Origin of the sequence: Catenuloplanes sp. NPDC051500, from assembly GCF_044454585.1 — a bacterium.
In the GTDB taxonomy this organism is placed as follows: domain Bacteria; phylum Actinomycetota; class Actinomycetes; order Mycobacteriales; family Micromonosporaceae; genus Catenuloplanes.
In genome coordinates this window covers 1-55,679 of sequence record NZ_JBITDX010000010.1, presented here as the reverse complement: position 1 = coordinate 55,679, position 55,679 = coordinate 1, and the positions used below count along the sequence as shown (strand labels likewise).

The 55,679-nt window shown below is 70.7% G+C and carries 56 protein-coding genes and 1 riboswitch (1 of these 57 running past the window's edge); of the genes, 14 read left to right on the top strand and 42 right to left on the bottom strand.

Annotated features, from left to right (window positions below; translation table 11 throughout):
• The 3 genes in view from ACIA8K_RS21325 to ACIA8K_RS21315 are tightly spaced (at most 44 nt apart) and all read left to right on the top strand, a layout consistent with a single transcriptional unit that may run on beyond the window.
• Positions 1-739: the 3' portion of a DUF5753 domain-containing protein gene (locus ACIA8K_RS21325; protein ID WP_396061800.1), read on the top strand. The gene continues 137 nt to the left of window position 1, outside the view; the window shows 739 of its 876 coding nt (coding positions 138-876); its start codon lies off the left edge, out of view; the stop codon is at positions 737-739.
• Between the two features lie 44 nt (positions 740-783).
• Positions 784-996 (top strand): DUF397 domain-containing protein, encoded by a 213-nt coding sequence (locus ACIA8K_RS21320; RefSeq protein WP_396061798.1) that lies wholly within the window; start codon positions 784-786, stop codon positions 994-996.
• Positions 997-1,032: 36 nt separating this feature from the next.
• The gene (locus ACIA8K_RS21315; RefSeq protein ID WP_396061796.1) at positions 1,033-2,355 is read left to right on the top strand and encodes a hypothetical protein; all 1,323 of its coding nucleotides are present in this window, start codon (positions 1,033-1,035) and stop codon (positions 2,353-2,355) included.
• Here the strand turns inward: ACIA8K_RS21315 and ACIA8K_RS21310 are convergent.
• Positions 2,317-3,240 carry an LLM class F420-dependent oxidoreductase gene (locus tag ACIA8K_RS21310; protein ID WP_396061794.1) on the bottom strand — a complete coding sequence of 308 codons (924 nt, stop codon included), beginning with the start codon at positions 3,238-3,240 and terminating at the stop codon, positions 2,317-2,319. The two genes, ACIA8K_RS21315 and ACIA8K_RS21310, sit on opposite strands and share 39 nt — an antisense overlap.
• A gap of 103 nt (positions 3,241-3,343) precedes the next feature.
• Between ACIA8K_RS21310 and ACIA8K_RS21305 the strand changes: the two genes are divergently transcribed.
• A complete protein-coding gene (locus ACIA8K_RS21305; RefSeq protein WP_396061792.1) occupies positions 3,344-4,120 on the top strand; it encodes an S-adenosyl-l-methionine hydroxide adenosyltransferase family protein in 777 nt (258 codons plus the stop codon).
• 1,063 nt (positions 4,121-5,183) lie between these two features.
• Here ACIA8K_RS21305 and ACIA8K_RS21300 read toward each other — a convergent pair.
• Positions 5,184-5,372 carry a hypothetical protein gene (locus tag ACIA8K_RS21300; RefSeq protein WP_396061790.1) on the bottom strand — a complete coding sequence of 63 codons (189 nt, stop codon included), beginning with the start codon at positions 5,370-5,372 and terminating at the stop codon, positions 5,184-5,186.
• 706 nt (positions 5,373-6,078) lie between these two features.
• Here ACIA8K_RS21300 and ACIA8K_RS21295 point away from each other — a divergent pair.
• Positions 6,079-6,918: a DNA-formamidopyrimidine glycosylase family protein gene (locus ACIA8K_RS21295; RefSeq protein ID WP_396061788.1), complete on the top strand. Its 840-nt coding sequence runs from the start codon at positions 6,079-6,081 to the stop codon at positions 6,916-6,918.
• Here ACIA8K_RS21295 and ACIA8K_RS21290 read toward each other — a convergent pair.
• The 6 genes from ACIA8K_RS21290 to rimO form a co-directional block, all read right to left on the bottom strand.
• Positions 6,848-7,651: a hypothetical protein gene (locus ACIA8K_RS21290; protein ID WP_396062215.1), complete on the bottom strand. Its 804-nt coding sequence runs from the start codon at positions 7,649-7,651 to the stop codon at positions 6,848-6,850. The two genes, ACIA8K_RS21295 and ACIA8K_RS21290, sit on opposite strands and share 71 nt — an antisense overlap.
• 8 nt (positions 7,652-7,659) lie before the next feature.
• Entirely contained in the window at positions 7,660-8,526 is an 867-nt protein-coding gene (locus ACIA8K_RS21285; protein ID WP_396061786.1) for a PspA/IM30 family protein, read from the bottom strand.
• 175 nt (positions 8,527-8,701) lie between these two features.
• Positions 8,702-9,130, bottom strand: coding sequence for a helix-turn-helix domain-containing protein (locus ACIA8K_RS21280; protein ID WP_396061784.1), 429 nt, complete (start codon positions 9,128-9,130; stop codon positions 8,702-8,704).
• 404 nt (positions 9,131-9,534) lie between these two features.
• Positions 9,535-10,038 (bottom strand): CinA family protein, encoded by a 504-nt coding sequence (locus tag ACIA8K_RS21275; protein ID WP_396061782.1) that lies wholly within the window; start codon positions 10,036-10,038, stop codon positions 9,535-9,537.
• Positions 10,031-10,684, bottom strand: coding sequence for a CDP-diacylglycerol--glycerol-3-phosphate 3-phosphatidyltransferase (pgsA, locus tag ACIA8K_RS21270; protein WP_396061780.1), 654 nt, complete (start codon positions 10,682-10,684; stop codon positions 10,031-10,033). The genes ACIA8K_RS21275 and pgsA overlap by 8 nt, the downstream gene beginning before the upstream one ends.
• Complete coding sequence (gene rimO, locus ACIA8K_RS21265; RefSeq protein WP_396061777.1) at positions 10,684-12,147, bottom strand: 30S ribosomal protein S12 methylthiotransferase RimO; 1,464 nt, start codon at positions 12,145-12,147, stop codon at positions 10,684-10,686. Before rimO ends, pgsA begins: the two co-directional genes overlap by 1 nt.
• 98 nt (positions 12,148-12,245) lie before the next feature.
• Positions 12,246-12,314: riboswitch (guanidine-III (ykkC-III) riboswitch) on the top strand.
• Between the two features lie 15 nt (positions 12,315-12,329).
• Between rimO and ACIA8K_RS21260 the strand changes: the two genes are divergently transcribed.
• The 3 genes from ACIA8K_RS21260 to ACIA8K_RS21250 are packed head-to-tail and all read left to right on the top strand — an operon-like array spanning position 12,330 to position 13,957.
• Positions 12,330-12,644 (top strand): DMT family transporter, encoded by a 315-nt coding sequence (locus ACIA8K_RS21260; protein ID WP_396061774.1) that lies wholly within the window; start codon positions 12,330-12,332, stop codon positions 12,642-12,644.
• A gap of 54 nt (positions 12,645-12,698) precedes the next feature.
• Entirely contained in the window at positions 12,699-13,358 is a 660-nt protein-coding gene (locus ACIA8K_RS21255) for a helix-turn-helix transcriptional regulator (protein ID WP_396061771.1), read from the top strand.
• A gap of 32 nt (positions 13,359-13,390) precedes the next feature.
• A complete protein-coding gene (locus tag ACIA8K_RS21250) occupies positions 13,391-13,957 on the top strand; it encodes a DUF3291 domain-containing protein (protein WP_396061768.1) in 567 nt (188 codons plus the stop codon).
• On the opposite strand, the gene ACIA8K_RS21245 is transcribed toward ACIA8K_RS21250, so the two are convergent.
• The 10 genes from ACIA8K_RS21245 to ACIA8K_RS21200 form a co-directional block, all read right to left on the bottom strand.
• Complete coding sequence (locus ACIA8K_RS21245) at positions 13,911-16,466, bottom strand: DNA translocase FtsK 4TM domain-containing protein (RefSeq protein WP_396061765.1); 2,556 nt, start codon at positions 16,464-16,466, stop codon at positions 13,911-13,913. The genes ACIA8K_RS21250 and ACIA8K_RS21245 overlap by 47 nt on opposite strands.
• A gap of 105 nt (positions 16,467-16,571) precedes the next feature.
• Positions 16,572-16,940, bottom strand: a complete 369-nt coding sequence (locus tag ACIA8K_RS21240) for a DUF2784 domain-containing protein (protein WP_396061762.1) — start codon at positions 16,938-16,940, stop codon at positions 16,572-16,574.
• Between the two features lie 214 nt (positions 16,941-17,154).
• Positions 17,155-18,726 (bottom strand): S1 family peptidase, encoded by a 1,572-nt coding sequence (locus ACIA8K_RS21235; protein ID WP_396061760.1) that lies wholly within the window; start codon positions 18,724-18,726, stop codon positions 17,155-17,157.
• A 182-nt stretch (positions 18,727-18,908) separates the two neighbouring features.
• Positions 18,909-19,124 (bottom strand): DUF397 domain-containing protein, encoded by a 216-nt coding sequence (locus tag ACIA8K_RS21230; protein ID WP_396061757.1) that lies wholly within the window; start codon positions 19,122-19,124, stop codon positions 18,909-18,911.
• 95 nt (positions 19,125-19,219) lie between these two features.
• Positions 19,220-19,411: a DUF397 domain-containing protein gene (locus ACIA8K_RS21225; RefSeq protein WP_396061754.1), complete on the bottom strand. Its 192-nt coding sequence runs from the start codon at positions 19,409-19,411 to the stop codon at positions 19,220-19,222.
• A 42-nt stretch (positions 19,412-19,453) separates the two neighbouring features.
• On the bottom strand, positions 19,454-20,386 hold the full coding sequence (locus ACIA8K_RS21220; RefSeq protein ID WP_396061751.1) for a helix-turn-helix domain-containing protein: 933 nt from the start codon (positions 20,384-20,386) through the stop codon (positions 19,454-19,456).
• A gap of 392 nt (positions 20,387-20,778) precedes the next feature.
• Positions 20,779-22,461 carry a ribonuclease J gene (locus tag ACIA8K_RS21215; RefSeq protein WP_396061749.1) on the bottom strand — a complete coding sequence of 561 codons (1,683 nt, stop codon included), beginning with the start codon at positions 22,459-22,461 and terminating at the stop codon, positions 20,779-20,781.
• Positions 22,462-22,529: 68 nt separating this feature from the next.
• The gene (dapA, locus tag ACIA8K_RS21210; RefSeq protein WP_396061747.1) at positions 22,530-23,456 is read right to left on the bottom strand and encodes a 4-hydroxy-tetrahydrodipicolinate synthase; all 927 of its coding nucleotides are present in this window, start codon (positions 23,454-23,456) and stop codon (positions 22,530-22,532) included.
• A 160-nt stretch (positions 23,457-23,616) separates the two neighbouring features.
• Positions 23,617-24,369, bottom strand: coding sequence for an FAD-dependent thymidylate synthase (thyX, locus tag ACIA8K_RS21205; protein WP_396061744.1), 753 nt, complete (start codon positions 24,367-24,369; stop codon positions 23,617-23,619).
• A gap of 33 nt (positions 24,370-24,402) precedes the next feature.
• Positions 24,403-24,930 (bottom strand): DUF2752 domain-containing protein, encoded by a 528-nt coding sequence (locus ACIA8K_RS21200; RefSeq protein ID WP_396061741.1) that lies wholly within the window; start codon positions 24,928-24,930, stop codon positions 24,403-24,405.
• Between the two features lie 140 nt (positions 24,931-25,070).
• Here ACIA8K_RS21200 and ACIA8K_RS21195 point away from each other — a divergent pair, with 140 nt between their 5' ends.
• Positions 25,071-25,487 (top strand): phosphatase PAP2 family protein, encoded by a 417-nt coding sequence (locus tag ACIA8K_RS21195; RefSeq protein ID WP_396061738.1) that lies wholly within the window; start codon positions 25,071-25,073, stop codon positions 25,485-25,487.
• Between the two features lie 14 nt (positions 25,488-25,501).
• On the opposite strand, the gene ACIA8K_RS21190 is transcribed toward ACIA8K_RS21195, so the two are convergent.
• From ACIA8K_RS21190 to ACIA8K_RS21175, 4 genes are read right to left on the bottom strand one after another with little or no spacing between them, the layout of a single operon-like run.
• Positions 25,502-26,284, bottom strand: a complete 783-nt coding sequence (locus tag ACIA8K_RS21190) for a sensor histidine kinase (protein ID WP_396061735.1) — start codon at positions 26,282-26,284, stop codon at positions 25,502-25,504.
• On the bottom strand, positions 26,191-26,907 hold the full coding sequence (locus tag ACIA8K_RS21185) for a histidine kinase (RefSeq protein WP_396061732.1): 717 nt from the start codon (positions 26,905-26,907) through the stop codon (positions 26,191-26,193). Before ACIA8K_RS21185 ends, ACIA8K_RS21190 begins: the two co-directional genes overlap by 94 nt.
• Before the next feature lie 51 nt (positions 26,908-26,958).
• A complete protein-coding gene (locus tag ACIA8K_RS21180) occupies positions 26,959-28,224 on the bottom strand; it encodes a winged helix-turn-helix domain-containing protein (RefSeq protein WP_396061729.1) in 1,266 nt (421 codons plus the stop codon).
• 34 nt (positions 28,225-28,258) lie between these two features.
• The gene (locus ACIA8K_RS21175; protein ID WP_396061726.1) at positions 28,259-29,470 is read right to left on the bottom strand and encodes a glycosyltransferase family 87 protein; all 1,212 of its coding nucleotides are present in this window, start codon (positions 29,468-29,470) and stop codon (positions 28,259-28,261) included.
• A gap of 48 nt (positions 29,471-29,518) precedes the next feature.
• On the opposite strand from ACIA8K_RS21175, the gene ACIA8K_RS21170 reads away from it, so the two are divergent.
• On the top strand, positions 29,519-30,094 hold the full coding sequence (locus tag ACIA8K_RS21170) for a GNAT family N-acetyltransferase (protein WP_396061723.1): 576 nt from the start codon (positions 29,519-29,521) through the stop codon (positions 30,092-30,094).
• Between the two features lie 1,462 nt (positions 30,095-31,556).
• Here the strand turns inward: ACIA8K_RS21170 and dapB are convergent.
• The 6 genes from dapB to ACIA8K_RS21140 form a co-directional block, all read right to left on the bottom strand.
• Positions 31,557-32,297, bottom strand: a complete 741-nt coding sequence (gene dapB / locus ACIA8K_RS21165) for a 4-hydroxy-tetrahydrodipicolinate reductase (RefSeq protein ID WP_396061721.1) — start codon at positions 32,295-32,297, stop codon at positions 31,557-31,559.
• A complete protein-coding gene (locus ACIA8K_RS21160; protein WP_396061719.1) occupies positions 32,294-33,595 on the bottom strand; it encodes a M16 family metallopeptidase in 1,302 nt (433 codons plus the stop codon). The genes dapB and ACIA8K_RS21160 overlap by 4 nt, the downstream gene beginning before the upstream one ends.
• Positions 33,595-35,928, bottom strand: coding sequence for a polyribonucleotide nucleotidyltransferase (locus tag ACIA8K_RS21155; protein WP_396061716.1), 2,334 nt, complete (start codon positions 35,926-35,928; stop codon positions 33,595-33,597). Before ACIA8K_RS21155 ends, ACIA8K_RS21160 begins: the two co-directional genes overlap by 1 nt.
• 268 nt (positions 35,929-36,196) lie before the next feature.
• On the bottom strand, positions 36,197-36,466 hold the full coding sequence (gene rpsO, locus ACIA8K_RS21150) for a 30S ribosomal protein S15 (RefSeq protein WP_396061713.1): 270 nt from the start codon (positions 36,464-36,466) through the stop codon (positions 36,197-36,199).
• 141 nt (positions 36,467-36,607) lie between these two features.
• A complete protein-coding gene (locus tag ACIA8K_RS21145; protein ID WP_396061710.1) occupies positions 36,608-37,540 on the bottom strand; it encodes a bifunctional riboflavin kinase/FAD synthetase in 933 nt (310 codons plus the stop codon).
• Positions 37,541-37,573: 33 nt separating this feature from the next.
• Entirely contained in the window at positions 37,574-37,795 is a 222-nt protein-coding gene (locus ACIA8K_RS21140; protein ID WP_396061707.1) for a hypothetical protein, read from the bottom strand.
• A 124-nt stretch (positions 37,796-37,919) separates the two neighbouring features.
• Between ACIA8K_RS21140 and ACIA8K_RS21135 the strand changes: the two genes are divergently transcribed.
• Together ACIA8K_RS21135 and ACIA8K_RS21130 are read left to right on the top strand one after the other, a co-directional pair.
• The gene (locus ACIA8K_RS21135) at positions 37,920-40,691 is read left to right on the top strand and encodes a response regulator (protein WP_396061704.1); all 2,772 of its coding nucleotides are present in this window, start codon (positions 37,920-37,922) and stop codon (positions 40,689-40,691) included.
• Entirely contained in the window at positions 40,688-41,071 is a 384-nt protein-coding gene (locus ACIA8K_RS21130) for a response regulator (protein ID WP_396061701.1), read from the top strand. Before ACIA8K_RS21135 ends, ACIA8K_RS21130 begins: the two co-directional genes overlap by 4 nt.
• Before the next feature lie 4 nt (positions 41,072-41,075).
• Here ACIA8K_RS21130 and truB read toward each other — a convergent pair whose 3' ends face one another.
• The 14 genes from truB to rimP all read right to left on the bottom strand — a co-directional run bounded on the left by truB (position 41,076) and on the right by rimP (position 53,048).
• Positions 41,076-41,963, bottom strand: a complete 888-nt coding sequence (truB, locus tag ACIA8K_RS21125) for a tRNA pseudouridine(55) synthase TruB (protein ID WP_396061698.1) — start codon at positions 41,961-41,963, stop codon at positions 41,076-41,078.
• 94 nt (positions 41,964-42,057) lie between these two features.
• Positions 42,058-42,462 carry a PIN domain-containing protein gene (locus ACIA8K_RS21120; protein WP_396061695.1) on the bottom strand — a complete coding sequence of 135 codons (405 nt, stop codon included), beginning with the start codon at positions 42,460-42,462 and terminating at the stop codon, positions 42,058-42,060.
• Positions 42,459-42,725 (bottom strand): hypothetical protein, encoded by a 267-nt coding sequence (locus ACIA8K_RS21115; protein ID WP_396061692.1) that lies wholly within the window; start codon positions 42,723-42,725, stop codon positions 42,459-42,461. The genes ACIA8K_RS21120 and ACIA8K_RS21115 overlap by 4 nt, the downstream gene beginning before the upstream one ends.
• A 247-nt stretch (positions 42,726-42,972) precedes the next feature.
• Positions 42,973-44,304 (bottom strand): MATE family efflux transporter, encoded by a 1,332-nt coding sequence (locus ACIA8K_RS21110; RefSeq protein ID WP_396061689.1) that lies wholly within the window; start codon positions 44,302-44,304, stop codon positions 42,973-42,975.
• A 78-nt stretch (positions 44,305-44,382) separates the two neighbouring features.
• On the bottom strand, positions 44,383-44,526 hold the full coding sequence (locus ACIA8K_RS21105; protein ID WP_396061686.1) for a hypothetical protein: 144 nt from the start codon (positions 44,524-44,526) through the stop codon (positions 44,383-44,385).
• A 299-nt stretch (positions 44,527-44,825) separates the two neighbouring features.
• Positions 44,826-45,038 (bottom strand): DUF6186 family protein, encoded by a 213-nt coding sequence (locus ACIA8K_RS21100; RefSeq protein ID WP_396061683.1) that lies wholly within the window; start codon positions 45,036-45,038, stop codon positions 44,826-44,828.
• Entirely contained in the window at positions 45,035-45,442 is a 408-nt protein-coding gene (locus tag ACIA8K_RS21095) for a hypothetical protein (protein WP_396061680.1), read from the bottom strand. The genes ACIA8K_RS21100 and ACIA8K_RS21095 overlap by 4 nt, the downstream gene beginning before the upstream one ends.
• Before the next feature lie 242 nt (positions 45,443-45,684).
• Entirely contained in the window at positions 45,685-46,728 is a 1,044-nt protein-coding gene (locus tag ACIA8K_RS21090; RefSeq protein ID WP_396062213.1) for a bifunctional oligoribonuclease/PAP phosphatase NrnA, read from the bottom strand.
• Positions 46,729-46,751: 23 nt separating this feature from the next.
• Positions 46,752-47,219, bottom strand: coding sequence for a 30S ribosome-binding factor RbfA (gene rbfA / locus ACIA8K_RS21085; protein WP_396061677.1), 468 nt, complete (start codon positions 47,217-47,219; stop codon positions 46,752-46,754).
• Between the two features lie 42 nt (positions 47,220-47,261).
• Complete coding sequence (locus tag ACIA8K_RS21080) at positions 47,262-47,555, bottom strand: DUF503 domain-containing protein (protein ID WP_396061674.1); 294 nt, start codon at positions 47,553-47,555, stop codon at positions 47,262-47,264.
• A gap of 99 nt (positions 47,556-47,654) precedes the next feature.
• Positions 47,655-50,789: a translation initiation factor IF-2 gene (infB, locus tag ACIA8K_RS21075; RefSeq protein WP_396061671.1), complete on the bottom strand. Its 3,135-nt coding sequence runs from the start codon at positions 50,787-50,789 to the stop codon at positions 47,655-47,657.
• Between the two features lie 93 nt (positions 50,790-50,882).
• Positions 50,883-51,389: a YlxR family protein gene (locus ACIA8K_RS21070; protein WP_396061668.1), complete on the bottom strand. Its 507-nt coding sequence runs from the start codon at positions 51,387-51,389 to the stop codon at positions 50,883-50,885.
• Positions 51,313-52,356, bottom strand: coding sequence for a transcription termination factor NusA (gene nusA, locus ACIA8K_RS21065; RefSeq protein WP_396061665.1), 1,044 nt, complete (start codon positions 52,354-52,356; stop codon positions 51,313-51,315). Before nusA ends, ACIA8K_RS21070 begins: the two co-directional genes overlap by 77 nt.
• A complete protein-coding gene (rimP, locus tag ACIA8K_RS21060; RefSeq protein WP_396061662.1) occupies positions 52,353-53,048 on the bottom strand; it encodes a ribosome maturation factor RimP in 696 nt (231 codons plus the stop codon). Before rimP ends, nusA begins: the two co-directional genes overlap by 4 nt.
• Before the next feature lie 304 nt (positions 53,049-53,352).
• Between rimP and ACIA8K_RS21055 the strand changes: the two genes are divergently transcribed.
• Together ACIA8K_RS21055 and ACIA8K_RS21050 are read left to right on the top strand one after the other, a co-directional pair.
• A complete protein-coding gene (locus ACIA8K_RS21055) occupies positions 53,353-53,841 on the top strand; it encodes a hypothetical protein (protein WP_396061659.1) in 489 nt (162 codons plus the stop codon).
• Positions 53,838-54,269 (top strand): ferritin-like domain-containing protein, encoded by a 432-nt coding sequence (locus ACIA8K_RS21050; protein WP_396061656.1) that lies wholly within the window; start codon positions 53,838-53,840, stop codon positions 54,267-54,269. The genes ACIA8K_RS21055 and ACIA8K_RS21050 overlap by 4 nt, the downstream gene beginning before the upstream one ends.
• Positions 54,270-55,679: the final 1,410 nt, after the last annotated feature.

The window sequence follows — 55,679 nt, the reverse complement described above, 5'->3', positions numbered from 1 at the left end:
GAGCCGTTTCGAGAACGCGGAATGGCCGATTCCGCGCCACGACGTTCAGATGCTCCTCGATCTGTACGGAGTGACGGAACGACGTGAACGGACCCGGTTGACCCGGCTGAGCGAGGAGGTGTGGCGCCGGGACGACTGGATCGACGAATTCTCCGATGTGATTTACGACCCAACCTTCTGCGACCTGATCTGGCTGGAGCAGCGGGCGAAGCGGGTCGCCACCTACGACGCGCTCTACGTGCTCGGCCTGCTCCAGACGCCTGCTTACGCGGAGGCGATGATCCGCACGGCCGAGGCCGAGAACGCGGACGACGACCGGACAGCCCGCTGGGTGCAGCTGCGCCTGCGCCGCCAGCGCGCGATCGAGGGCCCGAAACCGACCAAGATCGCGGCGATCGTGGCGGAGTCCGCGCTCCGCAACCCGGTCGGCGGGCCGGAGGTGATGCGCGAGCAGCTGACCCACCTGGGCCGGCTGGCGCGGCGGCGGCACATCGAGATCCGCGTGCTGCCGTCCGGGGCGGGCGCACACCCGGGTCTGGACGGCGCGTTCCTGCTGTTCGAGATGCCGGAGCCGTTTCCGGACGTGGCGTACACGGAGACGATCGCCGGCCGCGCGTTCCTGGAGGGGTCCCGCACGGACCGCTTCGCGTCCGCCTACCGCTCACTTCACGACGCGGCGCTGGACCCGGCCGACTCCACCCGGCTCATCGCCGACATAGCGGACGAGTTCAAGAACTGAAAACCCGACAACGATTCGACGAGGGTACGGGAGGCACGCGCGACATGCGGGGCAACGGGTTCGTCCCGGAGGTGGCCGGGTGGCGGAAGAGCAGCCGCAGCCAGGGCTCGGGCGGCAACTGTGTCGAGGTCGGCCGGGCGGCGGACGGACGGGCGGCGATCCGGCACAGCCGCCGTCCGGCCGAGGCGATGCTGCTCTGCTCCCCGGGCGGCTGGCGCGCGTTCGTGGCCGGTGTGCGCGGGGGCACGTTCGGCTGACCACCCGGACGGCCGCGGAATGGGAAAATCCGCGGCGTGGCATTGACGGCATCACGGGCACTGGTCCGGCAGACCGAGCGCTGGTTCATCCGCCGGGGCGTCCCGTACATGATCGAGGACTACCGGTTCCGGCGGCATGTGCTCCCCCGCATGCTGCCGTTCCTGGCCTTCGTCTCGGTCACCAGCCTGCTGTGGCTGGTGCGGCGCTGGGCGGACCAGGACTACTGGTGGTGGGTACTGGCCGGCACGCTCGCGGCGGGCGCGCTGGTCTGGACCGGGCTCACCGCGTTCAGCGGGCGGCTGCCACGCTTCTCCCGGAGGACGGCCGGCGCGATCCTGGTCTGCTACGCGGTGATGCCGCTCGTCGTACCCTCGCTGGAGTTCTTGATCTCGCAGTCGAACTCGTCACCCGGCGTGGGCGAACGAATCAGCGAGCAGCACACAAGTTTCGCCGGCGCGGTGGCAGCGTTCCTGAGCATCTTCACTGTGCTGTTCGCCGCCGCCTGGCTGACCACCGCGTACGGCGTGGTGCCGCTGATCCGCCGCGGCCTGCGGCACGCGGTGCACGACATGCGCAACAGCGTCCGGATCCAGGGGCGGGCGCTGCCCACGCTGCTCTTCGTCACGTTGTTCTTCTTTTTCACAGGTGAGCTGTGGCAGGCCACCGACCGGCTGTCCTGGACCCGGGTCTGGGCCGTCGTGGTGCTGCTCGCGTCCGTGACCGTGCTGGCCACCGCGACCCGGCTGCGGGACGAGATCGGCCGGGTGGAGCAGGAGCTGCACCCGGCCCGGCTGAGCAAGGACTGCCGCCGCACGCCGCTGGACGGGCTGCCGATGGAGGAGATCGCGCCGGACGGTGCGCTGAAGCCGGTCCCACTCCACCGGCAGCAGGTCGGCAACCTGCTGCTGATGCTCGCTACCCGCCAGCTGATCCAGGCGACGGTGGTCGGCGTCGGCCTGTTCACGTTCTTCCTGATGCTCGGCTGGCTGGTGGTGCTGCCGGAGACCGCGGAGCAGTGGATCGGCGCGCCGCCGAGGCTGTCCGCGGCCACGTTCGGCCTGCCGGTCGCGCTGCTGCGGAACGCGTTGATCCTGGCCGCGTTCGGAAGCATGTACTTCGCGGTCACCTCGATGAGCGACGCCGAACACCGCCGCCAGTTCTTCGCACCGATCCTTGACGAGGTCGAACGCACGCTCGCGGTCCGCGCCGTCTACCTGGCCGTCCGCGAGATCGTCCTGCCCACCCAGACGGCCCTCGACGCGGAATCCGCCGCGACACCGGGCCCGCCGCGACAGCGGGCGAGCCCGGCGGGCGAGCGATCAGAGGTGCGGAGCGACCTCGGAGGCGACGACGTCTAGGTGGTCCAGGTCGGACAGGTCAAGCGTCTGCAGGAACATCCGGCTCGCGCCCAGCGCCTGGTACTCCTTGATGCGCTCGATCGCCTGCTCCGGCGTGCCGACCACGCCGCCGTTCTCGCGCATCTCGTCGACGTCCCGGCCGATCGCGTCGGCCCGGCGGCGCACGTCCGCGTCGGTCTTGCCGACGCAGAGCACGACCGCGGCGGAGAGCACCGGCAGCTCGGCCCGGCCGGCCTCCGCACACGCGGCGCGCACCCGGTCGAACGCCAGCCCGGCGTCCGGGACCTTGACGAACGCCGCGTTGTACTCGGCCGCGAACCGGGCGGCCAGCGCCGGCGTCCGCTTCTTACCGTTGCCGCCGATGATGATCGGCACCGGCGACTGCACCGGCTTCGGCAGCGCAGGCGAGTCGGTGAGCTGGTAGTGCCGGCCGGCGTAGGAGAACGTCTCGCCGTCCGGCGTCCCCCACAGCCCGGTGATGATCTCCAGCTGCTCCTCGTACCTGTCGAAGCGCTCACCGACCGGCGGGAACGGAATGCCGTACGCGGTGTGCTCCGCCTCGAACCAGCCGCTGCCGAGGCCGAACTCGATCCGGCCGCCACTCATCTCGTCCACCTGCGCGACGCTTACCGCCAACGGTGCGGGCAGCCGGAACGTCGCGGACGTGACAAGCGTGCCGAGCCGGATCCGGGACGTCTGCAGCGCAAGGCCGGCCAGCGTCACCCACGAGTCCGTCGGGCCGGGCCTCCCGGTGCCGCCCATCGAGAGAAAGTGATCGGAGCGGAAGAACGCATCGAAGCCGTTCTCCTCGGTACGCCGGGCCACCCGCAACTGGTCGGCGTAGCTGGCGCCCTGCTGCGGTTCGACGAAGATACAGAGCCTCATGGCGTCAACTCTGCCATCGCGATCGTCCGCCCGTCACACATCCCCTCCGATCACCGCGTTCCGTGTCTGGCAGGGAACTCCGCGTAGAGATACGGTGCCAGACATGGCCGGCTACGCATGGATCAGCCTCACCACCGACTACGGTCTCTCGGACGGCTTCGTCGCCTCCTGCCACGGCATGATCGCCCGCACCGCCCCCGCGGTCCGGGTCATCGACGTCACCCACGCGGTCGCGCCCGGCGACATCCCCCGCGCCGCGTCCGTGCTGGCCCAGACCGTCCCACACCTGCCGCCGTCCGTACACGTCGCGGTCGCCGGCCCCGGCAACCGGCGCCCGATCGGCCTGCTGACCCCCGGTGGCACCCTCGTCGGCCCCGACAACGGCCTGCTCCCCTGGGCCGCCGACGCGCTCGGCGGCATCGAGACCGCCGTGACACTCACGAACACCGACTGGTTCGCGCCGTCCGTCTCCCACACGCTGCCCGGCCGCGACCTGTTCGCCCCGGTCGCCGCCCGCCTCGCCACCGGCGCCGCACTCACCGACGCCGGCCCGGAGATCGACCCCGCCGCCCTGGTCCGCCTTCCCGACCCGGTGGTGGCATCCGGCGACGGCTGGCTCGAGGCCGAGGTCACCATGATCGACCGCTTCGGCAATGTGCAGCTCGCCGCCCCTGGAACCACAATCGGGACGCTCTCCGGGCAGCTGGTGGTCGGCGGCGTCCATGCGTCCCGCGGCGCCACCATCTCCGACGCGCCGCGGGGTGGTCTGGTGGTTTATATCGACTCTGCGGACCATGTGGCGATTGCCGTACACGGCGGCCGGGCGGCCGTGGTGCTGTCCGTGATGCCAGGCGATCTGCTCCGCGTCGCCCGTGTCTGATGCGCGTTGGGGCCCGCAGTCATTCGTCCTTCACCGGCCGCCCCGCTCCTCCGTTCCTCCTCGCCTGGGCACCGCTCCTCCACTCCTCCGCGCTCCGATCCTTCGCGCTCCGATCCTCCGCGCTCCGCGCCCCGCGGGGTGTCACGTGGGCCCTGGTCGGGTGGCGCGGGGTGTCACGTGGGCCCTGGTCGGGTGGCGCGGGGTCTCACGTGGGCCCCCGGTCGGGTGGCGCGGCTGCTGTTGGGCGGTCGCAAGGGCCGGCAGCGAAGCCGAGTATCGCGGCGGTCCGGTTCATGCCGGCCGCGTGCGTTTGGGGTGGGCCGGGCCTCAGGCGCGGCCGGTTTCGCGTCAGCGGCAAATGAGCAGCGCGCGCGAATACCGCTAGGTGGACGCCAGCGCCATGGCCGGGTGTACTACCGCGACGGCCCGGCTGATCTCAGCTCCTTCACCCACCCCTGCCTGCGGTCCGGCGGGCAGAGTGTCATCGGCCCTATCTTTCCGATATTGCCGCCCCTGCGGCTGTCCTCTGTCTGTACTGAAGATCCTTGCGGCCCTGGTGGCCCTTATAGCGCCTAAATAAGGGCCACCAGAGTCGCAAGGATCTTTTATTTCACCAGGTGGGAGGGTGTCTCCCGCATTTTGAGCACGCATAGCGCGCGCGGCCGATATCGCAAGCAAAGTCGCACCCGAAATCTCCTCTTGAGGCCCAATTGCGTGATGATCGCGCCTCTCGCCTGCGCCGCGCCTCTCGCCTGCGCCGCGCCTCGCGCCTGCGCCCCGCGCCCCGCGCCCCGCGCCCCGCGCCCCGCGCCCCGCGCCCCGCGCCCCGCGCCCCGCGCCCCGCATTTTGGGTTCTGGCGGCTTGGGCTGGGTGGTGTTGGCGGCGGTTCTTTGCCTCCGGCGGCCCTCCGGGAGGAGCGCTCCGGCTCCGGGGCAACCGCAAGCGCAGGTCAGCTTCGCTGGTAGAGCCTTGTCGGTGGTCGGGTTTCGTGTGGCCTGTCTGCCCCGTCTGCCATCGACCCGGGCAGAGCCGAGGTCGATGGCAGACGGGGCAGACAGGCGGTCACTTTTGTGTGCTCCGCACACCGCGGGACAGATCAACAGCAGAGGTGCACAGCGCGAGCGCAGACAGGGACAGCACCGAGGCCACCACCCGTGCTGGGTCGGAGCAGGTGCGGGTGCGGGTGAGCGTCTGCGCGAGCTGGGCCAGGCGCAGGTGCGGGGCGAGCGCCGACGCGAGCTGGACAGACACGGGCCTCAACAGGGGCGGATTTCAACAGATGCGAGCCGGGTAGGCGCGCGCCCGAGCAGACGCGATACCGATCGGGCGTGGGCCCGATAGGCGGGAGTTTGATAGATGTAAGCCCGTCAAGCGCAAGCCCGGACAGGCACGACTATTCCTCGGGCAAGCACGCGTAAGCGCAGGCACCTGCTAGCGCCGAAAATATAGCCATATAGCGGTCCGCACAGAGCGTGACGAACAACGATCAAGACGGAATGTACATGGGAGTGGTTACAGCCCAGTCATAACCACTCCCACGTACATTCCGTCTTGATCAACATTGGGGCAGCGGCAAGTTGCACCCCGATCGAGGGCACAAAAGCCGTGAAACGCCACGCCCGAGGCAGACTCCCGCCATCAATGGACACGCACAGTAAGACAGCGCGCTCCTGGCCGGCCACTGCCTCCGGACCTAGACGGGCGCCGGACATTGCGGGGGCGGGCCACTGCGGGGGCGGGCCACTGCGGAACCGATCGTGGCGGGCAGGGGGCGACCACGCCACAGGCGAAGATCGCGGCGCCGGGCAGGCAGGCGGGCGGGTCTTGGGGTGGGCTGGGGTACGGCGGGACGGGTGCCCGCGGGAGCGTGCGGGCCGGGCCACGGCGGGAGTGGGAATTCTGTAATGGGTGATGTGGGGTGTGGGTTGGTGTGCGGGAGGCCGGGAAAGGGTGGGGGATGCCTGAAGGCGACACCGTCTGGAACACCGCACGCGTCCTGAACCGCGCTCTGGCCGGGCGTGGGCTTACCGCGTCGGACTTTCGCGTCCCGCATCTGGCGACCGAGTCGCTGGCGGGGTGGACCGCGATCGAGTCGGCGTCGCGGGGGAAGCATCTGCTGTTGCGGATGCGGGAGGCTGCGGGTGGGCGGGCGTTGACGCTGCACTCGCATCTGCGGATGGATGGCGCCTGGCGGGTGTACGCGGCGGGCGAGCGGTGGGCGGGGCGGCCCGCGCACCTGATCCGGGTGGTGCTGCGTACGGCGGAGAGTGTCGCGGTCGGGTATCACCTGCACGAGCTGGCGCTGATCCCGACGGAGCGGGAGGGTGAGCTGGTCGGCCATCTGGGGCCGGATCTGCTCGGCGCGGACTGGGACGGGGATGAGGCGGTACGCCGGATCGAGGCGGCGCCTGACCGGGAGATCGGTGAGGCGCTACTCGATCAGCGGAACCTGGCCGGCATCGGCAACCTGTACAAGTGTGAGCTGCTGTTCCTGCGCGGCGTCGACCCGTGGACGCCGGTCCGTGACGTGCCGGACCTGCCTGGGATGGTGGCCCTCGCGCACCGCCTGCTGGCCTCGAACCGGGGGCGCTGGCTGCAGACCACCACCGGCTCTCTGCGTAAGCCCGAGGCGAACTACGTCTACGGCCGCCGCGCGCAACCGTGCCGCAGGTGCGGCACGGCGATCGCGAAGCATGCGCCGGACGGTGAGACGGCTGCGGAACGCATCACCTACTGGTGCCCGCGCTGCCAGCCGGGGCCGGGCCCGGGGGCCGCAGCTCGCTCAGCGCGTCCGTGACGCCGCGCAGCAGGTCGGCCGCCTCGGTCAGCCGGGATGCGGTGCCGGGGTCGCCGAGGTGGGCGCCGGCCCGCGCGTCCTCCGCGACGTATCCGGCCGAGGCCGCGACAAGCGTTTCGTAGGCGGTGACGCCGTCGGTCAGCTGGACGAGAAGCGTGCGATGCGCGTCCTGCAGGCCGGTGCGGCCGTCAGGTGGCGCGAACCGCAGCGCGCGCTCCACGCCTGCCACCCGGTGCGCCAGGTCGCGCAGCGAGCGTTCGGCGGCCGCGGCCTCGGGCAGTACGGCCGCGCCGTGGCCGGTGAGCCGCGGCGCGAGACCGGCGAGCGTGCCCGCGGCCCGGTCCAGGCGCAGCCAGGGGTCGACCGCGGCCGACCCCTTCAGCTCCGCACGGGCCCGGTGGCGGCGCAGCTCCTGGAGGGCGGTGCGCCCGGCCGGGAACTGCTCGACCATCGCGGTGAGCCGGGCCTGTTTGGCCGCGGCGATCGCGGCCGGGTCGGGCGCGGCCGGGATCGGCTCGGCGTGGTGCCGGCGCAGGTCGGCCCACCGCCAGGCGGCGAGCACGACGGAACCGCCGGCGGCCGCCGCCCACGCGGCGTCGGGCAGGCCGAGCCCCGCGTACGGCGTGAGGATCGCCGCCGCCCCGGAGAGCATGCCGCCAAGCGTGCTCCACCGGCGTGCGGAGCCGCGCAGTTTGCGCGACTCCCGCAGGTACCGTGACCGCTCGTCCACCACCATCGTGATCAGCCCGCGGCGCTCGTGTCGCCGGTCTTCTTGTCCCGGGCCATGCTTGCGCGGATCTCGTCCAGCCGGGCCACGTGCGCCTGACTCTCGGACTGCTTGACCTCCGCGGGCGGCGTGGTCTGGCCTGTCGCGCCGCCGAGCTGGTTGCCCGACATGCTGGCGCGGATCTGGTCCAGCCGGGACTCGCCGGCCATGTCGAGCGTCGACCTCTGCACCTCGAGCATGCGGCCCTCGACGGAGTTGGACGCGAGCTCGGCCCGGCCCATCGCGGTTGCGTACCGCTTCTCGATCTTGTCGCGGACCTCGTCGAGCGAGGGCGTATTGCCGGGCGCCTGGAGCGACGACATCGACTCCAGCGACTTCGCCACGGTCTCCTGCATCTTGGCCTGCTCGAGCTGGCTGAGCAGCTTGGTCTGCTCGGCCAGCCGCTGCCGGAGGATCATCGCGTTGTTCTCCACGGCCTGGCGGGCCGAACCGGCCGCGGACAGCGACTGGTCGTGGAGCGTCTTGGTGTCCTCCATGGTCTGCTCGGCGGAGACCAGCTCGGTGGCGAGCGTCTGCGCGGTCTGCTCGTACTTCTGCGCCTCCGCCTCGTCGCCGTCGGCCCGCTTGCGGTCGGCAAGCACGAGCGACTGCCGGGCCATGCCCTGGAGCCGCTCGACCTCGGACATCTGCCGGGACAGCTTCATCTCCAGCTGGCGCTGGTTGCCGATCACGGCGGCGGCCTGCTGGACCAGTCGCTGGTGCTGGCGCTGGGCCTCTTCGATCGCCTGCTGAATCTGCACCTTGGGATCGGCATATTCATCGATCTTGGCGCCGAACAGCGCTAAAAAGTATCGCCAGCTCTTGACGAACGGGTTCGCCATATCGCGCTATCCCCTCGGTGTGCGTGTCGCTGCCGCGGAACACGGCATGGTCTCCATCGTGGCAGGTGAAAACCAGCCCGTCATGCGACCTCGGGGGGATATCAGGGTGCCCCCGATCCCACGACATTACGCCTGGCATCCATCCGGAAACCAGGCGTGGGGTTGTCGAACAGAATCAGGCTGCGTAGATCACGTCGCGGCCGCGGTCGCCCGGGCGGGGCTTGCGGGTCGCGCGGAGCGTCGCCTTGAGCGGCGTGTCCTGCCGGACCGAGACGGAGACGTCCCCGTCGGCGCGGACCTGGCGGATCGAGTGCTCGTCGGACTGGGCCTTCGCCTCGTCCTGAAGCGGGACCAGCACGCCCTGCATCTGCTCGGCAAGCATCAGCGTGTCGCTGACCTCGCGGAGCACCTCGGAGAGCTGGGCGCCGAGTGCGTCACAGATCGCGGCCAGCAGCTCGCTGGAGGCCTCTTTCTGCCCGCGCTCGATCTCGGACAGGTAGCCGAGGCTCATGTTGGCCGCGGTCGACACCTCGCGAAGGGTCCGGTGCTGTCCCTGTCGGCGCGCACGAAGAGCATCACCGATCACCCGGCGTAGCAGGACCATCGCACCTCCTCCTGCGAGGGCCGCCGGCAAACGCCGGAAGCCTTCCCGCAACCGTACCCGTTGGTCGTGGCAGCTGACAGCTCACCCCGCCGCCGAACCATCGGCCCCACCCCGGAGGGTGAGAGCGCGGCGACCCCAGTCTACGGAGCGCCGCCATGTCTTTCCGGCCCGCGCGGACAACCGCCAACGAAAATCCCCAACCACCCACAATCAAAGATCATTCCCGGGTACGCGCAGCGTGCGCCGCCTGCGTCGCGAGGTGCGCGGCCCGCGCCGCCCTCCCCTTCGACGACGTGCGTGCGCGCCGCCCCGGCCAGGTGAACCCCGCCCACCCGGTCACCTACCGTGCCGCCGCGTTCGCTACAAGCGTGATCGCGACTCCACCCTTGACTTCCGGGGGCAGGCTATGCCGTCCCGCTCGGCAGCACGCTCACCCGCAGCCGGTCCGCAAGCAGCCGGAGCACCTCGGTGACAGTGGTCACCCGGATCGCCGCCCGGTCGCCGCTCAGGTCAAGCCGCCGCACCTCGGTCCCGCCCGGCCCGGCCACTGCCACGTAGACCAGCCCGACCGGCTTGCCGTCCTGCGGGTCCGGCCCGGCCACGCCCGTGGTGGACAGTCCCCAGTCAGCGCCGCACCGGGTCAGCACGCCCTCGGCGAGTGCGGCCGCCACGTCCGGATCGACGGGCCCGCGCTCGGCCAGCAGCGGCGCGGACACGCCGGCGAGTGTCGCCTTCAACTCGGTCGCGTAGACCACCACGCCGCCCCGGAACGCGGCGCTCGCGCCCGGCACGTCGACGAGCGTGGCGGAGACCAGGCCGCCGGTGAGCGACTCCGCCACCGCGACCGTCTGGCCGGCCTTGACGAGCCCGTGGATCACCGCGGCCGCGGCGGATGCACCGTCAGGCACCCAGGTCCCCTTCCCGGACGACACGGCCCGCCCCGACCGGCTGGTGTGCGAGCCTGCGGGCGCCGAGACGCAGCTGGACCGCCTGACGCACGTAGTCGACGCCGGTGATCACAGTGACCGCGACAGCGGCCCACATGGTCCACGCGGCGATCGTATCCATCCAGTCCGGCAGCGGGCAGAGATACAGCACGATCGCCACGGTCTGCAGCGCGGTCTTCAGCTTGCCGCCGCGGTTGGCCGCGATCACGCCGTACCTGATGACCCAGAGGCGCAGCAGAGTGATGCCCCACTCGCGGACCAGGATCACCGTGGTGGCCCACCACGGCAGCAGGTCGTAGAGGGAGAGCAGCACGAGCGCGGCGCCGGTCAGGGCCTTGTCCGCGATCGGGTCGGCGACCTTGCCGAGCTTGGTGACGTACCCGAACCGCCGGGCCACCCAGCCGTCCACGAAGTCGGTGAGCGACGCGACCAGGAAGACCACGCAGGCGATTACCTGGAGCAGCGACTCGTCGAACTCGGACCAGACCACAAGCACCACGAACACCGGCACCAGCACCAGCCGGAGCAGCGTCAGGATGTTCGCGGGATTGTGGATGGGCGCCTCGGGTGGCTCCGCGGCGGTCGGCGTCGGATCACCCGACGGCATCACCGCGCGGCCGCCGCAGAGATCATCTCGGTGGGTACGGCCACCAGGTCCACACCCTCGGTCCCGGTCACCGTGGCGCGCACGAAGTCGCCCGGCCGCAGCACGCCGACGTCCACGCCCTTGTCGCCGGCCACCAGCATCGTCGAACCGTCGACCTCCGGCGCCTGGTGGTGGGCGCGGCCCTCGACCTCGCCGTCCTCGACCGTGTCGACAAGCACCTCGACCGTGGAGCCGATCCGCTCCTCGGCGCGCTGGTTGACAAGCTCGTCGACGAGCGCGACAAGCTCGTCGTACCGCTTCTTGATCGTGCTCTTGCGGACCTTGCCGGGCAGGCCTGCCGCCTCGGTGCCGTCCTCGTCGCTGTAGTCGAACACGCCGACCGCGTCCAGCCGGGCCTCGGTCAGGAAGCGGATCAGCTCGTCCACGTCCGCGCGGGTCTCGCCGGGGAAGCCGACGATGAAGTTGCTGCGCGCGCCCGCCTCCGGCGCCAGGCTCCGCGCGGAGGCCAGCAGGTCAAGGAACCTGTCGGTGGAGCCGAACCGGCGCATCCGCCGCAGCACCGGCTCGCTCGAGTGCTGGAACGACAGGTCGAAGTAGGGCGCGACGCCGGGCGTGTTCGCGATCGCCTCGACCAGGCCGGGGCGGGTCTCGGCGGGCTGGAGGTAGCTGGCCCGGACGCGGACGATGCCGGAGATCGCGGCCAGCTGGGGCAGCAGCTTCTCAAGCAGGCGCGGGTCGCCGAGATCCTTGCCGTACGACGTCGAGTTCTCACTCACCAGGACCAGCTCGCGAACGCCGGTGCCGGCCAGCCACTCCGCCTCGGCCAGCAGCTCGTCCGGCTTGCGGGAGACGAACGCGCCACGGAACGCCGGGATCGCGCAGAACGCGCACTTGCGGTCGCAGCCGCTGGCCAGCTTGAGCGAGGCCACCGGACCGGACTCGAGGCGGCGGCGCAGGATCGGGCGCAGGTGCGCGGGCGTCGCCGCGTCGACCACCGAGTGGCCCGGGACGACGACAGTGGTGTCGCGGCGCTCGACAGGCGTGATCGGCAGCAGCTGGCGGCGGTCGCGCGGCGTGTGCGACTCGACCGTCTCGCCGGCCAGCACCGCGTTCAGCCGGGCGGAGATGTCGGGGTAGTCGTCGAAGCCGAGCACCGCGTGCGCCTCGGGGAGGCTGTCGGCGAGCTGCTTGCCGTACCGCTCGGACATGCAGCCGGCCGCGACCACCTTGGCGCCGGTGCCGTGCGCGGCGAGCAGCGTGTCGATCGAGTCCTGTTTCGCCTTCTCCACGAAGCCGCAGGTGTTGACGAGCACCACGTCCGCGTTTTCCGCGTCCGTGCCGACCTGCCAGCCCTCCGCATCGAGACGGGCGGCCAGCTCCTCGGAGTCGACCTCGTTACGGGCGCAGCCCAGGGTGAGCAGGGCGACGCGCTGGCGGGGGGAAGAAGGTGTTACGGACACCACCCGAGGGTACCGGCATGTCCGGCGATACCTCTCAGTCGCCCGGTGAGGTCGGCCACCACGGGGTGACCGGGTCGCAGCGGCGTTGCTACCGTCGGTGAGGTGAGGCCGCAATCTCGCGGTCATCCCGGACGAGTGCGGTCGTACCCGGTCTGCAAAGACGGCCGCTGAGCAGGTGACTCGTCATGGCATGGGTAGCACTCGTCGTCTCCGGCCTCCTGGAGACCGTCTGGGCGGTCGCGCTCGACCGCAGCGCCGGCTTCACCCGCCCGGTCCCCACCACGATCTTCGGCGTCGCGCTTGTGCTCAGCATGGCCGGCCTCGGCTATGCGCTGCGTACGGTCCCGGTCGGCACCGGCTACGCGGTCTGGGTCGGCATCGGTGCGGTCGGCACGGCAGTGGCCGGCATGACGCTGCTCGGCGAGTCCGCCTCGCTCCCGCGGATCCTCTGCCTGCTGCTCGTGGTCGCGGGCGTGGTCGGCCTCAAGGTCTTCCACTGACGCCGGTACAGGTCTTCACCTAACACCAACGCCGGTTGGCAATACGATTGCGCGATGCAGGATGAGGATCTCACCGCGGTCGCCGCGCTTGCCGACGGCGTGCGGCGCGCGGCGTACCGCGAGGTGGTGTCCGCGGGCGGCGCACCTGTCGGCCGGGACGAGGTCGCGGCCGCGCTCGACGTCGGCCGCACGCTCGCGGCCCACCACCTGGACAAGCTTGTGGACGCGGGCCTGCTCGAGGTCACCTACGCACGCCGCTCCGGCCGTACCGGGCCGGGTGCGGGCCGGCCGGCGAAGCTCTACCGGGCGTCCGCGGCCCAGCACGAGGTGAGCGTGCCCCCGCGCACCTACCGGACCGCGGCGGAGCTGCTGGCCGAGACGGTGGAACAGACGCGCGCGGACACGGCGCTCTTCGACGTGGCCCGGTCGCACGGGCGCGCCTCCGCACCGGCCTCCGCCGCCGCACCGGCCTCCGCGGCCGCACTGCTCACCGCGCACGGCTATCTGCCGGTCGGGGACGACGCCCGGATCGAGCTGCGCAACTGTCCGTTCCATCGGCTGGCCGAGCAGTTCCCACCACTGATCTGCGGGATGAATCTGGCGCTTGTCGAGGGGCTGCTGGAGGGCGCGGGCCTGGACGACGTCTGGTCAGCACGGATGGAGGCCGCACCCGGCCGATGCTGCGTCACCCTCTCTAAAAACAAAACTGATTGACACTAGAAGGTCACGTCTGGTGAGGTACCTCCATGGGGACCTTTCATCTCGCGCACTTCAACGCCGCCAGACTTCGGGCACCGCTTGACGACCCGGCCACCGCGGGATTCGTGGCAGGCCTCGACCCGATCAACGCGCTCGCCGACCGCTCCCCCGGCTTCGTCTGGCGGCTGGCCGACGGCCCGGTCGGCAACACCACTGTCACGCCGGTCGACGGCGTCATCGCCACCCTGTCGGTCTGGGAGTCGCTTGAGGCGCTGCGGGCGTTCACCTACCAGAGCGAGCACCTCGACTACCTGCGCCGACGCCACGACTGGTTCGTCTCGCTCGGCTACCGCGCCTCGCTGGTCCTCTGGTGGATCCCGGCCGGCACTATTCCCACGCCGCAGGAGGGCGTGACCCGCCTCCGCAGACTGGGCGAGCACGGCCCGACACCTGAAGCGTTCACATTCCGTCAGCCGTTCCCCACACCGGAGGCGCCCGCGTCCGCTGCGCCGGAGATGCTCGTGCCCACAGCGCCGGAGACGCTCGTGCCCACTGCGCCGGAGACGGCTACGGCCGCAGTGCCGCCATCGCCTCTTCAAGCTCGTCCGGCTTGATCAGCACGTCCCGGGCCTTGGAGCCCTCGGACGGCCCGACGATCCCGCGCGACTCCATCAGGTCCATCAGCCGGCCCGCCTTGGCGAAGCCGACGCGGAGCTTCCGCTGCAGCATGGACGTGGAGCCGAACTGGCTGGTCACCACCAGCTCGATCGCCTGGAGCAGCAGATCGAGGTCGTCGCCGACCTCCTCGTCGATCTGCTTCCTCGGGTCGGCGACCGGCGTGGTCACGTCCGTGCGGAACTCGGGCTCGCGCTGGTCCTTGCAGAACTTGACCACCGCGGCGATCTCGGCCTCGGTGATCCACGCCCCCTGGATGCGGGTCGGCTTGGACGCGCCCATCGGCAGGAACAGCCCGTCGCCGCGGCCGAGCAGCTTCTCCGCGCCCGGCTGGTCCAGGATGACCCGGGAGTCGGCAAGCGATGAGGTGGCGAACGCGAGGCGGGACGGCACGTTCGCCTTGATCAGGCCGGTGACCACGTCCACCGACGGCCGCTGGGTGGCCAGCACCAGGTGGATGCCGGCCGCGCGGGCCAGCTGGGTGATGCGCACGATCGAGTCCTCGACGTCGCGCGGCGCCACCATCATCAGGTCGGCCAGCTCGTCCACGACCACGAGCAGATAGGGGTACGGCTTCAGCTCGCGCTCCACTCCGGGCGGGGCCTTGATCTCCCCGGACCGGACCTTGCGGTTGAAGTCGTCGATGTGCCGGACGCCGTTCGCGGCCAGGTCGTCGTAGCGCATGTCCATCTCGCCGACGACCCACTCCAGCGCGGTCGACGCCTTCTTCGGGTCGGTGACGATCGGCGTGACCAGGTGCGGGATGCCCTCGTAGGAGGTCATCTCCACGCGCTTCGGGTCGATCAGCAGCAGCCGCACCTCGTCCGGCGTGGCGCGCGTCAGGATCGACACCAGCAGCGAGTTCAGGCAGGAGGACTTGCCGGCGCCGGTCGCGCCCGCGATCAGGATGTGCGGCATCTTGGCCAGGTTCGCCACCACGAAGCCGCCCTCGATGTCCTTGCCGAGCGCGGCGAGCATCGGGTGCTGGTCCGAGGTGGCGTTGTAGGAGCGCAGCACGTCGCCGAGCGCCACGTTCTCCGGGTCCGAGTTCGGGATCTCCACGCCGACCGCGGACTTGCCGGGGATCGGGCTGAGGATCCGCACGTCCGCCGACTTCACCGCGTAGGCGATGTTCCGGGACAGCTGGGTGATCCGCTCGACCTTCACGCCGCGGCCAAGCTCGACCGCGTACCTGGTGACCGTCGGCCCGCGGGTGAAGCCGGTGACCTCAGCGTCCACGCCGAACTGGTCGAACACGCCCTCCAGCGCGGCGGTGATCTCCTCGTTTGCCCGGCTGGCCTTCTTCGCGGCCGCGCCCTCCACAAGCAGGTTCGGCGGCGGCAGCTGGTAGTCGCCCTCGATCGCGGTGATCGCCAGCTGCTCGGCCCGGGTCGGCGGTGGTGCGGACGAGTGCTCCGGCGCGACCCGCCGGCCGGACGCCTTCTTCGTCTTGGTGATCTTCGGGAGGGAGACCGTCTCCTGCATGTCGTCGAGCAGCTCGCCGAGGTCGTCCCCGGGCGGCGGGGGCGGCATCTCGTCGTCCGGGCCGGGCGAGTCCGCGTGACCGGCGGCCTTGCGCCGGGCGGCACGGCGACGCGCGGGCCGCGGCGCCTCCTCCTCGTCCTCGGGCTCGTCGTCGTCCAGATCGTCGTCGTCGAGGTCGTTGCGGGAGCGGTCACCGAGCGGCCGGCCGGCGAACGCCTCGACCAGGTCGCCGAGCCGCTCCGGGATCTTGTTGATCGGCGTGGCCGTGACCACAAGCACACCGAAGAGCAGGAGCAGGATCAGCAGGGGTACGGCCACCCACGGCGTCACGGCCGCGACGAGCAGCGAACCCACGCCGTAGCCGATCAGGCCGCCTGCGAAGTCGAGCTGCTGATCGCTTACCGGGCGCTGTGCCACATGGAGCAGTCCGTCGCCGGCCACGATCAGCGCGGTCCAGCCGACCAGCCCGCTCCCCCGGTGCGCCGGGTCCACGGGCTCACGCATCAGCCGGATCGCGCTGTAGAGCAGCAGCAGTGGAATCGCTATCGACACCGCGCCGAAGAAGAGCCGGATGGTGTCCGCAAGCCAGGCGCCGACCGGGCCGGCCGACTCGAACCAGACCGCGACCGCGACCACGATCGCCAGGCCGAGCATGAGGAAGCCGGTGCCGTCGCGCCGGTGCGCCGGATCGAGGTCCCGCGCGCCGCCGATGCCGCGCCCGACCTGCCGCACGCTCCAGCCGACCGCGCCGGCCGTGGCCATCCACAGTGCGCCGAGCGTGCCCGCCGCGAGCGCGAGCGGGTTGACCCCGGAACTGCTCCTGGCACGGGTACGCGGTGCGGCCCGTTTCCGGGGCGTGGCCGCGCGGGCACGGGACTGGGCCGGCGTGCGCGACGAGGAGGATGTGCCCGTCCGTGCCGCGGGCGTGGTCCGCCGCTTCGCCGGAGAGGTACGACCTGCCATGATGCCACGGTAACTGCGACGCGCCGGGAAGGCCGGTCTATTCGGCGCGTGTCATCGGGTTCGAGATCTCACTCTCACCGATATGTTGCGGCTTGACCCGGATTGTCAGGCGGGCTGTGTGGACCGGCGCCGCAACCGCACCGCGAGCCCGGCCCAGGAGACCACGACCACCAGGCCCAGCACGATCCGCGCGGCCCAGACGTGGTCCTCCGGATAGATGACGCCGGCCAGGTAGCGGTCGATGAACCCGGCGTCCGAGACCGGCTGGCCCGCCCGCTCGCGCGCCAGGTGCTCCAGAGTGGTCAGCGGGCAGGTCAGGGACGCGGCCACCACAAGCACTCCCCACGCCGCGGTGGTCAGGTGCAGCCAGATCGTCCACGGCCACCGCCAGGCGAGATAGCCCCCGAGCGCCAGGTAGGCGAGGAACGCGAAATGCAGCCCCAGCACGATCGTCACCAGCGCTTCGTAGACCACGCCGCAACGGTAGCGCCCGATGGGGTCTTGGTCTTTCCGCGCCCGGCCACGGATCCGGTGGCCGCGGGAGCTCGCGGAACCGGACCACCGCGGAGGCGGGACAGCGATCTGAAAGCTCTTGATCTTGAGGTGGTGGCCGGCCCGCGGCGCTGAAGAGAAATCGGTGCGAGGCGGCTGACCCGTTGACCGCCTCGCACCGACGTTTGTGTGACCGCTAGTTCACCGCGAACTGGAGCGCGAAGTCGCCGGCTCCTGCGGCCGAGGCGACCCGGTAGCGGTAGTTGCCGGCCACGCCCGCGAAGGAGATCGTCTCGGTGCCGGAGTCGGTGGCCGCGCGGGCCACCGTCACCCAGCGCCCGCCGGTCACCTGCTGCTGCAGGTAGAGGTCGAAGTCGGCGCCCGCGGGCGCGGTGAGGCAGGCGGCGTGGGTGCCGGCCGGGGCCCGGAAGCGGACCGCGTCGCGGCGCTGGCCGGGGCGGCTCAGCGTGCCGGACCGCTCGACGCTGCCGGCAGTCGCACAGGCGGGCTCGGCCGCGGGCGGCGACGCGGGCGCGGACGGGGAGGCGGACGAGGCGGGCGGCGTCACAGGTGGGGTGCCGCCTCCGCCGCCGCTGCCGCCGGTGACGAGCGTGAGGTCGTTCTTCTCGAGGATCTCCGCGACCGGCTGGAAGAACGTGACGCCGCCGACTATGCAGTCGCCGGACCCGCCCGAGGTGACGCCCTGGGCCTGGTTGCCGGAGATGAACGAGCCGCCGGAGTCGCCCGGCTCGGCGCAGACGCTGGTCCGGGTGAGGCCGGTGACCGAGCCCTCGGCGTAGTTGACCGTGGCGTTGAGCGCCTGGACCTCGCCGCAGTGCAGGCCGGTCGTGGAGCCGGAGCGGCAGATGGACGCGCCGACCGGGGCCACGTCGGCGCCGGCGACCGGGAGCACGCCGCCGTTGTAGTCGTTGACGGAGGCGGTAGGCGTCCAGTCCCCGTTGGTCCGCACCACCGCGAAGTCGTCGCCGGGGAACGAGGAGACGCTGAACTCGCCCTGCGGGGCGCCGTTCACGCCGTCGGTGCCGGCACCTGCCTGGCCGCAGTGGCCTGCCGTGACGAAGCCGCCGACGACCGCGAAGCCGATCGAGCAGCGCGCGTTGCCGATGGTGAACGCGTCGCCGCCGACGATGTCGAAGAGCGGCTTCGGCGCCTCCTGGCTGCGCTCGACGCGCACCGCTGCCGCGTCCACGCCGCTGGCGGCCGCGAACTCCTTCGCGGCGGCCTCCGCGTCCGCGACGTCGGACCGGGCGAGCAGCACCACGGCGTTCGCGGCCGGGTCGATGTACCAGCCGGGGATCGACTCGGAGGCGTTGTCCGCGTTCGTGTCCAGCGCGGCCTTGACCGAGTCGAGCGCGGCGGAACTGTGTTGCACGATCTTCGGCTCGGCGCCGGCCGTCCGCACCTGGTCGGCCAGGCCCTGGTCGGTCACCGCGATGGTAAGCGTCGTCGCGTCCCCGGTCAGCCACGCGCCGGCCCAGGCGGCGCCGGCCACGGCCTTGACGGTCCGGACCGTGGCCGTGGCCTCCCGCTCCGCGGCAAGGCGGTCGGTCGCCTGCTCCGTGGTCAGGTCGAAGTCGCGGGAGAGCGCGGCAAGCACCTCCGGCTCGGCGAGGACCTGGTCGACGGCGACGTCATCTGCCGGCTTCTCCCGCCCGACGGTGTCGGCGAGCGCGGGAAAGGTCAGTGCGGCGGTGGCTCCGGCCGTGACAATGACCGCCGCCGTGGTGATTGCGCGTCTTCGATCCATCGTCATCTCCTTACCTGACTCCCCCGCCGGACGCCGATGCGACGTCGGGGAGAAGTACGGGGTGGGGTCAGACATGGATTAAAGGATCGATCGTGGCAAAAGTCACCAACCGTTCGGTGAACCTCTTTTGTCCACCTTGCGTACAGCAGTCGGTCGATCCGGCCGACTTCGCGCGATAGAGATCAACGAACCTTGGTCAACTTGCTTTCGCACGCCTTCGCCAGGAACGCCCGCCAGGCATCGCCGGAGAAGGCGAGCACGGAACCGGTCTCATCGCGCACCCACACGCCGGACTCGGCGGACGCGACCTCCACGCAGGACGCGGTGTCACAACGCCTGCTCTTACGCCACTCGCGCCTGGTCCGCTCGGGCAGGTCGACAGGATCGGCTGCACTCATCTGAGCCTCCCTTCACTGCCACTGAATGTAACCATTTATTCACTCAAAGCAATAGAGCGCACCCGAAATCAGGCACGCTCCATCACTGGGAGTTGTCAGCGGCTCAATGTGTCCCGTTTGACAAGATCAGCGAAAGCATTCCACCGCGCAATTGGGAAACGAAGGAAGGCACCGTCCGGATCTTTTCCATCGCGCAACCCCACGGCACCACCGGGAAGTACACTGATCTCCACACATGCCGCCGTGTCACAGTAGGAACTCTTGAACCATCGGATTTGAGAATTCATTGTCACTTCCCCTCGGATTCGCAAAAAGGGCCGAGGGTATCTTTACAAAGGAAATCCCGTCCCGCGGGATTTACGGCGCGACACGCTTTCCCGCCCGACCTCGGCCCGCAACTCCGCCATCCGCGCCTCGATCAGCCGGACCGAGACCTCGGTGTCGAAGCTCTCCGCCCACAGCTGGTCGAAGGTCTCCCGATACCGCCGGATCTCCTTGACCGAGTGCGCGAACGTGTCCTGAAGCCAGCCGCCCTCCCGGTAGAGGAAGACGTCCTCCTCGTCGCCGAGCTCCAGGATGGTGAACGAGCCGAGCATTGCCGAGATGGCTCCCTCGGTGAAAGGGATTATCCGCACCGAAATCTGCCTATCACGGACAAATTTCAGGACGGCCGCGAGCTGATCCGCGAAGAGGGACGGGCCGCCGATGGTCCGATGCAGGACCGACTCGTCGAGAACCAGCAGGTACTCGGGCGGATCAGGCATCGAGAACAGTATCTGCCGGCGATGGGCGCGCAAGTCCACACGCACCTTCAGGCCCTCGCCGTCCGGGTCCTCACCCGACCAGAAGTTGTAAATCCAATTCGCATAGTCCGGCGTCTGCAGTACCCCGGGAATCAGCGTGGCCTGGAAGACGCGGATGGCGGTGGCCTCGGACTCGAACTGGAGGAGTTGGAGCATCGCCGGGGTCAGGTGGTCGCGGTACTCCGGGCGGGTCCACCAGCGCTGCCGCCGGGACGCCTTCGCATCCTCGACCAACTGGTCCACCCGCCGCGGATCCCGCACGTCCAGCAGCAGAAGCGCGGCCCGCAGGTCGGTCGTGGAGACCGACACGTCGCCGCTCTCGATCCGCTGCACCTTGGACAGCGACCACTCCAGCGCGTCCGCCACCTGCTGTTGCGTCAGCTTCTGCCGCTGCCGCGCGTTGCGCAACGCGAGCCGCACCCGGCGGCGGGCCACGGCCGGCGGGTCCTGGGCGGTCATGGCGCGGTGTCCACGCCGGCCGGCCTCGAAGCCGGTGTCTGCCGTACGGCCGGTAGGGACACCGCAGACTGCACCGGTCTCAGCCCTCGCCGAACGTGCGCGCCCGGGCCAGCGCGCGCCGCACCCGCCCGAACTCGCGCAGGTCGGCGGACTCGTACAGCGTCACGGCGCCTCGGTAGAACACGGTCATGGTAGGCAGCTCCCCCAACCGGCACCCGGCCTGTGCGAAGGCCGGGCGCCGGTCGTCCCCCCAGGGTGGTTCCCCCCGCTGACGTCGAGTACAGCAGCTACCCACCGTGATCGCCATACGTCTATCAGCGGTATGGCAAATAGCGGAAAGCGCAACGGCCGGTGCGTACCCGCACCGGCCGTTGCGCTTCAGAGGTGGATCGTCAGACCTCGACCACGTTCGGGACGATCATCGGGCGGCGGCGGTACGCCTCGTTCACCCAGCGGCCCACCACCCGTCGCACGATCTGCTGCAGCTGGTGCGGGTCGGTGATGCCGTCGCCCGCGGCCCGGTTCAGCGCGTCCGTGATCAGCGGCAGCACCGGGTTGAACGCCTCCGAGTTCTCGGAGAAGCCCTTCGCGGAGATGGCCGGTCCGCCGACCACCTTGCCGGTGGCGGAGTCGACCACGACCGTGGCCGCGATGAAGCCGCCGTCGCCAAGCACCTTCCGCTCGGTGAGCAGCGACTCGCTGACGTCGCCGACCGCGAGGCCGTCCACGTAGACGTAGCGGTTCGCGGCGTGGCCGACGATCCGGGCCCGGCCGTTGATCAGGTCGACGATGTCGCCGTCCTCGGCAAGCACCACGTGCTCCGGCGCGATGCCGGACTCGATGCCGAGACGGCCGTGGGCGCGCAGGTGCCGCCACTCGCCGTGCACCGGCATCAGGTTGCGCGGCTTGACCACGTTGAGCAGATAGAGCAGCTCACCGGCGGGCGAGTGGCCGGACACGTGGACGCGCGCGACCTCCTTGTGGATCACGGTGGCGCCGGCCCGGGAGAGCCTGTTGATCACCCGGTAGACCGAGGTCTCGTTGCCGGGAACCAGCGAGCTGGCCAGCACCACCGTGTCACCGGTCTCGATCGTGACGTGCCGGTGGTCGCCGGTCGCCATCCGGCCGAGCGCGCTCATCGGCTCACCCTGCGAGCCGGTGGACATCAGCACGATCTCGTCCGGCGGCAGGTTCATCGCCTCGTCCATGCCGACGACAAGGCCGGGCGGGATGTGCAGCAGCCCGAGATCGCGGGCGATGCCCATGTTCCGCACCATCGAGCGGCCGATGAACGCGACCTTGCGGCCGTGGTCCCGCGCGCCGTCGAGCACCTGCTGGACGCGGTGCACGTGCGAGGCGAAGCTGGCCACGATGATGCGGCCCTTCGCCTTGCCGAAGATCGAGTCGATGACCGGCCCGATCTCCCGCTCCGGGGAGACGAAGCCGGGGATCTCCGCGTTGGTCGAGTCGGAGAGCAGCAGGTCGACGCCCTCGGCGCCGAGCCGTGCGAACCCGGCCAGGTCGGTGATCCGGCCGTCCAGCGGCAGCTGGTCCATCTTGAAGTCGCCGGTGTGCAGCACGGTGCCGGCCGGCGTCTTGATCGCGACCGCAAGCGCGTCCGGGATGGAGTGGTTGACCGCGAAGAACTCGCAGTCGAACGGCCCGAGCTTCTCGCTCCGGCCCTCCTTCACGGTAAGCGTGTACGGGTCGATCCGCCGCTCGGCCAGCTTCGCCTCGACGAGTGCCAGCGTGAACTGCGACCCGACGAGCGGAATGTCCTTCTTGTGGGCGAGCAGGTACGGCACCGCGCCGATGTGGTCCTCGTGCCCGTGAGTGAGCACGATGGCCTGCACGTCGGCAAGCCGATCCAGGATCGGTGAGAAGTCCGGCAGGATCAGGTCCACGCCGGGCTGGTCCACGTCGGGGAAGAGCACCCCGCAGTCGACTATGAGCAGCTTGCCGTCGTACTCGAAGACGGTCATGTTGCGCCCGATCGCGCCCAGCCCGCCCAGCGGAAGCACCCGGAGAGCGCCCTTGGGCAGCGGCGGCACGTGAACGGCGGTCTCGTCGCTCACCCCGTCACCACCCGGTGCCGAGCGAACAGGGTTGTACGTTGCGTCATGCAATCACCTCGGTGCGTTCATCATGCCGCGAGCTCCACGCCAGCGGCCAGGCAATCGGCGCGCAGCTGCGCCGTCTCGTCATCTGTGGCATCCACAAGCGGCGATCGCACCGGACCGGCCGGCAGGCCCTGGGCGTTGAGCCCGGCCTTGACCAGAATGGTGCCCGCGGTGCGGAAGATGCCTGTATAGATCGGCAGCAGCTGCCGGTGCAGCCGGAGCGCCTCGGCGACGTCGCCGCGCTCGAACGCCGCGATCAGCTCCTGCGTCTGCGGCCCGACGAAGTGGGTGGACGTGCCGACCACTCCCGCCGCGCCGATCGACAGCCAGGGCAGCGTCGCCGCGTCCTCACCGCTGTAGTACGCCAGGCCGGTCCGGGCCATCACCTCGGAGCTCGCGAACAGATCGCCCTTCGCGTCCTTCACGGCCACGATGTTCGCGTGCCCGGCGACGCGGATCAGCGTCTCGGTCGCGATCGGTATGCCGGCCCGGTGCGGGATGTCGTAGAGCATCACCGGCAGCCCTGTCGCGTCGGCCACCGTGGTGAAGTGCCGGACCAGGCCGGACTGCGGCGGCCGGTTGTAGTACGGCGTCACGACCAGCAGACCGTCCGCGCCGGCCTTCTCGGCGGCACGGGCCAGCTCCACGGTGTGCGCGGTGTCGTTCGTCCCGACACCGGCGATGATCTGGGCGCGGTCGCCGATCGCCTCGCGCACGAGCCGGATCAGCGTCTCCTTCTCCGCCTCGGTCGTGGTCGGGGACTCGCCGCCGGTGCCGCTGAGCACCAGCGCGTCGTTGCGCTGCACATCGACCAGGTGCACGGCGAGCTTCTGCGCGCCAACCGCGTCGAGCGAGCCGTCCGGGCGGAACGGCGTCACCATGGCCGTGATAACTCGTCCGAATGGCCGCCGGGCGTCGGACCCGCGGGCGGCACTCTGGTCGTGCGTCATGCACACAACCTAGCGGACGGCCGCGGACCGGCCTTACGCCCTCGTCGCCTCCGGGCCGCGCTTTTCAACCCACGAGGGTACGGGAGGACGCTTCTTTCGCCCGGCCGCCGCCCCGGCCACAAACCATCAGGCCGGGGCGATCCCAAAAAGCCGAAAATTCTCAGGAACGTTCCGCGTGCGGGCTGGCCGCGACCTCGGAACCGTCCGGCAACGTGCTGATGGTGAAGTCACCGAACACGTTCGGCGCGACCTCCTGCAGCCGGCGCAGGCACTCGACGGCCAGTTCGCGGATCTCCACGTCCGCCGCCTCGGTGGCCCGCAGCGCGATGAAGTGCCGCCACGCCCGGTAGTTACCGGTCACCACGATGCGCGTCTCGGTCGCGTTCGGCAGGATCGCGCGGGCGGCCTGGCGGGCCTGCTTACGGCGCAGCGTCGGGCTCTCCACGTCGGCGAACGTCGCCTCCAGACCCTCAAGCAGCTCGGTGTAGGCCGCGAGGCTGGCGTCGGCCGCCTTCTCGAACAGGGCGTGCAGCTGCGGGTCGGCCGCGATCACGTCCGGCTCGACGAACGCGGCGTCGCGCTCCGGGACGTACCGCTGGGAGAGCTGCGAGTAGGAGAAGTGACGGTGCCGGATCAGCTCGTGGGTGAGCGACCGGGAGATGCCGCTGAAGTAGAAGCTGACCGAGCCGTGCTCGAGCACCGAGAAGTGCCCGGTCTCCAGGATGTGCTCCAGGTAGCCCGCGTTCGTGGCGGTCTTCGGGTTCGGCTTCTTCCACGACTGGTAGCAGGCGCGGCCCGCGAACTCGGCAAGCGCCGAACCGCCCTCGGCGTCCGTCGACCACGCCACGCCCTCGGGCGCCTGGAACTGCGTCCACGCGATCAGCTGTACCTGTTGCGGCGCGATCTCCGCCATGGGGCCCCCTACGACTTTGCATGAACTACTGGGTCAAACGAAAAACCAGGTAAAGGGTTCCCAGGGTAGATTGCGCAGCACCGAGAAGATCCCCCAGGCTCCGAGGAACCAGAGCAGCGCCTTGGAGGACGGCTCCCAGCTGGGCAGACGCCAACCGAACCAGGCCTTCCCGGCCCAGGCTACGTAGAGGTACGCGATGAACGGGGCCACGAAGAGCAGCAGCGCGTGGTGCCGGGCCGCGGCCGGGAGATCGCCGTGCAGCATGTACCAGACCGCACGCGTTCCGCCGCAGCCCGGACAGTCGAACCCGGTCAGGAACTTCACCAGGCAGGTCGGCTGCGCGTTCGCATCCGCGGCGGCCGGGTCGGCCCACAGCACGTAACCGGACGCGGCCGCCACGCAGCCGAGCACGCCCAGCGGGGCCAGCCAGCGCGGTGTCCCGGTCTGGATCCGCAGGAAGAAGCGGGTGAGCCGATCCGGCGGCGGAGGGGGCGGGTAGGCGGGGTAGGGAGGGTACGGCTCGGTGGACGTCGCATTCGCCGGTGGCGGCTCGACGGTCATCGCTGTCTCCCTGTCTCACCCGGCACCCGCGCCGGACCGGTCCCAACGTACAACGGCCCGGAAACCCCTGACGAAAGTCGGGGGTGTGTCCTGACCATCGTCGGATGGCCCGGCCCGCCCGGATGCCTACCGTCGACCTGGTGCGAACTGATCAAATTCACCAGGTTCCCGACATCTCCGGCGAGTGGTATCTGCACGTGGTCGCGCTCGCCGGGCGTACCCCGGTGGTGTTTCAGATCTTCATGAAGCACTTCACCGAGCTCGGCCTGATCGGGCTCGCGGCCGGGTTCGCCGTGCTGCTGGTGCGCTCCCGGCGCGGGCGGCTGCGAGACCTGGTCCTCGCGGCCGCGGTGGTGATCTCCTACGGCCTGAGCGAGTGGTCCAAGACCTATCTGGACGCGGACCGGCCATGCCGCACCTTCCCTGACGTGCGGATCATCGCGTCGGACTGCCCGCCGCCCGGCGACTGGTCCTTCCCGAGCAATCACGCCACCGTCGCGGGCGCGCTTGGCGTCGCGATCCTGCTGCTGTCCCGGCGGTGGGGCGCAGCACCCTGATCACGCGTCGCCTCTCATTCGGGTGGCAGGACGTCCTTGGCGACAAGCGTGCCGTCCCGGAAGCAGAGCCGGTAGACGTCGAACGGCCGCGGGAACGGGCCGGCGGACGAACGGTAGTACTCGCAGTCGGTCCCGGCCGGCCCGGCCCGGTCGCGGCGCTCGGGGACCTCGCGGGACGGCAGCAACTCCGCCAGGTCCGCACGGGCGGCGCCGAGCGGGAGCGCGCGGAACTGGGCCGGGGCGAGCCGGGAGGTGCCGCTGTCATAGGCGTAGAGCGCCATCAGCGTGCCGACGACGGCCAACACGAGCCCGGCGGGGGCGCCGACCGCGAGCGTGCGGCCGCGGCTGGTGCGGTGGTGCAGGGCGGTGGCCGGGCTCCCCGGCGGATCGGCGGGAGCGGGCAGCCGGGCGACGACCTCGAAGCCGCCGTCCGGGGTCGGCCCGGCGCGCAGATCGCCGACCCGCTCCCGCAGCCCGGCGAGCCCGTGGCCGGTGCCGGAGGCCGGGGCGGGCGGGACCGGCGGCGGCGTGTTCCGGACCACCACGGAGTCGCGGAGGAGCAGCACCTCGACGGACGCGCCGGGCGCGTGCTTGGCCGCGTTGGTGAGCGCCTCCCGGACCACCGCGTGCGCCGCCTCGTAAGCGACCGGTTCGTCCTCGACCGACAGCGTGACAGCCATCCCCGCGTCGGTGGCGCGCACGATCAACTCCTCGATGCGCCGCTCCGGCTCCTCCGCCCAGAGCAGTCCGACGATCTCCGCGAGTCGCTCCGCCGCCGTGCTGACGCCCGCCCGCACCTCGGACGCGGCCGCGCGCTGCCGGGGATCGAGGCCGCCGCCAGCTCAAGCGCCCCCGCGCGCAGCGCGATCAGGCTCAGTTCGTGGCCGAGTGAGTCGTGCATCTCGCGCGCGATCCGGGCCCGCTCGGACGCGCGCGCCCGGGCGGACACCAGGTGACGCTCGCGTTCCAGCCGGGCCGCGCGCTCCCAGCCGGACCGCTCCAGCTCACCGCGTAACCGCAGGTAGCCCCCGGCAAGCATCGGCGCGACCCCGCACAGCACCACGACCAGGATCCAGAGCAGCCAGGTGTACGGCCCGGCGCCCTGCATCGTGACGAGCGAGATGCCGGCGGCCACCGCGAGGGCGAAGCCGGCCACCTCGCGCCGTCTCCCCGTCCCGGGGTCAGATTCGCGGAGCCCGGCCTGCCAGAACAGGACCATGACCGCGGGCAGGAGCCGCAGGTCCGCCGCGCTCACCGCCAACACGACAAGCGCGGTGAGCAGCGGATATCGCCGTCCGGCCGCGAGTGCCACAGCGATCACGGCGCCCGCGGCCGGCGTCGCCCACGGGAACGGGCCGGGCAGCAACGCCAGCGGCGCGCAGACGGCCAGCCCGGCGCCGATCCGCATCACCCATCTCATGCCGCGCAGCGTATCGATCGGCGCGGCCGGCGATGAGGCGTGCGGACGGGTTCAGTCCGCCGCGGCACCGCCGGCGACGGCGGGGACCGGGCCTGCGGCGGGCTCGGATTCGAGCGCGTCGGACAGCGCCCCGGCCAGGTCGCCACGATCCGGGAACGCCACCTCCGCAAGCCCGAGCCACCCGGCAAGCCTGCGCAGCTCGGCCGCGAGTGCGACAGCGGTCTCCGCCTCGTCCACGTCGGGCTCGCGCCAGGCGGCCGGCACGCGGAGCACGCCCGCCTTGCGGTCCGCCTTCAGGTCGACCCGGGCGGCGAAGCGCTCGCCGTGCAGGAACGGGAGGACGTAGTACCCGTACAGCCGTTGCGGGGCCGGCACGTAGATCTCGATCCGGTAGGTGAACCCGAACAGCCGCTCCGCCCGGGCCCGCTCCCAGACCAGCGGGTCGAACGGGCTGACAAGCGTGCTGGCCGGCACCCGGCGGGGCAGGCGGGCGTCCACGTGCAGGTAGGCGGGCCGGTTCCACCCCTGCACCGAGACCGGCCGGAGCGTGCCGTCCTCGACCAGCTCCGCGACGGCCCGGCGGGCGCCGGCGACCGGAAGCCGGAAGTAGTCGCGCAGCTCCGGCTCGGCGGCCACCCCGAGCGCGCGGGCGGAGATCGCGACCAACTGCCGGTGCGCGTCCGCGTCGGTGAGCGCGGGGGCGGCCGTCACCGAGGCGGGCAGCACCCGTTCCGGCAGGTCGTAGAGGCGGGCGAACGCGGAGTTGCGGCCGGCAGCGGTGACCTCGCCGGTCCAGAACAGCCACTCCAGCGCGCGCTTGACCACCGACCAGTTCCACCCCCAGTTTCCGGTCTCGCGCGGGGCGTCGTGCTCGATCTCGGCGGCGGTGATCGGGCCGCGGGTGCGGACCTCGTCGAGCACCCAGGCGACAAGCGCGGGCTGCTCCTGCGCGATGCGCCGCATGCCGCCCCAGGCGGACGTGTGCGCCGCCTCCATCCGCCAGCGCAGAGCGGGGTGCAGCTCGACCGGGATCAGCGACGCCTCGTGCCCCCAGTACTCGAAGAGCGCACGGGGGGCACGGGCGGAGGCGCGGTCAAGCAGGTCCGTCGGGTACGGCCCGAGCCGGCTGTAGAGCGGCAGATAGTGCGCGCGCTGGAGCACGTTGACCGAGTCGATCTGGAGCAGACCGACCCGGCCGAGCACGCGCCGCAGGTGCCGCATGGTCACCGCCCCGCCCGGAGCGGGGTCGGTGAAGCCCTGGGCGGCGAGCGTGACCCGCCGTGCCTGGGCGATCGAGAGTTCGTCGGAGAGTGCCATCGAGGGGGCACGCTACCGGCAATACCCGACAGTTCTAGGCGACCAGGGAGGGACTGCTCTTCTCCGTACCCTCGGCCTGGTCGTCGGTCTTGGGCTCTTCGGTCTTCGCGGTGGCCTCGATCGGGATCAGGAACAGCAGCAGGATGCTGATCCACACGTACGAGCTGCCGAACAGGAACGCCAGCCACCCGCTGTTGTCCCACCGCCACAGCCAGACCAGCCGGCTGCAGAGGATCGCCCAGCTCACGAACGCGGTCGCGAGCAGCACCCACTTGCGGCGGCCGGTCTCCCGGAAGCCGGCGCCGGCCACCAGGAACAGCGCGGGAAGCAGCCAGACCAGGTGGTGCACCCAGGTGACCGGGCTGATCAGACAGCCGACCACAGCGGTCAGTGCCAGGCCCGCGCGCTCGTCCCCGGCGTCGGCCGCCTTGCGGCTGCGCCACCCCCAGAAGACAAGCGTGACCACGACCAGCACGGCCCAGACCGGCTTCATGTCCGCACGGGCCACCCGGGCGACCACGCCCTGGATCGACTGGTTCGAGATGAAGCTGAGCAGGCCGACCCGGTCCGTGTCGAACAGCGCGGACGTCCAGAACTCGCGTGTCGCGTTCGGCGCGATCAGGCCGGCGATCAGCGTCACGCCCGCGGCCGTGGCCATCGAGGTGATCGCGGCCCGCCAGCGCTTCGTGACAAGCAGGTAGATGATGAACACGCCTGGTGTCAGCTTGATCGCGGTGGCCAGGCCGATGCCGACGCCGGCCCACGGACTGCGGCGAGCCAGCAGGAACAGCACATCGGCCGCGACCAGGAACAGCAGCAGCATGTTGACCTGGCCGAAGTTCACCGTCTCGCGCATCGGCTCGAACGCCGCGACCATGCAGGCCGCGATCGCGAACGTGAACCAGGACGACCAGCCCTTGCTCCGAGCGATCGGCTTGGCCATCCACCAGACAAGCACGGCGGACACGAACACTGTCAGCACCACGCTGATCTTGATCGCGGTGGGCCACTCGACCCAGGCCATCGGCAGCATCACCAGAGCGGCGAACGGTGGGTACGTGAACCCGTACAGCGTGTTCGGGTTCAGGTAGTCGTAGATCATGCCGCCGTGATTCGACCAGTAATTCAGCGCACCCCAGTACACCTTCAGGTCGAAGAAGCCGTGCCGCTCGCTGGTGAGCAGGTCAAAGGCGCCGACGGCGACTGCGAGCACCACCACGGCGGCAACCCGCCAGAGCGTCCGCATCGGAAGAGTCCCCCAGAGTTAGTGTGTCTCCACGTACGCTAGCCAACCATGGCACAGGGGTACGTTCGCCCGGCCGGCCCGCAGGACGCCGGTGAGATCGCGCGAATCCAGCTCACGACCTGGCAGGTCGCATATCGCCGGCTGCTGCCCAGGCAGGTGATCGACTCGCTCGATGTCACCTTGCTGACGGAGCGCTGGCAGGACTCAATCGAGTCTCCACCAACCCCCCGCCACCGGGTACTGGTCGCGGTCGAACAGGCGGCAGCATCGTATCTGGTGGGCTTCGCCGCCGCTGGCCCGGCCGATGATCAGGCGCTGGCTCCGGACGAGACTCCTGACACACTCGGCCCGGACGTCGCCGCCGTCACCGAGCTGCTTGTCGAGCCGCGGTGGGGTCGGCGGGGTCACGGCAGCCGCCTGCTCGCGGCCGCGGTCGATCTCTGGCGGGAGGACATGTTCGGCACCGCGATCGCCTGGACCTACGAAGCGGACCCGGCGATGCGCAAGTTCTTCGGCTCCGCGGGCTGGGAGCCGGACGGGGCCTCCCGCGCCATCGACGTCGACGACCTGCTCATACCGCAGCTCCGCCTGCACGTCTCCCTGGCCGACGCGCCGCTGGGCTGACCGGTTGAGGCCGCGGCGGGCAGACAGCCGGAACATTCACGATCCATTGCCTTTCCCGCTCTGCGGGTGGTCCGGCCCGCACGCTCCCGACTCTGTTGTCCATTCGCGTGCGGCGGTCTGGGGACCCGCGATCGAAAAGGGCTGGGGCGCGGTGAGTCGTTTCCGCGTGTCGTCGTGCGTGCGGAGCGCGAGAGCAGCACGGCCGTCGTCTCAGCGGCTTTAGGTTGAGGCGGTTGCGGCCTGGTGGGCGCAAAGGCCGGCATCGAGGCCGCGGGTTCTGCAGGTGTGCGGGCTGGTCGTGGCACCTCGGCAGGTTTCAGGGCCGGGCATGAACGCGGAGGCACCCCGGGTCCGCATATATCAGGACACCGCCCGCGCTCCCGACCCGCGTCATGCGGAGATCGGCGATCGGCGTCCAGGTGCGAGCGCTACGCGCCCGACATTTCGGTATATGAGCGCCGCCTTGTGCGTTCATCCTAACGCCGAAGGGTCAGGAAAGACCCACGTCAAGATCCTTGCGGCTCTGGTGGCCCTTATCCGAGCGCGATAAGGGCCACCAGAGCCGCAAGGATCTTGCATCCCGTCAGATGGACACGAAATCCCACACAACGAACCCATCGCGGCGCGGAGCGCCAGACCTGCCGTGGCCCTGGCGCGGCGAGACGCGAGAGCCAAGATCGACTGATCCTTCGGCAGCTCACGGCTTCGGTGCTAGCCCTTGCGACCGCCCAGGCCGAGGTCGACCGGCCTTTCCGCCACCCCCGCGGCTTCGGCGCCAGCCCTTGCAACCACCCAGCCCGAAGCCGACCGGCCTTTCCGCCACCCCGCGCGGCTTCAGTGCCAGCCCTTGCAACCACCCAGCCCGAAGCCGACCGGCCTTTCCGCCACCCCGCGCGGCTTCGGCGCCAGCCCTTGCGACCACCCAGGGCAAGCTCAACCGGCTCTCCCGGTCACGCCCGCTCTCTCGGTGCCAGCCCTTGCGACCGCCCAGACCGCAGCCGCCCAGCCCGCCCCCGCTTAGACGATGACCCTGCGGCCCCCGCGGGCCACGAGACCGCCGACCAACCGGAACGGCCCGTCAGGCTCCTGGCCTCGATGTCAGCCCCTTCGATCGTCAGCCCCAGAACGCTGCACGCGAATGGGCAACAGAGCCGCTCCCGCGGGCAAAACCGGAGCGCCAGGCTCCGCACGTCGCTCCGGAGCCGCTTCCGCCGTGGGCAAAACCTGAAACCCACTGTGGGGTTTTCCCCGGCCACCCACGGATCTGACGGCCGCGGGAGCTCGCGGAACCGGGCCACCGCGGAAGCGGGAAAGCAACTCCTGAGATCTTGATCTTCCAACGGCGGTCGGCCGGGCGAATCGCAGAAGGCTCCAGCGGGTCGCCTGGCGACGGCAGGCCGACCGGCACCACCGCAGCTCGGCCGGGTTGGAGCGTCGGCCGAGCTGCATCGGGGGGCCGGGGTTACAGCAGGTCGGCGAGGCCGACGGTGAGCCCGGGGCGGCGTGACGCCTCGCGGACCGCGAGCAGGACGCCGGGCATGAACGAGGCGCGGTCGAGCGAGTCGTGCCGGATGGTCAGCGTCTCGCCGGGCGCGCCGAACAGGATCTCCTGGTGCGCGACCAGGCCGGTGGCCCGGACCGCGTGCACGCGCACGCCCTCGACGTCCGCACCGCGGGCGCCGGGAAGCTCGTCACTTGTCGCGTCCGGCATGGCGGCCAGGCCGGCCTCGGCGCGGGCGGCCGCGATCAACCGGGCGGTGTGCATGGCGGTGCCGCTCGGCGCGTCAAGCTTGCGCGGGTGGTGCTGCTCGATGATCTCGACGGACTCGAAGTAGCGGGCGGCCCGCGCGGCGAACTCCATCATCAGCACCGCACCGATGCCGAAGTTCGGCGCGATGACCACGCCGACGCCGGGCTTCGCGGCAAGCCACCCGCGCACCTCGGCGAACTTCTCCTCGGTGAAGCCGCTGGTGCCGACCACCACGTGGATGCCGCGCTCGATACACCAGCGCAGGTTCTCCATCACCGCGTCCGGCGTGGTGAAGTCCACGACGACCTGGGCGCCGGCCGCCGCGTCAAGCGGCTCGCCGGCGTCGATCTCCGCCACCAGCTCGGTGTCGGCGGCCTCGGTGACCGCTTTGCAGACCTCGGAGCCCATCCGGCCACGTGCGCCTGTCACACCGACCCGGATCAGGTCGTTCACCACTCGGTCTCCTCGTCGAAGGGGCCCACGACCGCGAGCGAGTGCGGGCGGGTCAGCAGGTCGGCGGCGAGCGAGTCGACCTCGGCCGCGGTGACCGCGTCGACACGCTCCAGGTAGCCGGCGACCGGAAGCAGGTCGTCGTAGAGCAGCTCCGCCTTTGCCAGGCGGGTCATCCGGGAGCCGGTGTCCTCCAGGCCGAGCACGTACGCGCCCTTGGTCATGCCCTTGCCCCGGTCCAGTTCCTCGGCGTCGAGGCCGGTCTCGGCGACCCGGGCCAGCTCCGCACGGGACAGCGCCAGCACCTCCTCGACCTTGCCGGGCGCGCAGCCCGCGTAGACCGCGAAGAGGCCGGAGTCCGCGTACTGCGTGGTGTACGAGTACACCGAGTAGGCCAGGCCGCGCTTCTCCCGGATCTCCTGGAAGAGGCGGCTGGACATGCCGCCGCCGAGCACGTTGTTGAGTACCGCGGCGGCAAACCGGCGGTCGTCGAGCCGGGGCAGGCCGGGCGCGCCGAGTACGACGTGCGCCTGCTCGGTGTCCTTCGGCTCGACAATCCGCGCGGGCGGCGCGTAGGCGGGCTCCGGGCCGGCCGGGCGGCGGGTGGCGGGCGCGGCGGGCGGGCCGTCAAGCGGCGAGCCGGCCAGCGCGGCGGTGATCTGCGCGACGACCGCCTCGTGGTCGAGGTTGCCGGCGGCCGCGATCACCAGGTGCGGCGCGGTGTACCGCTCGCGGTAGAACGTTTCGATCTGCGCGCGCGTCATCGCGCCGATTGTCTGCTCGTCACCGGAGATCAGCTGGCCGAGCGGGTGCTCGCCGTAGATCAGCTCGGTGAAGATGTCGTGCACCTGGTCGCCGGGCTCGTCGTCGTGCATGGCGATCTCTTCGAGGATCACGCCACGCTCGGTCTCCACGTCCGCGTCGGCGAGCACCGAGTTCGCGGCGAGGTCACAGAGCACGTCGATCGCGAGCGGCAGGCTCTCGTCGAGCACCCGCGCGTAGTAGCAGGTGTATTCCTTCGCGGTGAACGCGTTGGTCTCGCCGCCGACCGCCTCGATCTCCGCGGAGATGTCCATCGCGGTCCGGCGTTCGGTGCCCTTGAAGAGCAGGTGCTCAAGGAAGTGCGACGCGCCGGAGAGTTCCGGCGTCTCGTCGCGGGAGCCGATGGCAGCCCAGATCCCGATCGACACGCTGCGTACGGTCGGGATGGCCTCGGTGACGATGCGCAGCCCACTGGGCAGCACGGTCTTGTTGACCGTGCCGCCCAGTGGGTCAGCGCCCCGCTGGGCGGGGTTCGTCATCAGTCGCGGCGGGTCCGGCGACGACGCGGGTTGTCGCCCTCGCCACCACCCTCGCCGTCACGCGGGGCGCGGTCGCCACGGTCGCCGCGCGGTGCGCGGTCCTCACGGTCGGCGCGCGGGGCGCCGGCGTCGGCCGCGGCCGGTGCCTCTTCGCCCTCGGCCCGGACCTTGTCCAGGTAGATCTTGCCGCGCGCGTCGATGTCCGCGATCTGGACCTCGATCTTGTCGCCGACGTTGAGAAAGTCCTCGACCTTCTCGACGCGCTTGCCGTTGCCCACCTTGGAGATGTGCAGCAGGCCGTCACGGCCGGGGACAAGCGAGATGAACGCGCCGAACGCGGCCGTCTTCACGACCGTGCCGAGGAACTTCTCGCCGACCTTCGGCAGCGTGGGGTTCGCGATGCCGTTGATCCGGTCGACCGCCGCCTGGGCCGAGGGGCCGTTGGTGGCGCCGACGTAGATCGTGCCGTCGTCCTCGATGGAGATCTCGGCGCCGGTCTCGTCCTGGATCGCGTTGATCGTCTGGCCCTTCGGGCCGATGACCATGCCGATCTTGTCGACCGGGATCTTCACAGTGGTGACCCGAGGCGCGTAGTCGGACATCTCGCCCGGACCCTCGATCGCCTGCTGCATCACGGCGAGGATCGTCGCGCGGGCGTCGTGCGCCTGCTGCAGCGCGGCGGCCAGCACGTCCGACGGGATGCCGTCGAGCTTCGTGTCGAGCTGCAGCGCGGTCACGAACTCCGGCGTGCCGGCGACCTTGAAGTCCATGTCGCCGAACGCGTCCTCGGCACCGAGGATGTCGGTAAGCGTCACGTACTGCGTCTTGCCGTCGACCTCGTCGGAGATGAGGCCCATGGCGATGCCCGCGACCGGCGCCTTCAGCGGGACACCCGCGGAGAGCAGCGCAAGCGTGGACGCGCAGACCGAGCCCATCGACGTCGAGCCGTTGGAGCCCAGCGCCTCGGAGACCTGCCGGATCGCGTAGGGGAACTCCTCGCGGGTCGGCAGCACCGGCACGAGCGCCCGCTCGGCGAGCGCGCCGTGGCCGATCTCGCGGCGCTTCGGCGAGCCGACCCGGCCGGTCTCACCGGTCGAGTACGGCGGGAAGTTGTAGTTGTGCATGTAGCGCTTGGACTTCTCCGGCGCCAGCGTGTCGAGCGCCTGCTCCATGCGGAGCATGTTCAGCGTGGTGACGCCCAGGATCTGGGTCTCGCCACGCTCGAACAGCGCGGAGCCGTGCACCCGCGGCAGCACGCCGACCTCGGCGGACAGCGGGCGGATGTCGCGCGGCCCGCGACCGTCCATCCGGACCGACTCGCGCAGCACGCGGTTGCGCACCTCGGACTTGGTCACCGAGCGGAAGGCTGCGGAGATCTCCTTCTCGCGGCCCTCGAACTGCGGGGCCACGGTCTCGAGAGCCTTCGCCTTGACCAGGTCGAGCGCCTCTTCGCGCTCCGCCTTGCCGGCGATCTTGATGGCCTCGGAGACCTCGCCGCGGACGGCGGTGGAGACGGCCTCGTAGACGTCGTCCTGGTAGTCCAGGAAGACCGGGAACTCGGCGACCGGCTTGGCGGCCACGTCGGCCAGCTCGCTCTGCGCGCGGCACAGCTCGCGGATCGCCGGCTTGGCAGCCTCCAGGCCGCTCGCCACGATCTCCTCGGTCGGCGCGGTGGCACCGGCCGCGATCAGCTTGAGCGCCTGCGGGGTGGCCTCGGCCTCGACCATCATGATCGCGACATCGCCGTCCGGCAGCGTGCGACCGGCGACGACCATGTCGAAGGTGGCGCGCTCCAGCTCCTCGAGCGTGGGGAACGCGACCCACTGGCCGTCGATGTGCGCGATCCGCGTCGCGCCGACCGGGCCGCTGAACGGCAGGCCGGACAGCTTGGTGGAGAGCGAGGCGGCGTTCATCGCGACCACGTCGTACGGGTGGGCCGGGTCGAGCGCCAGGATCGTCTCGACGACCTGGACCTCGTTACGCAGGCCCTTGGTGAAGGACGGGCGCAGCGGCCGGTCGATCAGGCGGCAGGTGAGGATCGCGTCCTCGCTCGGCCGGCCCTCACGGCGGAAGAACGAGCCGGGGATGCGACCCGCGGCGTACATCCGCTCCTCGACGTCGACGGTCAGCGGGAAGAAGTCGAAGTGCTCCTTCGGCGACTTGCTGGCCGTGGTCGCGGAGAGGACCACCGTCTCGCCGAGCTGGGCGATGACGGAACCGGCGGCCTGCTTGGCGAGCCGGCCGGTGGAGAAGGTGATCTCACGGGTGCCGAAGGCGCCGTTGTCGATCACTGCCTTGCTGTGCTGCGTGCCGAGAGTGTTCTGCTCGGTCATAAGCGGTGTTGCACTCCTTCGATCGTGGGCCACGACCACCGTGCCGGAGGCGCCACCCGCTGTCGGGGCGGCTGCTCAGTCGGCCGGTCTTCGATCGAAGCGCCCGGGTGCGGCGTCCACACCGGCCCGAAGGCCAAGAGTGGTGGTACGCCGGCCCGGAGGCCACTACCGAGGACCGGTGCGCTGACCGGCGGTGGTCAGTGCGGCCCAGCTGTGGTTATTCGGGTGAAACGACGGGCGGCGGCGTGACCGCCGCCCGTCGAAGAAGCTATCGGCGCAGCCCGAGGCGCTCGATGAGCGTCCGGTAGCGGGCGATGTCCTTCTTCTGGACGTAGTTGAGCAGACGGCGACGACGGCCGACCAGCAGCAGCAGACCACGACGGCTGTGGTGGTCGTGCTTGTGCACCTTGAGGTGCTCGGTCAGCTCGGCGATCCGCTTGGTCAGCACGGCCACCTGAACCTCGGGGGAACCGGTGTCGCCCTCGACGGTCGCGAACTCCTGGCGGATCTTGCTCTTCTGCTCTTGATCGAGCGCCATTCAACATGTCCTGTCATTGCGAAGCTGTCGCAGATCCGCGGCCCGCGGCGTCGAGCAGGCAAGCGGCGCGAAACGCCAGAGACCCGGCGTCGCACCCACACTACCAGCAAGCGGTATCACCACCGCCCGCAACCAGCCCGCTCAGGCCCCGGTCAGCAGGTCCCTCGCCTGGGCGACGTCCTCGGTGATCTGCGCCACCAGAGGCTCCACACCGGCGTAGGCGCGCGTCTCCCGCAACCGTGCCGTGAAGTCCAGCGCCAGCCGCTCGCCGTACAGATCGCCGTCGAAGTCGAGCGCGTACGCCTCGACCCGCTGCTCGGTGCCGGAGAATGTGGGATTGGTGCCGATCGACACCGCGGTCATCAGCCGCTCGTCCCGCCGGACCAGCCAGCCCGCGTAGACGCCGTCGGCCGGGATCGCGGCGTACCGGCCGGTCAGCAGGTTCGCCGTGGGGAAGCCCAGCTCGCGGCCGCGCTGGTCACCGCGGACCACCACGCCCTCCAGCCGGTGCGGGCGGCCGAGCGCGCGGGCCGCGGCCGTCACGTCGCCCGCGTCCACACAGGCGCGGATGTAGGTGGAGGAGAAGACCGTGCCCTCCTCCTCGGAGATCAGCGGCGCGTCCTCCACCGCGAAGCCGAACGTGCGCCCGAGCCGCCGCAACAGCTCCAGGTCGCCGGCGGCCTTGTAGCCGAACCGGAAGTTCTCCCCGACCACCACCTGCGCCGCGTGCAGGTGCTCGACAAGCACCTCGTGCACGAACTCCTCGGGGCTGCGGCGGGAGAAGTCCTGTGTGAACGGCACCACGCAGAGCGCGTCCGCACCGAGCGCCTCGATCAGGTCGGCCTTGCGCGCGGACTCGGTCAGCACGGCCGGGTGCGAGCCGGGGCGGACCACCTCGGACGGGTGCGGGTCGAACGTCACGACGACCGAGCGGACGCCGAGATCACGGGCGCGCTTCACGGTGTCGCCGATGGTGGCCTGATGACCCCGGTGCACGCCGTCGAAGACGCCGATCGTCACGACCGATCGGCCCCAGCCGCCCGGAACCGCGTCGTACCCCCGCCACCGCTGCATGGCGCCAAGCCTATGCAGCACGCGCGACCGCGGTCAGGAGGGGGTGAGCGGCCCGGCTGCCTCGCCGAGTCGCCGTGACACCTCTGTCGCACGGCCGACCGCCAGGGTGATCCGCTCGATGTGCTGCCGGGCCTCGTCCATACCCTCGACACCCTCCAGGTCATCCTCGAGAAACTGCAGGTAGTTGGCGGCGATGCCGAGCAGGTTGGCCAGGTCGTGCACGCCCTGACGGACCTGCTCCTCAAGCTCTGCCATACCGATATTCCACCATAAAAACTGACATTTAACCCCAGGTGGGTACGGCCGAACGGCCGGATTGCGCAGCCCCTACGCCAAACGCCCAGCGCTGCCACCGGGCGGAACTACAGTGCGTATTGCTATGACGGACAGTAATAAGGCGGTAACGATCGCGGCGGAGCTGCTCTTCGCGGCGCTCTTTTTCCGCGTCCTCTATCACCTGGTCCGGCGCCCGGACCCGTTGCAGTACCGGGTGACCCTGATCTTCGCGGCGCCGACCGCCATCTTCCTGGTGGACGTGGTGAACAGGCTGGCGCCCACGCCGATCATGATCGGCCCGCTCAAGGTCACCGCGTTCTACCTGCCGGTCCTGCTCCTCCAGCCGTACCTCACCATGCGCCTGATCGCGACGTTGCGCCCGGTGCGGCGGGAGCTGACGCTTGCCGCACTCGCCGGATTCGTGCTCCTCGGCGCCACGCTGCTGGCCGTCCGCGCCCCCTCGCCGATGCGCGCCCCGCTCCTGATCGTCACGATGGTGTTCTTCGCGATCGCCGAGACCGTGCCCGGCCTCTACCTGGCCGGCGTCGCACGCCGCCGATCCGGCTCATCCCGTACCCGGCTGTGGATCGCGGCAGGCTCCACGATCGCGTTCGCAGGCGTGGTGGTCCTGATGGGACTGGCCGCGATCACCGCGCCGTACCAGCCCCCGCCCCCGGCCCCTCAGACGACCTCGCCGGTCTCCCCGTTCTCGGTCGCGGCCCGGGTGCTCGCCGTGGCCTGCGGCGCCGGGTACGCGGCCGCGTTCCTGCCGCCCGCCTGGCTGCGCCGGATGTGGTCCGCGATCACGCTGCAGAACGTCACCGAACGCCTGCTTGGGGCGCCGGCCACCGAGACCGCACCACAGATCTGGCAGCGGTACGCGGAGATGATGCGCGCCGAGTCCGCCGCGGACGCGGTCGTGGTGCTGGCCCGCAGGAGCGACGGCCAGGTCGACCAGATCGCCTACGCGGGCGAGGTCGACCTGCCGCTGTCCGGATTCGACGTCGACGACCTGGACGAGCTGGCCGGCGCCGTACAGCCGGTGCCGCTCGCCGCCGCCCCGCCGTTCTCCCGGGCGGCCCGGCCCGTTCTCGCCACCCACTACGCCGACCAGGGCGCGCAGGGGCACCTCACCACGCTCGGCATCCGCCTCTCCCCGCACCAGACCGGCGCCGTCCTGCTCCTGCACCGCTACCGCGGGCTGTTCAGCGAGGACGACCTGCGGTTGCTTGCCGACTTCGGCGGCCACGCGAGCGTGCTCGCCGAACGCAGCAGCGTGCTGGCCGAGCAGCGGCGCCTCGCGGCCGAGCAGCACCGGCTCTCCGACGAGCTTGCCGTGTCCGTGGCCCAGCTGACCGCGGCCAGCCAGGCGAAGAGCGACTTCCTGGCAAATATGAGCCACGAGCTGCGGACACCGCTGAACGCGATCATCGGCTTCAGCGACCTGATGCGCGGCGAGAAGCCGGTCGACGACCAGCGCACCGTCCCGGCCGACTGGGTCGACCACATCCACAACAGCGGCCGCCACCTACTCGGCCTGATCAACGACATCCTTGACCTGGCCAAGGTCGAGGCGGGCCGGATCGACCTGCACCCGGCGCCGCTGCGGATCGACACCGCCGCGCGGGAGCTGCTCACCGGCCTGCGCCCGCTCACCGACAAGAAGTCGCTCACCGTCGACTTCCGCCTGCCGGAGCTGACCGTCCGGGCCGACGCGCTGCGCTTCCGGCAGATCCTGGAGAACCTGCTCTCCAACTCGATCAAGTTCACGCCCGAGGGCGGCACGATCACGCTTGACGCCGGCAGGTTCACCGACGAGGACGGCCAGGCGATGGTCACGCTCCGCGTGGCCGACACCGGCGTCGGCATCGCCGAGGACGACCTGCCGCGCGTCTTCGAGGAGTTCCAGCAGGTCGGCGACCGCGCGAACCACCAGGCCGGCACCGGGCTCGGACTGGCACTGGCCCGCCGCCTGGTCCAGGCACACGGCGGCGACATCACGGCCACGTCCACGCTCGGCGTCGGCAGCGGCTTCACCATCACGCTGCCGGAGGCGACCGGGAACCCGGCTGCCGGCGACACCGTGCTGGCCGAGCCGCAGGACGAGGCGCGCGGCCGGATCCTGCTGATCGAGGACGACGCGCGGTCCGCGGAGCTGATCCGGACCTACCTGGTCAAGGCCGGCTACCGGGTGGAGATGGCCGCGAACGGCGAGTCCGGCCTGCACGCGGCGCGCCTCAACCCGCCGGACGCGGTCCTGCTCGACGTGGTGCTGCCCGGCATCGACGGCTGGGCCGTGATCCGCGAACTGAAGCGGGACGGGCTGCTCGCCTCGATCCCGGTGCTGTTCATCTCCGTCGTCGACGAACGGCACGCCGGCATCGCGATGGGCGCGGCCGACTTCCTGGTCAAGCCGATCGCGGACCACCAGCTGGTCGGCTCGCTGGCCCGGCACATCCTCACCGGCCCCACGGGACAGCCCACGGTGCTCGTCGTGGACGACGACGCGGACAGCCGCCACTCTGTCGAGGCGAGCCTGCGTGACGCCGGCGCCGAGGTGGTCTCCTGCGCGGACGGCCGCGAAGGGCTGGAGATGAGCCGCCACAAGCACTTCGACCTGATCGTGTGCGACCTGCGCATGCCGGACCTGGACGGCTTCTCGCTGCTGTCCGCGTTCAACGAGGATCCGGCGAACGCGGACGTGCCGGTGGTCGCGCTCGCCTCGACCACAAGCAGCCACTCCGAAATGTCCGGCAAGCTCCTGGCCCGCGCCATTCACGGCACCGAGGAGTGGGAGAACCTGGTCGCCATGGCCAGCGGCACCGCGGCGGCCCGCCGCCACGACCCCGACACAGTGGAACGAGGTGACCGATGACCGCGCGAATCCTGCTTGTGGAGGACGAAGAACTCAACCGCGTGCTGGTACGGGCCGTGCTGGCCCGGGCGGACGACCCGGAGGTGCGCGACGCCCGGCTGGTCGAGGCCGGCAGTCTCGCGGCCGCCCGCGACGTGCTGCACAGCCCCGACCCGGTCGACGTGGTGCTGCTCGACATGAACCTGCCGGACGGCAGCGGCCTCGACCTCGCGACCGAACTGGCCGGCACCGACGACAAGCCCCGCGTCATCGCACTCACCGCGAGCGTCCTGCCGAGCGACCGGGCAGCCGCGCTCAAGGCCGGCTGCGACGGCTTCCTCGACAAGCCCTACGCCGCCGCCGACCTGGTCTCGGTCATCGCCAGCCACCTGCCGCACTGAGAGTTCAGGCCGGGGCCAGGACGATCTCCGGGCGGGCCTTGCCGTCCCGCTCGCTGACGATGGCAAGCAGCGTGCCCTGCGCGCTGAGCACCGCATACGGTCCGTCGATGCCGGCGCGCTCAAGCGGGCCGCCGTGGGAGAGCGTGCGCTCCTCCTCCGGCGTGGCCTCGCGCACCGGGAAGCAACGCCGTGCCGCCTCCGGCATGGGCAGCGTCACCACGTCCGGCGAGCGCTCCTCGAGCTGCTCAAGCGTCAGCGCCTCGCCGAGCGGGAACGCGCCCACCTCGGTGCGCCGCAGCGCGGTCAGGTGCCCGCCAACGTTCAGCCGTGCGCCCAGGTCCCGCGCGATCGCCCTGATGTAGGTGCCGGACGAGCAGCTGACACTCACGTCCACGTCCACCATGTCGCCGTCCCGGCGGATCTCGTGCACGTCCAGCCGGGAGATGGTGATCCGCCGCGCGGCGAGCACGACCTCCTCGCCGTCGCGCACCTTCTTGTAGGCGCGCTCGCCGTTCACCTTGATCGCGCTCACCGAGCTGGGCACCTGGTCGATCTCGCCCTCGAACGTGGCCAGCGCCGCCCGGATCTGCTCGTCGCTCACGTGCCCGGCCGGCGTCGTCGCGGTCACGTCGCCCTCGCGGTCGTCCGTGACCGTGGTCTGCCCAAGCCGGATCGTGCCGTCGTAGCTCTTGGTCGCGCCGGTCACGTAGGTCAGCAGCTTCGTACCGCGCCCCACGCCGATCACCAGCACGCCGGTGGCCATCGGGTCCAGCGTGCCGCCGTGCCCCACCCGCCGCGTCTTCGCCAGACGCCGCATCCGTGCCACGACGTCATGCGACGTCATGCCACCCGGCTTGTCCACTACGACCAGACCTTCCACGTGCCACCCCATCCTCACCACAAGCTTGGACCGTCGATTATCCCGGCCCGCGGTGGCGTGGCCCCGCCGCTCCCTTCCCTTCGAGCGGCCGGCGGGACCTTGTCACTCAGGCGACGTCGAAGAGCCGCAACCCGTCATAGGTCGCGAAATCCTCGAAATCCTTCGTGTTAAACGTCGCGAGTGGCACCCCCTCGATGATGCAGCTCGCGGCGATCCAGGTGTCATTGGCCGGTCTCGGGCGCCCCCGACGCTCGGCTCGTCCCTGCAGCTCCCCCCAGAGCACCGCGACGCGCTCGTCGTAACGCACCACAGTGACCCCTCGCTGCCAAGATCTGAGTCTGGCCCGGCGTTCCCGTCCCCAGGGACGCATGGCGTGCCACTTGGTGAGCTCTCCCAGCGTCGCAAATGACATAAAGGCCTGGCACCGCGCGAGTCGTGCCACCACGTCAGGTGCGAGTCGTCCCTGGAAACTGCGTGAGGACACATCGGTGTCGAGAACGACCTTCTTCATGCCGCATCACTGTGATGCTCCAGGCAGTGGCGCTCACGACGCCTGGACTCGTAGAGATCCGCAAGAAACTCGTCGAGCTCCTCGTCGGACTCGAAAAAGCCGGGTACAGCCAGATCCGCAGCCGAGCGCAGTGGTTCGACGCCCTGCTGGCGCGCTTGTTCATCGAGCGACACGTGTGGGAGCTCCAGAATCCACCGAGGGATCCAGGCGGGCGGACGATATTCCTCGTCGCCCTTGTCCAGCGTCGGACTTTCATCAGCCATAGAGGCCTCCAGCCGGTCGGTTTTCCTTCCGCCCGATTGTGACGACGGCTGGGAGTCGCCGCTACCCCACTTACTGATTAACCGAACAGCCTCGGCGCCCTCCGAGAGACCGGGGACAACGTCTCAGCAAACGACCTCAACTGCGAAAATGCCTCGATCAAGTAACCCCGGAAAGACATTTCAAGGTCACCGACTCGCGAGAATCAGACATGCATAAACGGTCACGTTAATGTCCCTCGAAAGGGGATCAGTGAGGTGCCGGGCGCGTCGCGCCGGTCAGGGACCAGGACGGCGTCCGAATGCGCCACAATAACGCCACCAACCGGATCAGCGTGAACAGCGCCAGCCCCGACCACACCCCGCCCAGGCCCAGATCCAGCGCGTACGTCACCCAGATCCCCGGCAGGAAGCCGCCAAGCGCCGCGACGATCGTCATGTTCCGCATGAACGCCACGTCCCCCGCGCCGATCATGACGCCGTCCAGCGCGTACACCACCCCCACGAGCGGCAGCAGCCCGGTGAACCACGGCCACACCACCAGCGCCTGGTCGTGCACCGCGCCGTCCGGCGTGAACAGTGCCGGGATCACCCGCGCGCCCGCACCGAAGACCACCGCGAACGCCACGCCGGACGCCAGCCCGATCAGCCCGATCTGCCGGCCCAGCCGGCGCGCCTGCGGTTCGTCCCCGGCGCCGAGCGCGGCGCCGACAAGCGACTGTGCGGCGATCGCCACCGCGTCGAGCACAAGCGCGGCGAAGAACCACAGCTGAATGGCGATCTGGTGGGCCGCCAGCGCGGCGTCGCCGTAGCGGGCCGCGACCGAGGTGGCGGACAGCCAGCACGCCTGGAACGCGGCGCCACGGATCAACAGGTCCCGGCCGACCACCAGCTGGGCGACGATCTCGGCGGGGCGCGGGCGTAGCGGGGTCCGCTCACGCAGCAGCGCGACCACGAAGAGCAGGCCGGAGCCCAGCTGGGCGACGACGTTCGCGACGGCGGAGCCGTGCAGGCCGAGGCCCGCCGGGTAGACCAGGAGCGGGCAGAGCACCGCGGAGACCACGTTCGCCGCCACCACGATGGCGAGCGGCCTGCGGGTCTCCTGGACGCCGCGCATCCACCCGTTGCCGGCCGCGACAAGCATCAGGCCTGGTGCGCCGAGTACCGCGATGCGCAGCCACTCCTCGGCGTTCCGCGCGACCGGCGTGGGCCCGCCGGCCAGTGCATGGGCAAGTGGACCGGCCACGACCTGCACGATCGCGATGATGGCCAGGCCGATGAGCAGCGCCAGCCAGGACGCCTGCACGCCCTCCTCGACCGCGGCCCGGCGGTCACCGGCGCCGTAGCGGCGGGCGGACCTGCCGGTCGTCCCGTACGCCATGACCGTGCCGAGCCAGGCCGCGAACGACATGACGGTCCCGCCGATGCCGAGCGCGGCCAGCGGCACCCGGCCGAGGTGGCCGACCACCGCGGTATCGACAAGCACGTAGATCGGCTCGGCGGCCAGCACGACCAGGGCGGGCAGGGCGAGCGAGGCGATCCGGCGCAGCGGCACCCGGTCGGCGGTGTCGGAGTCGTTCATCGCCGGGCATGGTGACACAGGCCGGGTAAGGACTGCAAGCGCACGGCAGCGCTTACACGTACCCTCGGCGGATGGTGGTTATTGGCGGGTGTCCAGCGAGACCTGCAGCGCGCGGCGGGCCTGCTCCTTGGTGTCCTCGGCGGGGCGCGTGACGGCAGGGGACGGGGCAGCGGCCGGGGTCGTGGTGACCGGGGCAGCCGGGCGCGTGGCGGTGATGGTCATGGTGTGGTCCTCAATGGTCGAGCCCGGGCACGCGAACGGCGCGCCCGCGACAGGCGGTGCCTCTGCGACACGCCAGCGGGCCCTCCGGGATCACCGGAGCGCTGCCGCGGCGGCGCGCGAGCCCCGAGTCGGTCGGACCCTGGAGCAACCATGCAAAAGCAAACAATCAGCGTGGGTACGGACGGCGGTGACCGCACCCACAAGCACGCTACCCAAATTAACGTTAAGTCGAGGACGGTGAGCCGACACTTCCCGTTATACGGACAGGTAATCGACCTGCGGGAATCCCGGTACGGATGTCACCGGGCGAAGAAGTGCCAGCCCAGCCACCACCAGAAGCCGAGAATGCCGATCCGGCCGACCGGCACCCGCCCGACCTGGTACCGCATCACGTAGCCGCAGACGTCGCCGAGCGCCGGCACCCGCGAGCCCTCCCGCCGCGCCGCCAGTTCCACCGCCACCATCAGCAGCCCGGCCAGCGCGAACCCGGCGACCGCGAACGCACGCGTCATCGCCGCGCCAGTCCCCAGAACGCGGACATCCAGCCGAAGTAGGCGACCGTGCGCGTGCCCGGATCGGCAAGCAGCGGATCCACAAGTTTGGACAGCGTGGGATAGGTGGCCTGGGAGCCGCTCAGAAACGTGGAGCTCTCGAACGCCACGAAGACCACCGCGGGCGCGAGCCACCACACCGCGCCGCCACCGGGCCGTCCCGGGGCCGCCCGGCGTGGCATCCGCTGCGACAGGCCGTACCACATCAGCGTGCCGCCGATGCTCAGCGAATAGAGGTTGGCCGCCGTGGAGAACGACGGAAGCTGGCCGCCGACCAGCGAGAAGACGGCGAAGACGGGCATGACCACCAACGGCCGGTCCCACGCTCTGGGCGCATCGACCGCGATTTCCCGGGGAGCCTCCATGAATCGATTGTCGCCGTGACCCCTCACTCCCGGCCAGAGTCCCGAGCGCACTTCACCACGATGCGAAGAGCATGAAATTCATTGTCCCGCTCCCGCGGTGGTCCGGCCCGCACGCTCCCGCGGGCCGCGGCCCCGCGGCGCACGGTCAACACCCGGTCGGCGTGGGACAACGGCACGCCCGTAAGTAGGCGGGGAAAAGCCGGAGGCCCGTGTGTCATGCGTCGAGATCCGCCGAGCACGGCCTAGCGGATGAGCGACTCGTCAAGCGTGGAGCGGATCGCCGCCAGCACGTCCGCGGGGGTGCCCGTGCCGGTGAACCCGGCCGCGGCCCGATGGCCACCGCCGCCCAGCAGGCCGGCGACGCGGGACACGTCGACCGCGCCCTTGCTGCGCATCGAGACGGACCAGGCGTTCTCGCCGATCTCCTTGAGCACGACGCACACGTCCGCCTCGGCCACGCAGCGCACGGAGTCGATCAGCGCCTCCAGCACGTGCGGGCGCTGGCCGTGGCGTTCCAGGTCGGCGAGCGTCGCGGTGGTCCAGCACAGGCCATGGCCCGCGGCGGCGTCCTGGTCCAGCTCGCAGCGGCCGAGCACCTCGCCGAAGAGCTTGACGGCGCCGAGCGGACGACTGTCGAAGACGCGCTGCGCGATCTCGCCTGGGCGGATGCCGGTGGCGATCAGCCGCGCCGCCATCAGGTGCACGGACGGCGTGGTGGCCGCGAACCGGAACGAGCCGGTGTCCGTGGTGAGCGCGGTGTACAGGCACTCGGCGATCTCCGCGTCCAGCGCAACGTCCAGCCGGTCGAGCAGCTGCTCGACCACGACTGACGTGGCCGCGGCGGCCGGGTCCACAAGCCGTACCGCGCCGAAGCCGGGGTTGGAGGCGTGGTGGTCGAGCATCACCGTGTCGCGGGCGGTGTCAAGCCGGCCGGCCAGTCCGCCGAGCCGGTCGGTGCTGGCCGCGTCGAACGTGACAAGCAGGTCGGGCGCCGTCCACGCCTCGGTCTCCGGAATGACGAGGTCGATGCCGGGGATCTCGCGCAGCGGCTCCGGCACGTCCGGCGGGCCGGGGAAGGTGGCCTGCAGATGACGGGCGCCGAGCCGGCGCAGCCCGTGCGCGAAGCCGAGCATGCTGCCGAGCGCGTCGCCGTCCGGGTTGACGTGGCAGACAAGCAGGATCCGCCCGTCGGGAAGCCAGCGCCGGACCGCGGCCACGGCCTCCGCCCAGTCCACCTCGCGCGGCGGGCCGATCGGGCCCTCCGCGGCGGTCCTGGGCGGCGGCACGACGGCGCGGGCCGGCGCGGCGGTCACCGCTTCTCCTGCTCGACGAGCTCGTCCGCGTCGTCGAGGTCGTCCTCGTCGTCGTCTTCCTTGTACGGCTGGGCGTCGCCCGCGTACGTGGCATTGGCGGCGATCTTCTGCGTCTCCGCCTCCGCCTGGCGCGCCTGGGCCAGCAGGTCGTCGATGTGCTTCGCCTGGTCCAGGACGTTGTCCAGGACGAAGGCGAGCGACGGCGAGTGCCGGATGCCGAGCGCCTTGCCGACGGTGCTGCGCAGCAGACCCTTCGCGCTCTCCAGCGCGGCCGCGGTCGACGCCTGCTCGGTGGCGTCGCCGAGCACCGTGTAGAAGACCGTGGCCTCACGCAGATCCGCGGTGATCCGGGCGTCGGTGATGGTGATCATCCCGAGCCGGGGGTCCTTGATCGTGCGAACAGTGGTGGCCACCAGCTCACGTACGCGCTCGGCGTGCCGGCGTACCTTGGCCGGATCACTCATCTCGTCCACCTCCACGCTGACAGTACTCGTGCGTCATATGCCTCAGTCGTCCGCGCCGAACAGGCGGCGGCGAGCCGACAGTAACTCCACCTCGGGACGACCGGCGACCAGTCGTTCGCAGGTGTCAAGCACCTCGCCGACGTGGCCGGGCTCGGCAGCAACGACGGCCACGCCGATCTCGGCGCGGCCGTGCAGATCCTGGGAGCCCACCTCGGCGGCGGAAACCTCGAAACGTCGCAACGCGGCGACGATGGGCCGGACGTACCCGCGCTTCGCTTTGAGCGATCGCGAGTCACCCGGCAGGAGCAGGTCGAAAACCACGGTTCCGGTAAACATCGCCGCGAGTATTCCACTGCTCCCCAGCAAGTGCCAGCGCCTTTCCCCACCCTTTCGGACGGGGAAAGGCGCTGGTCACAGTCCTACAGACCTACACGCTTACGCGCGCGGCTTCTCGCGCATCTCGAAGGTCTCGATGATGTCGCCGACCTGGACGTTGTTGAAACCGCCAAGTGTCAGACCACACTCGAAGCCCTCGCGCACCTCGGTCGCGTCGTCCTTGAACCGCTTGAGGGAGCTGATCGTGACGTTCTCCGCCACCACCGCGCCGTCGCGGATGACCCGGGCCTTCGCATTGCGGCGAATGAGCCCCGACCGGACGATACAACCGGAGATGAGTCCGATCTTGGAAGAGCGGAAGACGTCGCGGATCTCCGCGCTGCCCAGCTCGACCTCTTCGTACTCCGGCTTGAGCAGGCCCTTGAGCGCCGCCTCGATCTCCTCGATGGCCTGGTAGATGACGGTGTAGTACCGGATCTCCACGCCCTCGCGGTCGGCGATCTCCCGGACCTTGTTCGAGGCCCGGACGTTGTAGCCGATGATCGTCGCGGCCGGGTCGGACGCGCTGGCCAGCATGACGTTGCTCTCCGTGATGGCACCGACGCCACGGTCGAGGATCTTGAGCTGAACCTCTTCCGGAATGTCGAGCTTGAAGAGCGCGTCCTCGAGCGCCTCGACCGAACCCGAACCGTCACCCTTGAGGATGAGGTTGAGCGAGGTCTTCTCGCCCTCCTTGATCTGCTCCATGAGCGTCTCAAGGGTGGCGCGGCCACGCGAGTTGGCGAAGCTCGCCGCGCGGCGGCGTGCCTGCCGCTGCTCGGCGATCTGCCGCACCGTGCGGTCGTCCTCGGCTGCGAGGAACGTGTCGCCGGCGTTCGGCACCGCGGTCAGACCGAGCACCAGGACCGGACGCGCCGGACCCGCCTCGGGGATCGGCTTGCCGTTCTCGTCGAGCATGGCTCGCACGCGACCGTGCGCACCACCCGCGACGATCGAGTCGCCGGCCCGCAGCGTGCCCTTCTGCACCAGGACGGTCGCGACAGCACCGCGGCCCTTGTCCAGGTGCGCCTCGATCGCGACACCCTGCGCGGCCCCGTCGATCGGAGCGGTGAGCTCCAGCGACGCGTCCGCGGTCAGCAGCACGGCCTCGAGAAGCTCCTCGATGCCGATGCCGGGCTTCGCCGCGACGTTGACGAACATGGTGTCGCCGCCGTACTCCTCGGCGACCAGACCGTATTCGGTCAGCTGCTGGCGTACCTTGTCCGGGTTCGCCTCGGGCTTGTCGATCTTGTTGACCGCGACAACGATCGGCACCTCAGCGGCCTTGGCGTGGTTCAACGCCTCGATCGTCTGAGGCATCACGCCGTCGTCCGCCGCGACCACCAGGATCACGATGTCCGTCACCTGCGCACCACGAGCACGCATGGCGGTGAACGCCTCGTGACCCGGGGTGTCGATGAAGGTGATCGCACGCTCGATCTCGTTGTGCTCGACGTGCACCTGGTAGGCGCCGATGTGCTGGGTGATGCCACCGGCCTCACCGCCCATGACGTTCGCCTTGCGGATCGCGTCGAGCAGCCTGGTCTTACCGTGGTCGACGTGACCCATGACAGTCACGACCGGCGGGCGGACGACCAGGCGGTCCTCCGCGACCTCGGCGTCGAGGTCGATGTTGAACTGCGCCAGCAGCGCGCGGTCCTCGTCCTCGGGGCTGACGATCTGCACCGTGAAGCCGAGGTGCTCGCCGAGAAGCAGCAGCGTGTCGTCGGAGCACGACTGCGTCGCCGTGACCATCTCACCCAGGTTGAACATCTCCTGGACGAGCGTGCCCGGGTTCGCGTTGATCTTGTCGGCGAAGTCGGAGAGCGACGCGCCACGGGACAGCCGGATCTCCTGGCCGTTACCCCGGGGAGCGCCCGAGCTCATCGTCGGGGCCGACAGATTGTCGAACTCCTGACGCCTCTGCTTCTTCGACTTCCGTCCGCGAGCAGGCTTGCCACCCGGACGCCCGAAGGCACCCGCGGCACCGCCGCCACGACCGCGGCCGCCGCCACCGGGACGACCCGGAGCGCCGCCACCGGCCGGTGCGCCGCCACCGGGGCCACCGCGGTAGCCACCGCCACCACCGGCGCCACCACCGGGACCGCCACGGAAGCCGCCGCCGGCACCACCGGCGCCACCGCCGGGACCGCCACGGAAGCCGCCGCCACCAGCGCCGCCACCACCGGGACCGCCGCGGAATCCGCCGCCACCGCCACCGGGACGACCAGCGCCGCCACCGCCGCCGGGACGGCCTGCGCCGCCACCGCCGGGACCGCCACCGGGACGACCGGGGCGCTGCGTCGGCATCGAGGCCGGGCTGGGCCGCGGCGGCATGGACGCCGGGCTGGGCCGCGGCGGCATGCCGGCCGGGCTGGGCCGGCCACCGGGACCGGCGGCCGGAGCCGACGGCCGGTTACCGCCCGGCGTGATGCCGAACGGGTTGTTGCCACCGCTGCGCGGCGGACGGTTGCCACCGGGCGCGCCGCCCTGGCCGGGACGGCCCTGACGGTCGCCGGGACCGTCACGACGCTCCGGACGCGGGCCGTTGCCCTGGCCACCCTGGGGCGCCGGCGGACGGGCCGCGGGCGAACCGGGACGGGGCGGCATGGCGCCGGGGCCGAACTTCGGACGCGGATCGGCTGCGGGGCCCCCACCTTCACGGCGGATGGTCTCGCGCTGACGGGCGGCCTGCTGGGCGGCCTTGACGGACGCCTCCTGCTCGGCCTTCAGCGCGGCGGCGCGCTGCTCGGCAGCGGCCACCTCGATGTCATGGGCGCTCGCCGGCTTGGCCACGGGGGCCGGAGGACCGGGAAGAGGCGCCTTGGGACGAAGGGACGTCGGGCTCGGTGCCGGGCTCGACGGGTTGCGCGGCGCGGCCGGAGCCGGGCCGGGCGCGGGCGTGCCGGCGCCGTTCGGGCCGGGGACCGGAGGTCCCGGGCGCCGCGGCGGACCGGGACGCGCTGCCGGGCCGGGACGCGGGGCGTCACCGGAACCGGACGGGGCCGGCGCAGCCGGCGCGCTCGGCGCCGACCCTGCGACCATCGCACCCCTCAGCCGGCGGGCGACAGGCGCCTCGACCGTGCTGGATGCCGACTTGACGAACTCGCCCATCTCCTTGAGCTTGGCGAGCACGACCTTGCTTTCGACCCCGAGCTCTTTGGCAAGCTCGTGTACGCGGGCCTTTCCTGCCACTGCACTCCTCACTCCGAGGTCGTGCGGGCACGGCCCGCATCGACCTCACTCGTGCACTAGAAGCCTGGTCATTTCAGGGACTTCATCGTGTGCTCATGTTGGTCGTCCACCTTGCTGGTCCGGGCGGGGCGATGCCCCGCCACCAGTAGTCCCATGCGGTGCGGAGACCGCACGGATGTGCTCGGCCAGCGGCGCGGTGTCCAGGACACCGGTGAACCGCAGCGCCCGGCCGAAGGCCCGGCGCCGCTCCGCCAGCGCGAAGCAAGCCGGATCGAGGTGCAGGTGTGCTCCCCGGCCCGGCAGCCTGCGACGAGGGTCGGGCCGAAGCTCGGCACCCACCATGACGAATCGCAGGACTTCAGATACAGATGCGCGGTGCCGGCAGCCGACACACGTGCGAATCGGGGACTCCAAGCGCGGATCCTGCTCCACAGAACGCAGACTTCGATCTGCGGAGTGCAGATTTTGACCTACGGAGTGCAGAGAGCCACCCGCGATTCGCCCCACGCCTAGAAGTCTACCCCTAAGCGCCCGCGGCGGCGCCGCCTGGTTCGGCCGCCTGGTCCGTGCGATCCCGGCCGCCGCCCTGAGGCTGCTCATTATCCGGCCGGATGTCGATCCGCCAACCAGTCAGCCGGGCGGCGAGTCGCGCGTTCTGGCCCTCACGCCCGATCGCCAGCGAGAGCTGGAAATCAGGCACCGTGACCCTCGCGGTACGACTTCCGGCGTCGACGACCTCCACACGCAGCGCCTTCGCGGGCGAGAGCGCGTTGCCGACGAACTGCGCCGGATCGTCCGACCAGTCGATGATGTCGATCTTCTCACCGTGCAGCTCGCTCATCACCGCGCGGACCCGCTGGCCCATCGGGCCGATGCAGGCGCCCTTCGCGTTGACGCCCGACACGGTCGACCGGACCGCGATCTTCGTACGGTGACCTGCCTCACGTGCGATCGCCGCGATCTCCACGGCGCCGTCCGCGATCTCCGGAACCTCGAGCGCGAAAAGCTTCTTCACCAGGTTCGGGTGGGAGCGGGACAGCGTGATCTGCGGGCCGCGGAAGCCCTTCGCCACGTGCACCACGACGCAGCGGATGCGCTGACCGTGGTCGTACTGCTCGCCGGGGACCTGCTCCACCTGCGGGAGCACCGCCTCCAGCTTGCCCAGGTCGATCGTGACGATGCCCTTCTCGGTGCGCGCCTCGTGGGCCTGGATGACGCCGGTGACCAGGTCACCGTCGCGGCCCACGTACTCACCGAAGTGCACCTCGTCAGTCGCCTCACGCAGCCTCTGCAGGATGACCTGCTTGGCCGTCATGGCGGCGATCCGGCCGAAGTCGTGCGGGGTGTCGTCCCATTCCCGGGTGGTGACGCCGTCCGCGTCGACCTCCTGGGCATAGACGGACGCCGCGCCCGACTTGCGGTCGATCCGCACGCTGGCCTGTGCCTGTGCGCCGTCCGTGTGCCGGTACGCGGTAAGCAGCGCCGTCTCGATCGCGGCGAGGATCGTCTCGAACGGGATCTCCCGCTCACGCTCCAGCGCACGCAGCGCCGCGAGGTCGATGTTCACCTCTCCTCGCCCTCCAGTTCCTCGTCGTCCTCGTCGTCCTCGTCGTCTTCGTCGAGGTCGTCGTCCTCAAGCTCATCATCGTCGTCGTCACCGTCATCGCCGGGCGCGAATTCCGCCTCGTCGACCCGGTTGAACTCGATCTGCACCTTGCCGGGCCCGAGCTGGGCGTACTCCGCCTCGACGATTCCCTTGGCCGTCTCGATGACGACCCCGTCCTCGTCCGCCGCGGTGATCCGCCCGGTCACCTGCTTGTCCCCGGCCGTGACCTGCACCAGCCGGCCCACGTTGCGCCGCCAGTGGCGGGGCAGGGTAAGCGGCCGGTCCACGCCCGGCGAGCCGACCTCCAGCTGGTACTCCCCCGGGACCAGCTCGCCGCCGGTCTCCTCGGCCTCGTCAAGGGCCGTGGAGATCGCGCGGGAGACCTGCGCGATCGCGTCCAGGCCCACACCGCCGTCCGCGTCCAGCAGGATGCGGAAGATCTGCCGGCGCCCGGCCCGGGAGATCGTCAGGTCCTCCAGGTCGCAGCCGGACTCGGCGACGACCGGGCCGATGATCGATTCCAGCCGGGCACGGAGCGCCACGGTGTCCACCCGCGGCCGCTGGGGACCCGGGGACGGCCTGCGCCGGTCGGGTGCGGCGGCCCCGCGGGCACCCGGGCCCGATCGGCCGGCACCTCGGCCACGCTGCGTCATCCCGCATACCCCCTCGCGCTCGGCCACCGGCGGCAATCAACCGCAAACCTATTGAAAGCGGCCACGCCAGTGGTCCGCTGGGCCCAATTCACCCAGCGGTTGCGCTGAGCGTAACGCGACGGCCGGTACGTCGGCGGGCCGCCGCACCGATCTGTCCTCCCAGCGCGCGACAGTCACTACGCTACGCATACCCTCCGATACAACGAGAAACGTCGCGACAGGTTCCGCACCGGTCGAGACCATCCGTACGGCGTGGTGTTGACTGTTTCTCTCGCTGTGACGCGCCTTACGGGAGGAATTTCAGATGGCTTCCACCCGCCGCCGACTGCTGGCCGGCACCGTCACGCTCGCCGGAGCCACCGCGCTCGCCGGCTGCTCCCTGCTCGACGAGGAGGAGACGCCGCCGCCCCCGCCACCACCGCCCGACGCGCTCGAGCCGATGCTTGCCGAGACCCGCACGCTCGCCGACCGCTACCAGGCCGCACTCCTCGCCCAGCCGGCATTGGCGGCCCGGCTCACCCCGATCATCGAGGCACACACCGCGCACATCGCCGAGCTGACGAAGATCATGACCCCGCCGCCGTCGCCGCCCACCACGTCCAGCAGCGCGCCCGCCGTCCCCACGGCCTCCGCCACGGTCCCGGCCGACACCACGATCGCCGATCTCCGCGCCGCCGAGCAGGCCGGCCAGAAATCCGCGGCCACCGCCTGCGCCGACGCCCCCGCCAACCGCGCCGCGCTCCTCGGCTCGATCGCCGCCGCCCGCGCCACCCACGCCGAGGTGCTCAGATGACCGTTCCACCGGAGCTCGCCGCCGCACTCGCCGGCGAGGAGGCCGCAATCTTCGCCTACGCCCCGATCGGCGTCCGCCTCACCGGCAACGCTCTGATCACCCAGGCCCGCGACGCCGAGGCCGCCCACCGCGACCTCCGCGACGCGCTCCTCACCCGCTTCGCCGACCTCGGCGGCACCCCGTCCCCGCCGGCGGCCGGCTATTCGCTCCCGTACCAGGTCACCGACCAGGCGACCGCGCTGACGCTCGCCATCGAGATCGAGGAGCGTGCGGCGGCGATCTGGCGCGCGGCCCTGCCCCCGACCACCGGCACGGACCGGGTGCTCGCCCTCAACGCCCTCACCGACTCAGCCCTCCGCGCTACCCGGTGGCGCGTCTCCGCGAAAGTCAGCCCGGCGACGGTCCCGTTCCCGGGGCGCACTATCTAAGGATCTATGTCGTCGTCCGGTTCGGCGGGGTTTGGGCCGCGGGCTGCCAGCTCTGCGGATTATGCGGGGGTGGAGCGGGAGTGTTGGATCCGCCGGCCGCGCTCTCGTTGCGGAAGCCTGGGTCGAGAGCCCTGGTATTTCGCGGTCTGGCGGCTTGGGCTGGGTGGTGTTGGCGGCGGTTCTTTGCCTCCGGCGGCCCTCCGGGGGGAGCGCTCCGGCTCCGGGGCGACGGGAAGCGCAGGTCAGCTTCGCTGGCAGAGCCTTGTCGGGTTTCGTGTGGCCTGAGTGTTGGATCCGCCGGTCGCGCTCTCGTTGCGGAGGCGTAGGTCGAGAGTCCCCGGTATTTCGCGGTCCGGCGGCTTGAGCTGGGTGGTGTTGGCGGCGGTCCTCTTGCCTCCGGCGGCCCTCCGGGAGGAGCACTCCGGCTCCGGGGCAACCGCAAGCGCAGGTCAGCTTCGCTGCTAGAGCCTGTCGGTGGTCGGGTTTGGTGTGGCCTGTCTGCCCCGTCTGTCATCGACCCGGGCAGAGCCGAGCAGATCATCGGCAGGGCCGCCAGGCTGGGTGGTGTTGGCGGCGGCTTGATTGGGTCTTTCGAGTCTGCTGGTCGCGCTGGGTTCGCTGGGCTGCGGTTTTGTGGGTGGGCGCGTGTTTCTGGCCGCGCTGCGGGGTGTTGGTATCTGCCCGTTGGTGGCGGCCCTGCCGATGATCTGCTCCCCGAAGGGCGGGTCGACGGCAGACGGGGCAGCCAGGCGGTCACTTTTGTGTGCTTCGCACACAGCGGGGACAGATCAAGAGAAGGGGCGCATAGCGTTAGCAAGGGTGCAGCCCGCGCGAATGTCACTTCGAGGCGTGGGCGGGCATGGGGGAGCGTTGACGCAACGGGGTAGGCACGACGCGGGCAGCACGGGCAGCACCGGCAGCACGGGCGCCAGAAATATTAGTTTATGGCGGACAGCACGCGGCGTAATGGCGATTGGATCAAGACGGAATGTACATGGGAGTGGTTGTGGCTCAGTCATAACCACTCCCATGTACATTCCGTCTTGATCAGCATTAGGGCAGCGGTAAGCGGAGCCCCAACCGAGGGCAAAAAAGCCGCCAAATGACACGCCGCGCTAGCCCCACCTCGATCAGGTAACACGCATAGCGAGATAGCTCGCCTCGACCACCCGCCGCTTCCCGATCGCAGCCGCGCGGAAGAGCAGCAGGACCCTCAGCAGGCGTGATCACCCAGCTCATCGACCCGTGATCACCGGGTCTCGATCATGAGAGGTCAATGAGCGGATCCAGCGCGAGCCATGGGCGATTTGTCTAGCCTCGGTCTTTCGCTAACGCGGTATTTCATAGCCGATCATCAATAAGTTTGGCGTGGCTGGTGATTTCCCGTTTCGGGCATGCCGAGTGCCCGGC

Bases quoted from the DNA above. Each gene is read 5' to 3' on its own strand.
- ACIA8K_RS21225 (WP_396061754.1), bottom strand. From the start codon at position 19,411: ATGAATTCTCAAATCCGATGGTTCAAGAGTTCCTACTGTGACACGGCG.
- ACIA8K_RS21320 (WP_396061798.1), top strand. From the start codon at position 784: ATGCGGGGCAACGGGTTCGTCCCGGAGGTGGCCGGGTGGCGGAAGAGC.
- ACIA8K_RS21145 (WP_396061710.1), bottom strand. From the start codon at position 37,540: ATGCAGCGGTGGCGGGGGTACGACGCGGTTCCGGGCGGCTGGGGCCGA.
- thyX (WP_396061744.1), bottom strand. From the start codon at position 24,369: ATGGCGGAGATCGCGCCGCAACAGGTACAGCTGATCGCGTGGACGCAG.
- ACIA8K_RS21095 (WP_396061680.1), bottom strand. From the start codon at position 45,442: ATGGAGGCTCCCCGGGAAATCGCGGTCGATGCGCCCAGAGCGTGGGAC.
- ACIA8K_RS21155 (WP_396061716.1), bottom strand. From the start codon at position 35,928: ATGACCGAGCAGAACACTCTCGGCACGCAGCACAGCAAGGCAGTGATC.
- rbfA (WP_396061677.1), bottom strand. From the start codon at position 47,219: ATGAGTGATCCGGCCAAGGTACGCCGGCACGCCGAGCGCGTACGTGAG.
- ACIA8K_RS21235 (WP_396061760.1), bottom strand. From the start codon at position 18,726: ATGGATCGAAGACGCGCAATCACCACGGCGGCGGTCATTGTCACGGCC.
- ACIA8K_RS21080 (WP_396061674.1), bottom strand. From the start codon at position 47,555: ATGTTTACCGGAACCGTGGTTTTCGACCTGCTCCTGCCGGGTGACTCG.
- ACIA8K_RS21055 (WP_396061659.1), top strand. From the start codon at position 53,353: ATGGCTTCCACCCGCCGCCGACTGCTGGCCGGCACCGTCACGCTCGCC.
- ACIA8K_RS21070 (WP_396061668.1), bottom strand. From the start codon at position 51,389: ATGAGCAGCCTCAGGGCGGCGGCCGGGATCGCACGGACCAGGCGGCCG.
- ACIA8K_RS21280 (WP_396061784.1), bottom strand. From the start codon at position 9,130: ATGGTCCTGCTACGCCGGGTGATCGGTGATGCTCTTCGTGCGCGCCGA.
- ACIA8K_RS21100 (WP_396061683.1), bottom strand. From the start codon at position 45,038: ATGACGCGTGCGTTCGCGGTCGCCGGGTTCGCGCTGGCCGGGCTGCTG.
- ACIA8K_RS21250 (WP_396061768.1), top strand. From the start codon at position 13,391: ATGGGGACCTTTCATCTCGCGCACTTCAACGCCGCCAGACTTCGGGCA.
- ACIA8K_RS21285 (WP_396061786.1), bottom strand. From the start codon at position 8,526: ATGGCGAACCCGTTCGTCAAGAGCTGGCGATACTTTTTAGCGCTGTTC.
- ACIA8K_RS21120 (WP_396061695.1), bottom strand. From the start codon at position 42,462: ATGAAGAAGGTCGTTCTCGACACCGATGTGTCCTCACGCAGTTTCCAG.
- ACIA8K_RS21230 (WP_396061757.1), bottom strand. From the start codon at position 19,124: ATGAGTGCAGCCGATCCTGTCGACCTGCCCGAGCGGACCAGGCGCGAG.
- ACIA8K_RS21220 (WP_396061751.1), bottom strand. From the start codon at position 20,386: ATGACCGCCCAGGACCCGCCGGCCGTGGCCCGCCGCCGGGTGCGGCTC.
- ACIA8K_RS21115 (WP_396061692.1), bottom strand. From the start codon at position 42,725: ATGGCTGATGAAAGTCCGACGCTGGACAAGGGCGACGAGGAATATCGT.
- ACIA8K_RS21105 (WP_396061686.1), bottom strand. From the start codon at position 44,526: ATGACCATCACCGCCACGCGCCCGGCTGCCCCGGTCACCACGACCCCG.
- ACIA8K_RS21260 (WP_396061774.1), top strand. From the start codon at position 12,330: ATGGCATGGGTAGCACTCGTCGTCTCCGGCCTCCTGGAGACCGTCTGG.
- ACIA8K_RS21175 (WP_396061726.1), bottom strand. From the start codon at position 29,470: ATGCGGACGCTCTGGCGGGTTGCCGCCGTGGTGGTGCTCGCAGTCGCC.
- ACIA8K_RS21110 (WP_396061689.1), bottom strand. From the start codon at position 44,304: ATGAACGACTCCGACACCGCCGACCGGGTGCCGCTGCGCCGGATCGCC.
- ACIA8K_RS21140 (WP_396061707.1), bottom strand. From the start codon at position 37,795: ATGGCAGAGCTTGAGGAGCAGGTCCGTCAGGGCGTGCACGACCTGGCC.
- ACIA8K_RS21295 (WP_396061788.1), top strand. From the start codon at position 6,079: ATGCCTGAAGGCGACACCGTCTGGAACACCGCACGCGTCCTGAACCGC.
- dapA (WP_396061747.1), bottom strand. From the start codon at position 23,456: ATGACGCACGACCAGAGTGCCGCCCGCGGGTCCGACGCCCGGCGGCCA.
- ACIA8K_RS21170 (WP_396061723.1), top strand. From the start codon at position 29,519: ATGGCACAGGGGTACGTTCGCCCGGCCGGCCCGCAGGACGCCGGTGAG.
- ACIA8K_RS21050 (WP_396061656.1), top strand. From the start codon at position 53,838: ATGACCGTTCCACCGGAGCTCGCCGCCGCACTCGCCGGCGAGGAGGCC.
- ACIA8K_RS21305 (WP_396061792.1), top strand. From the start codon at position 3,344: ATGGCCGGCTACGCATGGATCAGCCTCACCACCGACTACGGTCTCTCG.
- ACIA8K_RS21200 (WP_396061741.1), bottom strand. From the start codon at position 24,930: ATGACCGTCGAGCCGCCACCGGCGAATGCGACGTCCACCGAGCCGTAC.
- ACIA8K_RS21310 (WP_396061794.1), bottom strand. From the start codon at position 3,240: ATGAGGCTCTGTATCTTCGTCGAACCGCAGCAGGGCGCCAGCTACGCC.
- ACIA8K_RS21185 (WP_396061732.1), bottom strand. From the start codon at position 26,907: ATGAGATGGGTGATGCGGATCGGCGCCGGGCTGGCCGTCTGCGCGCCG.
- ACIA8K_RS21245 (WP_396061765.1), bottom strand. From the start codon at position 16,466: ATGGCAGGTCGTACCTCTCCGGCGAAGCGGCGGACCACGCCCGCGGCA.
- ACIA8K_RS21255 (WP_396061771.1), top strand. From the start codon at position 12,699: ATGCAGGATGAGGATCTCACCGCGGTCGCCGCGCTTGCCGACGGCGTG.
- ACIA8K_RS21180 (WP_396061729.1), bottom strand. From the start codon at position 28,224: ATGGCACTCTCCGACGAACTCTCGATCGCCCAGGCACGGCGGGTCACG.
- rpsO (WP_396061713.1), bottom strand. From the start codon at position 36,466: ATGGCGCTCGATCAAGAGCAGAAGAGCAAGATCCGCCAGGAGTTCGCG.
- pgsA (WP_396061780.1), bottom strand. From the start codon at position 10,684: ATGCCGTCGGGTGATCCGACGCCGACCGCCGCGGAGCCACCCGAGGCG.
- ACIA8K_RS21135 (WP_396061704.1), top strand. From the start codon at position 37,920: ATGACGGACAGTAATAAGGCGGTAACGATCGCGGCGGAGCTGCTCTTC.
- truB (WP_396061698.1), bottom strand. From the start codon at position 41,963: ATGGGGTGGCACGTGGAAGGTCTGGTCGTAGTGGACAAGCCGGGTGGC.
- ACIA8K_RS21160 (WP_396061719.1), bottom strand. From the start codon at position 33,595: ATGACGAACCCCGCCCAGCGGGGCGCTGACCCACTGGGCGGCACGGTC.
- ACIA8K_RS21130 (WP_396061701.1), top strand. From the start codon at position 40,688: ATGACCGCGCGAATCCTGCTTGTGGAGGACGAAGAACTCAACCGCGTG.
- rimP (WP_396061662.1), bottom strand. From the start codon at position 53,048: ATGACGCAGCGTGGCCGAGGTGCCGGCCGATCGGGCCCGGGTGCCCGC.